This is a genomic window from Streptomyces sp. MBT53 (assembly GCF_016654115.1).
GTDB lineage: Bacteria > Actinomycetota > Actinomycetes > Streptomycetales > Streptomycetaceae > Streptomyces.
In genome coordinates, this window is the sequence record NZ_JAEQAZ010000038.1 from 1 (window position 1) to 55,432 (window position 55,432).

Here is a 55,432-nt window from a genome sequence, read left to right on the forward strand (position 1 = left end):
GGCTCGGGGTGATGGGCGAGGGCGGGCGCGGGGCGCCGTATGCGGCGGGGCTCGCGGGCGCCGAGGACGTGGTCGTGACGGTCACCCTGTCCAAGTCGCTGGGCAGCCAGGGCGGTGCCGTGCTCGGGCCGGCCCGGGTGATCGACCATCTGGTCAACGCGGCGCGGACCTTCATCTTCGACACGGGTCTTGCACCCGCGGCGGCGGGCGCGGCGCTGGCCGGTCTCACCCTGCTGCGGCGCGAGCCCGAGCGGGCGGCCCGGGCGCGCGCCGTGGCGAGTGAGCTGCACACACGGTTCACCGCCGCGGGTCTGGAAGCGGTACGTCCGGACGCCGCGGTGGTGTCGGTGCGGGCACCGTCCCCGGAGGCGGCCGTGCAATGGGCGGCCGACTGCCGTACGGCAGGGCTGGCCGTGGGCTGCTTCCGTCCTCCTTCCGTGCCCGACGGCATCTCACGGCTCAGGCTGACCGCCCGAGCGGACCTCTCCGGGGCCGAGATCGAACGCGCTGTACGTGTGATCGGCGAGACGCGACCATGAGTCGGCGTGACACGGTCGTGTGCCGCTGACGGGGGAACCGATCAGTGGAACGCGGTGAGGAAGCCCGTCCAGCTCTCGGGGGAGAAGAGCAGGGCGGGTCCTTGCGGTTCCTTCGAGTCGCGTACGGCGAGCAGCCCCGCGTGGGGGCCTGAGCGCGGACGGGCCGCCTCGACGCAGTTGTTCGCTCCCGTGCTGTAGCTGCTGCGCAGCCACCGCACTCCGGACAGATCGGTACTGGAAGGTACGTTCCGAGGCAGTGCAGACATGGTGCCTCCTTACGAGCCGTCACCTATCCCGGCGATGTAGTCCAACGAGTCCTCGGGTGAAAGGGCGTGGAACTGAAGGGTGTTGAAGGCCTCGCTGTAGGCCTCTAGGTCTTCTTTCCGTTCGAGGTAGAGGCTACTCGTCAAGTGGTCTAGAACAACCACGTCCAGATCAGAAGTGCTCGGAAAGGAGAAGATAACGAAAGGACCGGTGATGCCGATGTGTGCTCCTGCGGCGAACGGCAAGACCTGAAGCCGGACTTGGGGCAGATGCGCCGCCTCGACGAGCCGCTCCAGCTGCCGTGCCATCACACCCGGCCCGCCGACCTCCCGGCGTACCACCGCCTCGTCGAGGACCACGCTCAGTTCCAGCGGCGGATCCGCCCGCAGGATGTCCTGCCGGGCCAGCCGCACCTGCACCAGCGCGTCGAGCCGCTCCGGCCCGTCGTTGTCGAGGCCTCCCACGGCGGCCCGGGTCACCGCACGGGCGTACTCGGGTGTCTGCAGCAGCCCGGGGACCACCGAGGTCTCCAGGGTGCGGATCGTACTGGCCTGTGACTCGAGACTGATGAAGTCCCGGTAGGCGGGCGGCAGTACACCGCGATAGGCGTGCCACCAGTGGTGCCGGCCGCCCCCGTCGTCGGAGCCCGCCAACACGAGCAGCATGTCCCGGAGTTGAGCGTCGCCGACCTCGTAGGCGTCCAGGAGTAACCGGACGTCGGGCGGTTTCACGCCACTCGCGCCGGTCTCGATGCGGCTCACCTTCGACTGGTGCCAACCGACCAGCCGGGCCGCCTCACCGCTGGTGAGCCCCGCATCCGCACGCAACGCGCGGAGTTCCGCGCCCAGTTTCCGGCGGCGCACCGCGGGACCGTACTGCATGGGTTTCTCCTTACTCCTTCCGAGCCGCCCAAATAGAGTCTGGGTTCGCAGAGTTCACCGCTTTGAGCGACAGATATATGCATATCTTGGTGGATCGGCACCGTTGGCGACGCGGTAATGGCAGTCTGGCGAAGAAGCACCAGTCCGGGACCGTACTCGAACCATCCGCTCCGTGTCGGACACCGGTCCCGCGGGAAAGGGACGACCGCGCCATGGCAGACCATCTGGAAGCATCCGTCACTCTGCCGAGCGATCCCGCCTCGGTCTCCACCGCCCGCTCCTACGTGGTCGGGACCCTCGTGGAATGGGGACTGCCTGCGGACACGGAGGTCGCCGACACCATCCGCCTCATCGTCTCCGAACTCGCCACCAACGCCGTACAGCACACCTTCGGACAGTCACCCACCTTCACGGTGGACATCGAGCTGGAGCGTGACGAACAGCTGCGCATCGGAGTCACCGACAGCCATCCCCGCTTCCCGAAACGCCTGCCGGCCGCCGTCCAGCAGGACAACGGCCGGGGCATGGTCATCATCCGCTGGCTGACCGCGGAGTGCGGCGGCAAACTCAGGGTCCGGCCCACCCTGGAGGGCGGCAAGACGGTCTCCATCGAGGTGCCCTGGACGGTCCCGGCCCGCCCGGTGACCGCGGCGGGCCAACAGGAGCCGTAGAGCGGCGTGTTGAACGCCTCCGGAAACACCCGAGGGGTGGCGGTCCGTCAGGAGACCGCCACCCCTCGGGGTATTCAGCACGAGTCAGCTGACCCGGCCGTACCAGACGCTCTTGGTCCAGATCTTCTGCAACCGCACCACGTCCCCGGTCTTCGGGGCGTGCCAGATCTTTCCCCCGCCGGCGTAGATGCCGACGTGGTAGACGCTGGAGCCCGAGTGGAAGAAGACGAGGTCCCCGGCCTTGCGGCTGCCGGCCGAGATGTGGTGCGTCTTGTTGTACTGCTGGGCCGCCGTACGGGGCAGCTTCTTGCCTGCCTTCTTGTACGAGTACAACGTGAGCCCAGAGCAGTCGAAGCGGCCCGGTCCGGTGGCCCCGTACCTGTACGGGGCGCCCTTCTTGGACGCCGCGACCTGGAGTGCCTTCGTCGCGGGTGTCGCGGCAGCGGCGTCGGACGCGACGCCGGGGATCACGACGGAACCGCCTACGGCGGCGATGGCGAAGGCCGAAGCCGTACCGGCCCGGACCATCAGCGACGGGACACGATTGAGCGCAGTCATGCGCAACCCTTCGTCAGCCGCCTGTGAAGGATGACCTGTCGGATTCGGGCTGGCGAAGTTGCCCGGCCGCACACTCGCGGCTTCACCCCAAGGGCTGCTCGACCCGGTCATGGCGTGACCGTCCCGGCGACCCGTCGTGCTTGGGTCCTCCACTCCTGCCGATGCAATCCTGTCGACCTGTCATCCGGGTGGCGGCAGGACTCGGCGTCCGCCCGGATCGCCCCGCCGCTGCGGCGGGGTCTTGTCGTCAGACAGGGATCTTCACCTATGAATGTCCGAAAAGCCCAACGGAATCGGGGATTTGTGGGGTTACTCACCACTCACCCGTTCGGCTGAACGCGACGGTGTTCGACGGCGTGTCGAGGGCGCATGACCCCCGGACCAGCGCCGGAACACCTCACCCGCCCCTCGGGCTACGCGTGTTGCGCAACCCGGACGGCCGCATGGGCGGAGCGGCGACTACACCGATCGGGGGTACGTCGTTCGGCCCGTTTCGCCCCCGGCCGTCATGGCTCCGGGTCCGTCAACTGTCGGAGGGCGCGGGGATCGTGACGCGAGCCGTGCGGCGCTCCCCGTCCAGCACGCGCAGCGCCCGCGCGAGCGTGGGGGCGTGCAGCTCGGTCTCGCCCCGCTGGTGCATCAGCGCCAGCGCGTCCCTCAGCTCGGTGGCCTTGGCCACCAGTGCCTGGGCGGCCCGCAGTCCACGGTACGTGTCCCCGTGGTGCGCCGGGTTGATACGGCCCAGCAGGTCGGCCACATCCAGATAACGGTCGATCAACTCGCCCTCGGCACGCGTCAGTGCGGGCAGCGGTGGCAGCTCCGGCGGCAGCATCGTCGGCTCACTCCCCGCCGTACTCGGTGAGCGAGGTCTTGCGGGTCGACACGATCCGGTCCACCAGGCCGTATTCCAGGGCCTGTTGGGCGTCCATGATCCGGTCCCGCTCGATGTCCTGGCCCACCCGCTCCACCGTCCGGCCCGTGTGCAGGGCGAGCACGGCCTCCAGTCGGGACCGGGTACGCGCCAACTCCTCGGCCTGGATGGCGAGATCACTCGCCTGACCCTGGACCGGCTCGGGCAGCGAGGGCTGGCGGAGCACCACCCGCGCGCCCGGCAGCGCCGACCGCTTGCCCGGTGTGCCCGCCGCCAGCAGCACCGCCGCGCTGGTGCCGGCCTGGCCGAGGCAGATCGTCTCCACGTCGCACGTGACGTACCGCAGCGTGTCGTAGATCGCCGACATCGCGGTGAACGAGCCGCCGGGCGAGTTGATGTACAGCGAGATGTCCCGGTCCGGCGCCAGGTACTCCAGGTGCATGAACTGGGCCATCACATCGTTCGCCGAGATGTCGTCGATCGGCGTCCCGAGGAAGACGATCCGCTCCTCCAGCAGCTTCGAGTACGGATCGAGGGTCCGGTACCCGGAGCTGGTGCGCTCGGTGAATTCGGGCAGGACATGGCGGGCGAACGGTCGGGTCATGGGTGCCCCTCCTTCGGTATCTGTAAGAAATGTACAGGACGTACATGACGTTATGATGGGGGTATGGCCTACGAGATTCCGGTGACGCAAGCCAGGGCTGAGCTCGCCGACCTGATCAACCGGGTGGTGTACGGCGGCGAGCGCGTCGTCGTGACACGGCACGGCAAGCCCCTTGTCGCGCTGGTCTCCGCCGCCGACCTGGAGCGACTCGACGAACTCGACCGGCTGGACAAGCTCGACGCGAACGCCGACGAGCCGGTGATCAGCTCCGTCTCGCGCGTCCACGAGGTCGCGTCCGCTCCCCGCGAACACCATCGCTTCGGCATCGCGGCCGAGCACCGGGGCCCGAACCCCTCTTAGTCGCGCGGTCGAGGAGCGGCTCTACGGGCGTAGATGTGATTGTCCTGATCACAGCTCGGTTAACTTGCTTGAAACTCGGTCCAACTAGCCTGCCGATCCACGCCACCAGGGACTTTGACCGGGGGCTACGGCAGCCGGACCCCGCACGGTCCGGAGCGAGGACTGTGAGGTGGGAGCGTGCAACTGACCCCGCACGAGCAAGAGAGGCTGCTGATCCATGTGGCAGCCGACGTGGCCGAGAAGCGCCGGGCCCGTGGACTGAAGCTCAACCACCCCGAGACGGTCGCCCTCATCACGTCGCACATCCTCGAAGGCGCCCGTGACGGCCGTACCGTCGCCGAGCTGATGTCCTCCGGGCGCAAGCTGCTCACCAGGGACGACGTCATGGAGGGCATCCCCGAGATGATCCACGACGTACAGGTCGAGGCGACCTTCCCGGACGGCACCAAGCTCGTCACCGTCCACGACCCGATCGTGTAGGAGGCCTCGATGATTCCCGGCGAGATCCTGTTCGCGGACGACCCGATCGTCTACAACGCGGGCCGCGAGGTCACCACGATGACCGTCCTCAACGCCGCCGACCGACCCGTCCAGGTCGGCTCCCACTACCACTTCGCCGAGGCCAACCCCGGGCTCGCATTCGACCGCGCCGCCGCCCGCGGCAAGCGGCTCAACGTCGCCGCCGGTACGGCCGTGCGCTTCGAGCCCGGGATCCCCGTCGACGTCGAACTCGTCCCGCTCGCCGGCGCCCGTGTCGTGCCCGGACTGCGCGGGGAGACCGGAGGTGCCCTCGATGCCTGAGATCTCCCGCGCCGCGTACGCGGACCTGTTCGGACCGACCACCGGCGACCGCATCCGGCTCGCCGACACCGACCTCCTGATCGAGATCGAGGAGGACCGCAGCGGCGGTCCCGGACTCGCCGGTGACGAGGCCGTGTTCGGCGGCGGCAAGGTCATCCGCGAGTCGATGGGCCAGGCCCGCGCTACGCGCGCAGAAGGCACCCCCGACACCGTCATCACCGGTGCCGTCGTCATCGACCACTGGGGCATCGTCAAGGCCGACGTCGGCATCCGCGACGGCCGGATCACCGGCATCGGCAAGGCCGGCAACCCCGACACCATGGACGGCGTCCACCCCGACCTGGTGATCGGCCCCGAGACCGAGGTCATCGCCGGCAACGGCCGCATCCTCACGGCCGGTGCCGTCGACGCGCACGTCCACTTCATCTGCCCGCAGATCGCCGACGAGGCGCTCTCCGCCGGAGTCACCACGCTCGTGGGCGGCGGCACCGGTCCCGCCGAGGGCTCCAAGGCGACCACGGTCACCCCCGGCCCCTGGCATCTGGCCCGGATGATGGCCGCGATGGAGCAGTACCCGCTCAACATCGGCTTCCTCGGCAAGGGCAACACCGTCTCGCACGACGCGATGCTGTCCCAGATCAGGGGCGGCGCCCTTGGGCTGAAGCTGCACGAGGACTGGGGCTCGACCCCCGCCGTCATCGACGCCTCGCTCACCGTCGCCGACCGCACGGGCGTCCAAGTCGCCATCCACACCGACACGTTGAACGAGGCCGGGTTCGTCGGCGACACCCTCGCCGCGATCGCCGGACGCGGTATCCACGCCTACCACACCGAGGGTGCGGGCGGCGGGCACGCGCCGGACATCATGACCGTGGTCTCCGAGCCGCACGTGCTGCCCAGCTCCACCAACCCGACCCGGCCCTACACCGTCAACACCGCCGAGGAACACCTCGACATGCTGATGGTCTGCCACCACCTCAACCCGGCCGTCCCCGAGGACCTGGCCTTCGCCGAGTCCCGCATCCGCCCCTCGACCATCGGCGCGGAGGACATCCTCCACGACCTCGGCGCCATCTCGATCATCTCCTCCGACGCCCAGGCCATGGGGCGCGTGGGCGAGGTGATCCTGCGGACCTGGCAGACAGCCCATGTGATGAAGCGGCGACGGGGGGCGCTGCCGGGTGACGGGCGCGCGGACAACCATCGCGTACGGCGCTATGTCGCCAAGTACACGATCAACCCCGCCCTCGCGCAGGGCCTCGCCCGAGAGATCGGCTCCGTCGAGAGCGGCAAGCTCGCCGACCTCGTGCTGTGGGAACCGGCGTTCTTCGGCGTCAAGCCGCACCTCGTCATCAAGGGCGGCCAGATCGCCTACGCGCAGATGGGCGACGCGAACGCGTCCATCCCGACTCCGCAACCGATCCTGCCGCGGCCTATGTTCGGGGCGATCGGGCGGGCTCCCGCTTCCAACTCCTTCAATTTCGTCGCGCAGTTGGCGATCGAGGACGGGCTGCCCGAACGGCTCGACCTCGGCAAGAAGTTCGTCGCCATCGAGTCCACGCGTGGAGTGACCAAGGCGGACATGCGGGAGAACGACGCCCGGCCGCGCGTCCAGGTCGACCCCGACAGCTTCGCCGTGCACATCGACGGGGAGCTCGTCGAGGCGACTCCGGCCGCCGAACTGCCCATGGCTCAGCGGTACTTCCTCTTCTGATGAAGGGGTCGCGATGAGCAGGGGAGCGTTGTTGGTCCTCGCCGACGGGCGCTTTCCCGCCGGTGGGCACGCGCACTCCGGCGGGGCGGAAGCTGCCGTCAAGGCCGGGCGGGTCACCGGGGCGGCCAGTCTCGGTGACTTCTGCCGGGGGCGGTTGCACACGGCCGGGGTAGTGTCCGCATCGTTGGCGGCTGCGGCCGTACTCGGCGTCGATCCCGTGGAGTTGGACGCTGCGGCCGACGCGCGGACGCCCTCGCCCGCGTTGCGGACCGCTGCGCGGAAGCTCGGGCGGCAGTTGACGCGGGCCGCTCGCGCGACCTGGCCGTCCGCCGAACTCGACGCGCTGGCGCGGGAGTTCCCGAAGGGCGCGCATCAGCCCGTGGTGCTGGGGCTGGTCGCTCGGGCGGCCGGTCTGGGGGCGGAGGAAGCGGCGTACTGCGCGGCCTACGAGAGTGTGAGTGGGCCCGCGTCCGCGACGGTGCGGTTGCTGAGTCTCGATCCGTTCGACGCTACGGCGGTGCTGGCGCGGTTGGCGCCGGAGGTGGACCTTGTCGTCGATCGGGCGGTGGAGGCGGCCGGGCGTGTGGTGGATCACGGTGTCGGTGAACTGCCTTGTGCGTCTGCGCCGTTGCTGGAGATCGGGGCGGAGGCGCATGCGGCTTGGGCTGTTCGGTTGTTCGCGTCGTAGGGGGTTTCTCGCCCCCGCCGCCCCTACCCTCCCCCACTCTCGGCTTCGCTCGAGCGGGGGGACCCCCATCGTCCCTGGGGGCTGCGCCCCCAGACCCCCGCTTCGGCCTGGACGGCCTCGTCCTCAAACGCCGGACGGGCTGGATGGTGCCGGCCCGCGTCACAAGACCCCGTATAGCCCCGTAGAAACCCAGAAGGAGCCGCCCCATGCACCTCGACCACACCCACGACGGCCCCGCCGCCGTCAGCGCCGATGCTCACCGGCCCGACGGGAATCGGCGTGCCCTCCGTATCGGGCTCGGTGGGCCCGTCGGTTCCGGTAAGACCGCTACCGTTGCCGCGCTGTGCCGGGCCCTGCGGGACGAGTTGTCCCTCGCTGTCGTCACCAACGACATCTACACCCGTGAGGACGCCGAATTCCTGTTGCGGGAGGCCGTGTTGCCGCCCGAGCGGATCACCGCCGTGGAGACGGGGGCCTGTCCGCACACGGCGATCCGGGACGACATCTCCGCCAACCTCGAAGCGGTCGAGGATCTGGAGGACGAGGTGGGGCCGCTGGATCTGATCCTCGTCGAGTCCGGTGGGGACAATCTCACCGCGACCTTCTCCAAGGGGCTCGTCGACGCACAGATCTTTGTCATCGATGTCGCCGGTGGGGACGACATCCCGCGCAAGGGCGGGCCCGGGGTCACGACCGCCGATCTGCTCGTCGTCAACAAGACCGACCTCGCGCCGTACGTGGGGTCCGATCTCGGGCGGATGGCCGCCGATGCGAAGGCTCAGCGGGCCGAACTGCCCGTTGTCTTCCAGTCGTTGCGGACCGAGGCGGGGGTCGGGGATGTCGCCCGCTGGGTGCGGCAGCAGCTCGCCGCGTGGGCGGCGTGATCGCTACCGGCGTTCGGGCCACCGCGCGGATCGTGGCCCGGGACGACGGGCGCGGCGGCACCGCGCTGCCCGTGCTGGAGGGCGACGGGCCGCTCGCGCTGCGCCGGATCCGTGCCACCGGTTCCGAGGCTCGGGTCATGCTGGTCGGGGCGATGAGCGGGCCGTTGGGAGGGGATCACTTCGGCGTCGAGGCCGACGTGGAGAGCGGGGCGCGGTTGCGGGTCGGGTCGGCCGCCGCCACCATCGCGCTGCCGGGGCAGGCGAAGGGCGAGTCGCGGTACGACGTGCGGCTCGGGGTCGGCGAGGGCGGTGAACTGGAGTGGCTGCCCGAGCAGTTGATCTCCGTGTGCGGCAGTGATCTGCGGGTCACGACCCGTGTCGACCTTGCCGGCTCCGCGCGTCTCGTGCTGCGCGAGGAGCAGGTGCTCGGGCGGGCCGGTGAGGAGCCCGGACGGCTCACCAGCCGCCTCACGCTGCGGATCGGCGGACGGACCGTACTGGACCAGGAGTTGGCCTGCGGCCCCGGAGCGCCGGGCGGCTGGGACGGGCCCGCCGTGCTCGCGGGACATCGCGCGGTGGGTCAACTAGTCGTCGTACGGCCGGAGTTCACCCAGGAGCCGCCTGTGGCGCGGATGCTGGGGGAGTGTGCCGCGCTGGCGCCGTTGGCCGGGCCCGCCGTGCTGGTGACGGCTGTCGCGGCCGACGGGCTGAGGCTGCGGCGGGTGCTGGACGAGGCCTTGGTGTCGCTGGGATGAGTATCCGCTGAGCGGTACGTGGGTTTCCGCTTATCGGATTGGTAAAGAAGGTCAACAGACTCTGTCCTCAGACACCTCACAGCCGGGAGGATCCCCCGAGACCATTTCGCAACTATGTACGGGGAGGGGCCCACTTGAGGTTCATCAGACCGAGGAGCCGCGTCACGGCGTTCGGCTCGGCCGGGTTCGCCGCGGCGGCTCTGATAGCCGGCGCCGTGGCGGCGCCCACGGCCAACGCGCAGACCGACCAGGCGGCGGCCCACGGACAGGACAGTGCGGCGAAGGGTGCCGCGCTCACCGCCGCCCGCGCCGCGAAGGCCGGCATCGACTGGCAGGACTGCCCCACTGCCTGGGGCTTCGCGAAGCCGGTCCAGTGCGGCTGGGTCACCGTGCCGATCGACTACACCAAGCCCAACGGCAAGAAGATCAAGCTCGCCGTCGACCGTGCGGTCAGCACCGGCACCGCGGCGGAGCGCCAGGGCGCGCTCGTCTACAACCCCGGCGGTCCCGGCGCCTCCGGCATGCGCTTCCCCCTCCGGGTCACCACCAAGAACCCGCTGTGGGTCAACACGTCCAAGGCGTACGACTTCGTGGGCTTCGACCCGCGCGGTGTCGGCCACTCGGCGCCCATCTCCTGCATCGACCCGCAGGAGTTCGTGAAGGCGCCCAAGGCAGACCCGGTACCGGACTCCACGGCCGACAAGAACGCGCAGCGCAAGCTGGCCCGTGAGTACGCGGACGGCTGCGCCGAGCGCACCGGCCGCACCATGCTCGCGCAGATGACCACGCCGAACACCGCGCGCGACCTGGACGTCATCCGCGCCGCCCTCGGCGAGAAGAAGCTCAACTACCTGGGCGTCTCCTACGGCACCTACCTCGGCGCCGTCTACGGCACCCTGTTCCCGAGCCATGTCCGCCGGATGATCGTCGACAGTGTCGTCAACCCGGCGCGCGACAACATCTGGTACGAGGCCAACCTCGGCCAGGACGTCGCCTTCGAGGGCCGCTGGAAGGACTGGGAGGACTGGGTCGCGAAGAACGACGCGGCCTTCCACCTGGGGACCACGCGCGACGCCGTACAGGCCAAGTGGCTGCAGCTGCGTGCCACCGCGAAGAAGAGCCCGCTCGGCGGGGTCGTCGGTCCGGCCGAGCTGCTCGGCTTCTTCCAGGGCGCCCCGTACTACGACTCCTCGTGGGTGCCGGTCGCCACCGCGTTCAGCAAGTACGTCGCCGGTGACCCCCAGCCGCTGATCGACGCGGCCTCGCCCGACATGTCGGACACCGCGGGCAACATCAGCTCGGAGAACGGCAACGCCGTCTACACGGCCGTCGAGTGCACCGACGCCAAGTGGCCCACCAGCTGGGCGAAGTGGGACAAGGACAACACGGCGCTCAACAAGAAGTACCCGTTCCTGACCTGGGCCAACGCCTGGATGAACCTGCCGTGCGCCACCTGGCCCGTCAAGCAGCAGTCCCCGGTCGAGGTCAAGACCGGCAAGGGGCTGCCGACGGTGCTCATCGTGCAGTCGCAGCGTGACGCCGCGACGCCGTACGAGGGCGCCGTCGTACTGCACCAGCGCTTCAAGGGCTCCCGCCTGATCACCGAGAAGGACGCGGGCTCCCACGGTGTGACCGGTCTGGTCAACCCGTGCATCAACTCCCGTGTCGACACCTACCTGTTGACCGGGAAGGTGGACAAGTCCGACGTGACGTGCACCCCGCACGCGACGCCGGTGCCGTAGACATCACCCGCATGTGACGAGGGGCGGTCGGTTCGCAACCGGCCGCCCCTCGGCATGTCTTCCGTGTACGGAGTCTCAACTCAGCGGCAGGCGCGGGAACTTGCGTTCCTTCGCCGCGGTGGCCTCCGCGGCCTTGACGACGGCCGCGTACTGGTCGACGTACTCCTGCTCGGAGAGCATCAGGATCGCGTACATGATCTCGTCGGTGACGGCGCGCAGGATGGCCTTCTCGTTCTCCATGCCCTCGTAGCGGGAGAAGTCGAGGGGCTTGCCGAAGCGGATGGTCACCGGGTGGAGGTTCGGGATGACCTTGCCGGGCGGCTGGGCCTCGAAGGTGCCGATCATCGCGCAGGGGATGACGGGCACCCGGGCCTGCAGCGCCATGGACGCGACGCCGACCTTGCCCTTGTAGAGGCGGCCGTCGTGCGAGCGGGTGCCCTCCGGGTAGATGCCGAGCAGCTCGCCCTTGCCCAGGACGCCGAGGCCCTCGCGGATCGCGGCCTGGCCCGCCTCCTTGCCGGAGCGGTCGACCGGGATCTGGCCCGCGCTGCGGAAGAAGGTCGCCGTGAGGCGGCCCCTGATGCCGGGGCCGGTGAAGTACTCGGCCTTGGCGAGGAAGGTGATCCGGCGCTTGAGGACGGCGGGCATCAGGAAGTGGTCCGAGAACGAGAGATGGTTGCCGGCGACGATCGCCGGGCCCGATTCCGGTATGTGCTCTAGGCCCTCGATACGGGGCCGGAAGACGAGTCTGAGCAAGGGACCCAGAATGACGTATTTCAGGAGGTAGTAGAACAAAGGGGGTCGCTCCTCACTCCGGCGGGTCGGCTCGACCGATCTGTTCTCGCAGGTCACCCGGCATCTCGTGGCTGCCAGTGTAGAGGCAGCCGCCCTCGCGTGGAACCGGTCGCGATCAGCCCGCCGCCGACACGGCCGAGGGCGGCGAGAAGGATCTCCTCGCCGCCCTCGGGACGGAACAACTACCCCCGGTCCGCCGGGAGTTACACGGACGCGGTGCGCGCCCTGCGGCGGTACAGCGCGAACGCGGTGGTCGCACCCGCGGCGGTGACGAGCCCCGCGCCGATCGCGATCGCCGGCGTGTCGGACGCGGCCTGGCTGGCGGCGACGTTCTGCGCCTTCAGATCCTGGACGTACGCCGGGTACGGGGCCGTGGTGGCCGTCGACGAGGTCCGGGAGTAGTGCGGGATCCGCTTGACCGACTGCACCGAGCCGTTCGTGTTCAGCAGCACCTGCTTGTCGTTCGGGTGCTTGAAGTCGAACATGCCGCCCAGGGTGCCCGCCCGCTGGTCGAAGGACGCGTCACCGATCCGGCCGGTGTGCCAGTTGTCCTCGATGAACTGGGTGATCGACGCCTGCTCGGTCGGCGTGTGGTCGATCTTGTCGACCTTGCTGTACGGCGAGATGACCAGCAGCGGCTGCCGGGTGCCGGGGCCGCAGCGGTCCGCGTAGCCGCCCTTCGCCGCCGGACCGGACTGGCAGGCCGGGCTGTCGGTGGCCTTGCCGTTCGAACCGACCGTGGAGTCCTTGGAGCCGTTGAGCACCTTGGAGGTCACGTGGTCGTACCAGCCGTCGGAGTCGTCGTAGGCGATCACGACCGCCGTCGACTTCCACTCCGGCGACTTCTGGATCGCGTTGATCTCCTTGATCAGGAAGTTCTGCTCGTCGGCCGGGTCGGAGTAGCCGGCGTGGCCGTCCTGGTACTCGGCCGCCTTCAGGAAGCTCACCGCGGGAAGGTTGTTCGCCTTCAGCGCCGCGTCGAAGTCCGTCAGGTCGTAGTTGTGGTTCGCACGCCCGTTGTGGCCGATCTCGGCGACCGACTTCGGCGCCAGGTGGTGCGGGTTCGACGTCGACTTGTAGTACTCGAACGGCGAGTGGTGCGGGCTGTAGTCCTCGGAGGCCGCGCCGCCCACGTTGGTGTGCGTGGTGCCCCCGCACTTGGCGTAGTCACCGCTCTTGCCGTCCCACGCCGTGCTCGGCCGGAAGCCGCCCTGGAACCAACCCCAGGTCACACCCTTGTTGTTGAGCAGGTCACCGATGTTCTTGCCCTGCATCACCGCGAGCGCGCTGGTCGCCGTGTGGTCCTTGTCCGAGCAGTCGTCGAAGGCCGGGTCGGGGTCGTTGATGACCGTGCCGACACCCTTGGCGTTCGGGGAGACCACGGCGTACGAGTCCGGAGTCGTCGTCTGCTTCGGGTTCTCGGTGCCGGAGGCCGGGTCGACGGATATGACCCCGTGCGTCTGACCGGAGATCAGGTTCAGGGCGCCGGGCGTCGAGGGGCCGAAGTTAGAGCTGAAGGAGTGGTCGTTCAGCGCGAACTGCTGGGCGTAGTTCCACATGCCCGTGACGGTGTTGCCGTCGTAGTAGTCCATCACCAGACCGGGCTCACCGAACAGGCCGGTGCACTTGTTGACCTCGGTGTTCTCGACGTACTTGTCGGCCTTGCCGCCGTCGGCCGCGTACTGCTCGGGGCCGTAGGAGTGGTTCTGGTCGCAGGTCATCACCTGCGAACTGCTCAGCCGGGTGGGCGTGTAGAGGTTCGGGTTCTTCTTCAGCAGCCCGGCGTTGAGCAGGTTGTCGGCCTTCGGCGTGTGCGCCGCGGCCTTGAACTTCGTGCCGTCCGTGTTGGCGGCCTGCGGGTAGGTGGCGAAGTAGTGGTCGAACGAGATGTTCTCGTCGTAGAGCACCACCACATGCTTGATCGGGGTGGCCGTGCGGGTGCTGCCGGAGGGCTGGTGGCCGCCGGAGTTCGCCGCCGCGGGCACGATCCCGCCCGCCGTGGCCAGCGCCGCCGCGCCGAGCAGGGCGCCCACGCGGGTCAGGCCCCGCCGCGCGCCTGGAATACTTCCTGTGCCGATCATGCTGTCTCGCCTTCCGGGAGCACTGTTCTCGCTGCCACGCCACCCAAGGCCGTGACGCCTACGGCCGTAGCCTCGGCAATGGTGACGGCGGGGCGGGGGAGCGGCAATGACGCGAGAGCGAACGCCCGGTCAGGAAATTCTCATGGTCTGTTGGCCTGTTCTTGACCCTGCTCTCAGGCCAGCAGGCTGCGGCCCAGCCAGTCGGCGGTGTCACGGACCCCGGGCAGCGCGAAGAAGTAGCCACCGCCGTACGGCGAGACGTAGTCGACCAGCGGTTCACCGGCCAGCCGCTCCTGCACCTTCGCGAACTGCCGCGCCAGATCCTGCTGGTAGCAGCAGAACAGCAGTCCCATGTCGAGGTTGCCGTTGCTGTCCATGCCCCGGTCGTAGTTGTAGCCCCGGCGCAGGATGCGCTGGTCGGCGCTCTGCGTGGTGCGCGGATTGGCGAGCCGGATGTGGCTGTCGAGCGGGATCACATCGCCCTGCGGGTCCTGCGCGAAGTTCGGGGTGTCCTTCTCGTGCCGTCCGTCCAGCGGGGCGCCGGTGTCCCGGGCGCGGCCGAACATCCGCTCCTGCTCGGTGATGGAGACCCGGTCCCAGAACTCCACCAACATCCGTATCAGGCGCACGACTTGATAGCTGCCACCGGTCGTCCACGCCGGTTCGCCGCTGTCGGCCCCCACCCACACGAGGTCGTTCATCGCACGGGCGTCGGTCACCTCCGGGTTGGCGATGCCGTCCTTGAAACCGAGGTGGTTGCGCGGGGTGCCCGAGGGCCGCGGCGGGCTGATGAACCCGTCCGTCCGCCAGCGCACCTGCATGCCCCCACGCGTGTGCCGGGTGACATCGCGCAGGGCGTGCAGCACGGTGTCGGAGGTGTCGGCGCAGAACTGCACGCTCAGATCACCGTGACACCAGGCGGAGTCGAGGTCGTCGTCCGGGAAGGCGGGCATCGCGGTCAGCCGGCGCGGCACGCGCTGCGCCAGCCCGTAGCGGTCGTCGAAGAGCGAGGCGCCGACACCGACCGTGACACTCAGCCGGTCGGCCGGGAGGTCCGGGCCCAGGGTGCCGGAGTCGGCGGGCGGCGCGGTGATGCCCAGATCCTCCGGACTGCCGCCGGAGGTCAGGAAACGCGCCCGGTCGGTCAACGTCCGCAGCAGGTCGGTGAGTTCGGCCCGGTTCTCGGCGGTCGCGTCGAAGGAGACGAACGCCGTGGCGCGCTGCGCCGGGGTGATGATCCCGGCCTGGTGGAGCCCGTGGAAGGGCACGCGCGTACTGGTCTCCGGCGTCGCGGCCGAGGCCGTACCCCGGTCGGCGGCCACCAGACCCGCACCGGCCACGGCCGCCGCGCTCGCCAGGAACCCCCGGCGGCCCACCTCGTTCACGCGCTTCACGCGGTCCTCCGTACGTCCGTGAGGGCGGCCACGTCGGCCAGCCGCTCCACCAGCCCACCGAGGTCGGAGTCGACCTTCTCCCTTTGCGGACGGGTGAGTTGAGCCAACGGTGTCCACTTCCCGGAGTGGTCGAAGCCGTCCAGGGTGTGCTGGGCCCGGTCCATCCAGTCACCGAGTTCGGCGTAGCCCGTGTCCCGGGTCTTCAGCAGCGGGCCCAGATATCCGAGCAGCACCCGGGTGCCGTCGAGGTTGGCGCGGGCGGTGGCCAGGTTGGTGCCGCTGCCGTAGTCGGTGCGGCCGGTCAGCTCGAACTGCACCGTGTTCTCCAGGATTTCGTGCGCGCGCAGCCCGGTGTCGGCCGGATCCATCCGCTGGCTGGGCCAGTTGCTCTCCAACGCGTGGACGTCCTTGGCGAGTTGATCGGCCGGACCGCGCAACTCGCTCGCCGACTCCCCGTGCCACAGCCCGTACTCGACCCGGTGGAACCCGGTGAACCCGGCGTCACGCACCCCGCCGGAGAGCCCGGCCGTGGTGCCGTTGATCGCCCCGTCGGAGTCACCGAACGTGCCGTAGGCGGCGCCCATCCGCTCGTAGACGAGATGCGCGGGCAGCCATGCCTTGCGGGCCGCCTCGAGATCACCACGATCGACGGCGGTCTTCAACACGTCTGTCTTCCGGGCCAGTTCGACGGTCCGCGCCTGGATCCACTTCTGGTAGGCGAGCGTCGGCGGGATCAGCTCCTGCTGGGTGATCGGCACGGCGGCCGGTCCGCTCTTCACCTTCGAGCCGGTGATCCGCACGGTGGGCCCGGTCACGGCGTCGGCGTCGTCGGGCAGACACTTGAAGGCGTACGAACCGTTCCCCAGGGTCACGCCGAGCGGTCGTACCGTCCCCGGTGCCAGGCCCTCGACCTCGCCGTAGACCGCGCCGGTCGTCGGGTCGGTCAGATACACCTCGGCCGCCGTGCTCGACGTGTTGTGCAGCTCGAAGACCTGGTGTCCGGCCTGCGGGTGTGTCCAGCCGCTCCCGCAGCCGGAGGTCGCGACCTCGACGGTGGTGTGCGGCAGCCCGTCGGCGGCGGCAGCGGCCTGGCCGTCCGAGCCGGACCCCCGGGCGGCCAGCACACCGGCTGCCACGGCGACCAGGGCACCGGCCGCGAGGAGGGCGGTACGGCGACGGGTCGCAGGGCCCGACGAGGGCGCCGGTGGACCGGGCTCGGTCTCGGCTTCGGCGCCGCGCGCGGTTCCGGGCACGCCGGGCCTCCAGGGGGAGTCGTACGAAAGGTGGCGGTACCAGCGATCTTATGAGGGCGCCACGGCCCCCACCGCGCCCCTTGACCCTGTTCTGACCGGAGGGCGGGCGAGAATTCGCCCGGGGTTCACCCGGGGGTGGGGGAGCGCCACGGTCCGCCGTACGACCGCATACGGTGCGCTACGGCCGCCTCGCCCGGGCCGGGAACAACCCGGGCCCGTTCCGCGCTGCTCCTGGTACCTCGCCGGGTATGTCAGAGAAGGGTCGTGGACGAGATGATTCGGTCAGGGCAGGAGCCGCTCCCGCCGTCGGGTGAAGCGCCGTTGGTGACCACCTGCGGTCGGCAGGTCGCGGTGAAGCGGCTGCTGCTGGCGCTCCCGGAGCGGCCGATCAGCCGGGTCACTCTCGACGTGGGTCCGGTCGTGCGCGGCGAGCCGGGACTCTGGGCCTCGCTGACCGTGGCCGAGGCCCGTGACCTGGCCCGCCGTCTCCTGGCGCAGGCCGCCCTGGCGGACGCCGGTGCTTCGGCGGAGCGGTCTGCCGTGGACAACTAGCCGATTCGGCGCGGGAGTCGGGCGCGCCCATGCGATCCCGGCCGAGGCCCGTGACCTTGCCGGACGGTCGCTCGCGCGGACGATGGCTGCTGGCGCTGGGGTAGCAGGTGCGGACGTCGGCGATCGGGAAGCAGGAGCGGTGCCGGGTGCCTGCCACCCCGGCGCCGGCAGTCCGGTCCGACACCGCAACCCCCAGAGGCCCCCAGCGGTCGGGACCGGTGGTCGGACCGACTCCCCGCGCCGGTCCGACCACCCCTCACCTCACGCCCCTTGCGTCAGCACCCGCTCCAACGCGCCCACTGCGGACCGGAGTTCGTCCTCCGTGATGGTCAGCGGCGGGGCCAGCCGGATCGTGGAGCCGTGGGTGTCCTTGGCCAACACGCCCTCCCGCATGAGGCGTTCGCTGATCTCGCGGCCGGTGCCGATGGCCGGATCGACGTCGACGCCCGCCCAGAGGCCGCGGGAGCGGAAACCGACGACGCCCTTGCCGACCAGTTCGGTCAGACCGTCCCGCAGGACGAGGCCCAACTCGGCCGCCCTGCGCTGGAATTCACCGGTCTCCAGGAGTTCGACGACCGCCGTTCCGACCGCCGCGGCGAGCGGGTTCCCGCCGAAGGTCGAGCCGTGCTCGCCCGGGTGCAACACGCCGAGCACCTCGCGGCGCGCGACCACCGCCGACACCGGCACGATGCCGCCGCCCAGCGCCTTGCCGAGCAGCAGGATGTCCGGGACGACACCCTCGTGCTCGACGGCGAGGGTGCGGCCGGTGCGGCCGAGGCCCGACTGGATCTCGTCCGCGATGAACAAGCAGCCCTTGCGGGTGGTGAGTTCGCGGACCCCGGCCAGGTAGCCGGCGTCCGGAATGATGACTCCGGCCTCGCCCTGGATGGGCTCGATCAGCACCGCCGCCGTCGTCTCGTCGACCGCCGCCTCCAGCGCCGCGAGGTCGTTGTACGGCACGATCCGGAAGCCCGGCGTGAAGGGACCGAAGCCCGCCCGCGCCGTCTCGTCGGTGGAGAAGCTGACGATCGTCGTCGTACGGCCGTGGAAGTTCTCCGCCGCGACGACGATGGTGGCCCGGTCGGCGGGGACGCCCTTCACGTCGTAGGCCCATTTGCGGGCCACCTTGATGCCGCTCTCGACCGCCTCCGCGCCCGTGTTCATCGGGAGCACCATGTCGAGGCCGGTCAACTCCGCGAGCCTTTCGGCGAATTCGGCCAGCTTGTCGTTGTGGAAGGCGCGCGAGGTGAGGGTCAGCCGGTCGAGCTGGCGGTGGGCCGCCTCGATCAACGCGGGGTGGCGGTGGCCGAAGTTGAGGGCCGAGTAGCCCGCGAGCATGTCGAGGTAGCGGCGGCCCTCGACGTCCTCCACCCAGGTTCCCTCGGCGCGGGCGACGACCACGGGCAGGGGGTGGTAGTTGTGCGCGAGGACCGGCTCCTCGGCGCGGATGAGGTCGGCGGACGTCCGGGCACTGGCGGGTGCGGTCATGAGCGGATCTCCTGGGTGCAGCACTTGATGCCGCCGCCGGCCTTGTGGAACTCCGACAGGTCGACAGGGATGGGGACGTAGCCGTGTGCGGCGAGGCGCGAGGCCAGCGCCTCGGCCTGGGGCGCGATGAAGACGTGCAGGCCGTCCGAGACGGAGTTGAGGCCCCACGACATCGCGTCCTCGCGGGTCGCGAGCACCGCGTCCGGGAACAGCCGGGCGAGCACCTCGCGGCTGCCGGGGGAGAACGCCTCCGGGTAGTAGCAGATGTTGTCCTCGTCGAGGACGAACAGCGCCGTGTCGAGGTGGTAGAAGTACGGGTCCACCAGCGTCAGGCTGATCACCGGGACGCCGAAGAACTCCTGCACCTCGCGATGGGCCTCGCGGGTCGTACGGAACCCGGTGCCGGCCAGGACGTAACGGCCGGTCGGGATCAGATCGCCCTCGCCCTCGCTCACCGACTCGGGACGGTGGACGTCGTAGCCCGCCGCCTTGAACCACATGTCGTAGTGGTCGGACTCGGGACGCCGCTCGGGCGCGTGGAAGAGCGAGCCGAAGACGCGGCCCTCGACGACGACCGCCGAGTTCGCGGCGAAGACCATGTCGGGGAGGCCGGGCGCCGGGGGCACGGTCTCCACGCTGTGGCCGTGCTCGCGGTAGGTGTCGATCAGCGTCCGCCACTGCTCCTGGGCGAGATCGACGTCCACCTGGGTGTCGGGATGCATCCAGGGGTTGATCGCGTACTGCACGGCGAAGTGTCTGGGTTCGCAGACGAGAAAGCGCCGCCGGCGCCGCACACGGGTGTCGGGCACAGAGGGGTCCCTCCGCTTCCTGTGGTGTCGACTGGGGTTGACACCAAGGTAGGAAGAGACCAATACGCGCGACAAGCGATGAAGGCTGCGTGTCCGCGCAGGAATGCTGCGTCTTTGGCGGGGTCAGCGCAGGTCTGATGCGTCGCCCGGCGCGGGGTGGGTGGCACCCGCTTCCGGGCTTTCCGGGAGGAGGTGGGACAGCACCATCACGCTGATCGTCTTCCGGATGAACGGCTCCTGCCGGATCCGCTCCAGCACCTCCTCGAAATGATCCACATCGGTGGCCCGCACATGCAGCAGCGCGTCCGCGCCGCCGGTCACCGTCATCGCCGCGGTGATCTCAGGATGGTTGCGCACCACCTCCGCGAGCCGCCTGGGGGGCGCGGCGCCCTCGCAGTACACCTCCACGTACGCCTCCGTGCGCCAGCCCAGCGCCGACGGCTGCACGGTCGCCGTGAACCCGGTGATCACACCCGTCTCCCGCAGCCGGTCCACCCGCCGCTTCACCGCCGTCGCGGACAGCCCGATCGCCGCCCCGATCTCGGCGAAGCTGGTCCTGGCGTTCGCCATCAGCGCGTTGATGATCTTCCGGTCGAGCTCGTCGAACGGCGTGGTCCTGCTGTTCATGTCCGCACTGTATCCAGCGGGGACGTCCACGCCGGGCACATGTCCAGGCGTACGAATTCCTCCTACACTCCACGTTCATGCTGCGCGCCCTCGCCGTCGACGACGAACGCCCCTCGCTGGAGGAGTTGCTCTATCTGCTGAACGCCGATCCACGCATCGGCAGCGCGGAGGGCGCGGGCGACGCGACCGAGGCGCTGCGCCGCATCAACCGCGCCCTGGAGTCCGGCCCGGGCGGACCCGAGGCCATCGACGTCGTGTTCCTCGACATCCAGATGCCCGGCCTCGACGGGCTCGACCTGGCACGGCTGTTGACGGGATTCGCGCAGCCGCCGCTCGTCGTCTTCGTCACCGCGCACGAGGACTTCGCCGTACAGGCCTTCGATCTCAAGGCAGTTGACTACGTCCTCAAGCCCGTCCGCAAGGAACGGCTCGCGGAGGCCGTGCGCCGGGCGGCCGAACTCGGCGGCGCCGCACCGCGGATACCCGTGCACGAACCCGACCCCGACCACATCGCCGTCGAACTCGGCGGTGTCACCCGCTTCGTGGCCGTCGACGACATCACCCACGTGGAGGCACAAGGCGACTACGCCCGCCTCCACACCGACCGCGGCAGCCACCTCGTCCGCATACCCGTCTCCACCCTCGAAGACCGCTGGCGCTCGCGCGGCTTCGTCCGCATCCACCGCCGCCACCTCGTCGCCCTGCGCCACATCGGCGAACTCCGCCTGGACGCCGGGACGGTGAGCGTGCTGGTCGGCGGCGAGGAACTCCAGGTCAGCCGTCGCCACACCCGCGAACTGCGCGACCTGCTGATGCGGAGGTCCTGACGGTGCCTCAAGAACCCACCGAGCGAAGGGTCGTCGTCACCGGCCCGCCCCGCCGCACGCGCCGCGCCTCCGGCTACTCCCGCCCGCGCACCGAGATCGACGAACAGACCACCCTCGGCCACACCTACGTCCGCTCCCTCATGCGCACCCAACTACGCGCCGCCCTCACGGTGTTCGCGATCCTCGTCCTCCTGGTCGGCCCGCTGCCCCTGGTGTTCGCGGCCACCCCGGACTCCCGCCGCCTCGAATGGCTCGTCCTCGGCTTCTGCCTCTACGCCCCGCTCGTCCTGCTGGCCCTCTGGTACGTGCGCCGCGCCGAACGCAACGAGCGGGACTTCGTGCGCCTGGTAGAGGACCGCTGAGACGCGTGAACTCCAGTTACGCGGTACCGGCGGTCGCCCTCGTCGTCGTGGCGACCGTCCTCGTCGGCGCCTTCGGCCTGCGCATCTCCCGCACCACCTCCGACTTCTACGTCGCCTCCCGTACCGTCGGCCCCCGCCTCAACGCGGCCGCCATCAGCGGCGAATACCTCTCCGCCGCCTCCTTCCTGGGCATCGCGGGCCTGGTCCTCGTGCAGGGCCCCGACATGCTCTGGTACCCGGTCGGCTACACCGCCGGATACCTGGTCCTGCTGCTGTTCGTCGCCGCCCCGCTGCGCCGCTCCGGCGCCTACACCCTCCCCGACTTCGCCGAGGCCCGCCTCGCCTCCCATGCCGTACGACGCCTCGCGGGCGCCTTCGTCGTCGGAGTGGGGTGGCTGTACCTCCTGCCCCAACTCCAGGGCGCGGGGCTCACGTTGACCGTCCTCACGGGTGCCCCCGACTCGCTCGGCGGGCTGATCGTGGCCGTCGTCGTGGTCGCCACGGTCGCGGCCGGCGGCATGCGCAGCATCACCTTCGTGCAGGCCTTCCAGTACTGGCTGAAGCTCACCGCGCTGCTCGTCCCCGCCCTCTTCCTGGTCCTCGCCTGGCAGAGCGACGGAGCACCCCGGCACGCCTTCGAGGAACCGGCCACCTTCCGCGAACAGCGCGTCGTCCGCGTCGACGACACCCTCGACCTCAAACTCGACCACCCCCTCACAGTCACCGTGAACGGCACGGTCGACGGCCGGCGCCACCGTGCCGAGCGGCTCCGACTCCCCACCGGCACCCACCACATCGGAGCCGGCACCCGCCTCACCTTCGCCAAGGGCGCCACCGTCCCGGTCGCCGACCGCGGCACCAACGGCGGCATGTCGACCTCGCTCGCCGCGAGCCGCGAGGAGCGCCCGCTGTACGCCACGTACGGCCTCATCCTCGCCACCTTCCTCGGCACCATGGGCCTGCCGCACGTCGTCGTCCGCTTCTACACCAGCCCGCACGGCGTCGCCGCCCGCCGCACCACGGTCGCCGTCCTCGGCCTCATCGGCGCCTTCTACCTCCTGCCACCCGTCTACGGCGCCCTCGGCCGCATCTACACCCCCGAACTCACCATCACCGGCGACGCCGACGCGGCCGTACTCCTGCTGCCCGACCGCATGATCGGCGGCGTCGGCGGCGACCTGCTCGGCGCGCTGGTCGCGGGCGGCGCCTTCGCCGCGTTCCTGTCCACCGCGTCGGGACTCACCATGGCCGTCGCGGGAGTCCTCACCCAGGACGTCCTCCCGTCGCGCGGGGTACGGCACTTCAGGCTCGGCACGGTCCTCGCCATGGTCGTCCCGTTAGTGGCGAGCGTTCTGGTCGGCGGGCTGCCCGTCGCCGACGCGGTGGGCCTCGCGTTCGCCGTATCGGCCTCCTCCTTCTGCCCGTTGCTGGTCCTCGGCATCTGGTGGACCCGGCTCACCCCGCCCGGCGCGGCGGCCGGGATGCTGGTCGGCGGCGGCTCGGCGTTCGTCGCCGTGGCCGCGACCATGGCGGGCTTCCCCGGCACCGGCTCCCTGCACGCCCTGCTCGCGTGGCCCGCGCTCTGGTCCGTGCCGCTGGGCTTCCTCACGATGGTGCTGGTCTCCCTGGCCACCCCGGGCCGGGTGCCCACAGGCACGGCGGCGATCCTGGCGCGCTTCCATCTGCCGGAGGAACTGCGGGCGGAGGTGAAGGCGTGAACACCCTTCACAGGGACACTCTTTGTGGGGCTGCGGTGGGCGCATGAGCGGATTCCTGGCCGGCCTCTGCGTCGCCGTCCTCCCACTTCTGGCCGCCGGATTCTGGCTCGGGCGGCGCACCGCGCGACCCGAGAGCCTCGGCGGGCTCGGCACCCCCGTCGAGCACGCCACCTTCCAGACCCTGCACACCGCCTCCCTCGCCGCACCTCCGCTGCGCGCCGGGCTCACCGGGGAGACGGCACGCCGCTCGGCGCGCAGACTGCGCACGCTGCTCGGCACCGACGCGCTCTGTCTGACCGACCAGACGCAGGTCCTCGCCTGGGACGGCGTCGGCGACCATCACCGGGCCGAGATCATGGAGCGGCTGGCGGGCCCGCTGGAGACCGGCCGCGGTGAGGCGTTCCGGCTCAACTGCGATGCCCCCGACTGCCCGTTGCGCTGGGCGGTGGTCGCCCCGCTCACCGTCGACGACCGCGTCCACGGCGCGCTGGTCGCCTGCGCGCCCCGCGAGTCCGCCGTCCTCGTGCGGGCCGCCGGAGAGGTCGCCCGCTGGGTCTCCGTCCAACTGGAGTTGGCGGACCTGGACCAGTCCCGCACCCGGCTGATCGAGGCCGAGATCAAGGCACTTCGGGCCCAGATCTCCCCGCACTTCATCTTCAACTCGCTCGCGGTGATCGCCTCGTTCGTCCGCACCGACCCCGAGCGCGCCCGCGAACTGCTCCTCGAATTCGCCGACTTCACCCGCTACTCGTTCCGCAGGCACGGCGACTTCACCACCCTCGCGGACGAACTCCACGCCATCGACCACTACTTGGCGCTCGTCCGGGCACGCTTCGGCGAACGCCTCTCGGTCACGCTCCAGATCGCCCCCGAGGTGCTCCCGGTCGCGCTCCCGTTCCTGTGCCTGCAACCGCTCGTCGAGAACGCCGTGAAACACGGCCTGGAGGGCAAGGCCGACAAGAGCCGCATCAGCATCACCGCGCAGGACGCGGGCGCCGAGGCCCTCGTCGTCATCGAGGACGACGGCACCGGCATGGACCCCGACCTGCTCCGCCGCATCCTGGCGGGCGAGGTCAGCCCCTCGGGCGGCATCGGCCTGTCCAACGTCGACGACAGGCTCCGCCAGGTCTACGGCGACGACTACGGCCTCGTCATCGAGACCGCCGTAGGAGCGGGCATGAAGATCACCGCCCGGCTGCCGAAGTACCAGCCGGGCGTGCACTCGGCCAGTCGGCGGAGCACCGAATGACGCGCCTCAGGTGCTGCGCGTGGCCACCATCCCCAGAGTGATCAGCCCCAGCACGACCCAGCCGAACCACAGCCAGCCGTTGCTGCCGAGCGCCACCGTGTAGGCCGTCACCACCACCAGTCCGCCGACGGTGATCACCCCCATGGTCTTCGTGGAACCGGGCATCGCGACACCCTCCTCATGGTTCGTCCCCCTCCATGGTGCCCCCGTTCTGCTTCCGCACGGCGCACACGACGAAATGAGTGCCGGACTTCCACGGTCCCTCACTGGTCCAGGAGGCGGCCTCGTAGACCGACGGATCGAAGCCGTAGTCGGCCGGCGGCACGTCCCGCGCGCACGCCGCGTCCGATCGCGTACGGGCCTGGGCCAGCGTGACGTCCGCGCCCAACCGGGTGAACCCGACCACTTCCTGATCGTGCTTGCCGGCGCAGGAGACCAGGCTCGCCGCCCGGTTCGAGGGCACGTCCAGACAGTCCCGCTTCTGCATGGTCGACGTGTCCGCGAACGCCGAACCGAGCGCGCGGTGACTGCCGAGCGGCCCGTAGACCGGCCCGTGCGCACCCAGCACCAGACAGGCGGTCCGACGCCCGGCCGCCTGGAAACCCGCGTCGGTCGGTACGACGGCGTAGCCCCGCACGTCCGCGAGCTTCTCCCGCATCTCCTGCGTCCGCTGCGCGCACCGGTCGGCGCCGACCTTCCGCGCCTCGTCGGCGGACGCGGTGGACACGAACGCCATCACCTGCCCGTCCGGCACCGTGGTCCGGCAACCGGCGTCCACGGCGAGCCGCGGCGTCCCCTGGAAGAGGCGCCCGCCCTGCCAGTCCGCGGTGACACAGTCGCCGTCCTTGAGCGGCGCGGAGAGCCCGACGACGGTGCCGTACGGCGGACTCTTCTTGCCGGAACCCTTGGCGGGCGGCTGATGGGCCATCGCGTACCAGACACCGCCCAGGGCGAGCGCGAGCCCGAGCAGCCCCGCCAGGACGGACTGCAGCACCCGGGGGCGGGGCCGCCGACGCCGACCGACGGGGGAGTGCTGGGACGCCGGAACCCCGTATCCGTACGGCGGCGAGGCCTGCGTCGGCACCGGCACGGCCACGGGCGCGGGCAGGCCCTCCCAGGGCGACTGCGAACCCAGGTCCGTCTGCGTCCGGGCGTACGCCTCCGCCTCGGTCTGCGGCGTCACGATCCGTGAGAGCGCCACCTCCGCCTCCGCCGCCGGAATCCGCCGTAGCGGATCCTTCTCCAGCATCGCGTGGAGCACCGGTGCCAGGGCGCCCGCGCGGGCCGGTGGCAGCGGGTCCTCCATGACCACGGCGGTGACCTCCGCGAGCGGCGACTCGCGGGCGAAGGGGCCGTGGCCCTCGACGGCGTGGTACAGCGTGCAGCCCAGCGAGAACAGGTCGGCGGCGGCCGTCGGCGGCCCGCCCGTGGCCCGCTCCGGCGCCAGATAGCCCGCCGTGCCGACGAGCACGGACGTCAGCGTGTACCGCGTCTCCCCGGCGTCCGGCTGCACCGAGATGCCGTAGTCGGTGAGCAGGACCCGGGCGTACGGCGAACCGGTGCGGTCCGGCGCGAGCAGGATGTTCGCCGGTTTCACGTCCCGGTGCATCACGCCCCGTTCGTGCCCGGCGGTCAGCGCGTCGAGCACGGCGAGTCCGACGCGGGCGCACTCCGCGGGGGCGAGCGGACCCTGCCGGCCGACCAGGTCGCGCAGGTCGACGGCGTCGGCCACGTACTCCATGACGATCCACGGCAGTCCGTCGTGTTCCAGCACGTCGTGGACGGTCACCACATGGGGGTGGCCGCGCAGCCCCGCCGCGTGCCGGGCCTCGGCCCGGGCGCGCGCGACCCGGGCCTCCCGCTCGGCGTCGGCGAAGGCGGGGTTGCTGAACACGATCTCCTTGAGCGCGACTTCACAGGCCAGCCGCTGGTCATGTGCGAGCCACACATGTCCCATACCGCCACTGCCCAGCCGGTTCAGCAGCAGATAACGGCCGGCGATGACCCGGCCCACGCCCGATGTCGGCGATCCCTGTGGCATCCGGAGTCCCCCTCCCGGGTCCGCGTCATGTCTCGGTCGTGGTGGGGGTGCCGGTCACGGGGTCTCTGGTGACCGACGCGCTGGTGGTGACGGGCGCGCCACTGGTCACAGGGACGCTTGTCGCGGGCGCCGCGCTGGTGGTGACCGGTGCGCTCGTCACGGGCGAACTGCTCACCACCGAGGGCGGACCGGTCGTGGGAGTACTGCTCGGCGGCGAACTGCTCGGCGGCGGCTCGCTCTTGGGTGAGGACGGAGGCGGCGACGAGGGCGGTGAGGCGGGTGGCGAAGAGGTCGTGGGCGGTGGTGTCGGGGACGTGGAGGGCGGAGCCGTGGATGTCGGCGGACCCACCGTCGGTCCCGAAGTCGTCGGAGCCGGGGGAGTGGACGTCGCCCCGGTCGCTCCTCCGCTCGTGCCGCCGGACACGGTCAGAGTCACGTACTGCCCGAACCGCAGCTCGGTGCCCGCCGGCGGATCGGACGCGGTGACCCGCGCGTCGTCGGACGGCGCCGAGTTCCCCCCATATCCGACGGCCAGCCCGCTGCTCACCAGTTGCCGCCGTGCCTCCCCGAACGTCGACCCCATGAGGTTCGGCACGGCGTGCTGCCGCCGGGTGTCGAAGGTGGCGTCGCGCTTGCCCGTCGTCCCGACCGGACGCGTGATGCCGACATCGGGGTCGTCGACGTCCACGAGGGCGAGCCCTTCCATCTTCCGCGGCGCCGGACGCACGGCCACCACGGAGGACGGCTCATATCCGCTCCACTTCTTGTTGCCGTCCGCGAACTTGACGGAAATCCTCCCCGCGTCGCCCTTGAACGGGCGCAGCGGATTTCCGCACGAGCACTTCGCGGCCGGTTCCCCCTGCTCGTCGACGAGAATCGCGATTCCCGCCTGCAGAAGGGAGTTGTAGGGCGTGGCCTTTCCCTTTTTGTAGTCGTGGTTCTGTACGAGAGTGTCGTGACGCAGGAGTACGGGTGTGAGCCGGTCGAGATAGGCGGGGATCCCGTCCGTGGTGATCCCGAGCACGGACGACCACGCCACCGCCTTCTGGTGGTTCGCGGGATCGGTCAGGAACCTCTTGAGTTTCGCCACGTCACAGATGGTCGGCTGCCTGGTGCCCCCGTACAGGCCGGGTGTGTCGCCCTGCTGCAAGGTGCCCCGTACCGGCAGCGAGCGGACCTGGGCGTCGTGACCCAGCCCCTGTTTCTCGTCGAAGAAAGGCGCGAGCGACGGAACTCCGGCGGCGACCGCCTGCACGGCGAACAAATGTGCGCCCCCACTGCATCCACTCACTGCCAGGACACAGACGAGCAGCACGGCGATCCTGCGGATCACCGCAATTCCGGTCCTTTGCACAATCGCGCGAAATGTCATTACCGCTCCCCCCGGTCGCGGTTCCCCCATCGCGCTTTATGCTACTGAACGAAATTTCCGTTCAGTGAGCCGCGTGCGTTCAATTGCCTCGTGTGTTCAATGAGGCCAAATAGGCGTTGTACGCCTCGAGTTCCTTGTCGCCGTCCCGGTCGGCGGCCCGGTCCTGCCGCTTGGCCTGCCGCTGCTCCGAGCCGTACCACTGGAACAGCAGGGCGATCAGCACCAGCACGGAGGGGATCTCGCTGAACGCCCAGGCGATACCGCCGGCCGCGTTCTGGTCGGAGAGCGCGTCGATGCCGAGCGAGGCGGGCGGGTGCTTGAACGTCTCGACCATCGGCTCCGACGCCATCATCAGCGCGATGCCGAAGAACGCGTGGAACGGCATCCCGGCGAACAGCTCCAGCATCCGCATCAGATAGCCCGGCCGGCTCGGCCCCGGGTCCACACCCATGATCGGCCAGAAGAACACCACGCCCACGGCGAGGAAGTGCACCATCATCGCGATGTGCCCGGTCTTCGAGCCCATGAGGAAGTCGAAGATCGGCGTGAAGTACAGGGCGTACAGGCTCGCGATGAACAGCGGGATCGTGAACGCGGGATGCGTGATGATCTTCATGTACCGGCTGTGCAGGAACATCAACAGCAGCTCACGGGGCCCCTTACGGCCCCTGGCCGCCGGCGGCAGCGCCCGCAGCGCGAGCGTGACCGGGGCGCCGAGCAGCAGCAGGATCGGCGACAGCATGCTGATGATCATGTGCTGCACCATGTGCACGCTGAACATGACCATGCCGTAGTCGTTCAGCTTGGTGCACATCACGAGCCCGACGGTCAGCACACCGATGACGTACGAGATCGTCCGCCCCACGGGCCACGAGTCCCCGCGCCGCCGAAGCCGCACGACCCCCCACCCGTACAGTCCGAGCCCGAGCAGGCAGGCGGTGAGGAAGAACGGGTCGGCCGACCATTCGAGCCCGCGCCCCAACGTGAACGGCGGCAGATCCATGGTCATGCCGTGCCCGCCGTGATCCATCGGACGGCTCCTGATTCGTGGGGGTTGTGCAAGTCTGTCCGCACACAGACTAGAACTGCCCCCGGTCAGGATCATGACCGGGGGCAGTTTCGTTCAGGTACGAGCTACAGCACGCACTCAGCCTCTTCATACCGATCAGCAGGCACGGTCTTCAGAGTCTCCACCGCATCCGCCAACGGCACCATCAAGATGTCCGTCCCCTGAAGCGCGGTCATCTTCCCGAACTCCCCCCGGTGCGCGGCCTCCACCGCATGCCACCCGAACCGGGTCGCCAGCACCCGGTCGTACGCGGTAGGCGTACCACCGCGCTGCACATGCCCGAGGATCACCGGCCGCGCCTCCTTGCCGAGCCGTTCCTCCAGCTCGATGGAGAGCTGCCGTGCGATCCCCGCGAAGCGCTCATGGCCGTAGACGTCCTTCTTGCCCTCGTCGAAGTCCATCGAGCCCACGCGCGGCTTCGCGCCCTCCGCCGCTACCACGATCGCGAACCGCTTGCCCGCCTCGAAGCGTTCGCCGACGCGCGCGGCCAACTCCTCGATGTCGAAGGGGCGTTCAGGTACGACGATGGCGTGCGCGCCGGCCGCCATGCCGGAGTGCAGCGCGATCCAGCCGGTGTGCCGGCCCATGACCTCGACGACGAGGACCCGCTGGTGGGACTCGGCGGTGGTCTTGAGCCGGTCGAGCGCCTCGGTCGCGACACCGACGGCCGTGTCGAAGCCGAAGGTGACGTCCGTGACGGCGATGTCGTTGTCGATGGTCTTGGGGACGCCGACGATCGGGAGCCCGGCGTCGTACATCAGCTTGGCGGCCTTGAGGGTGCCCTCACCGCCTATCGGGATGATCGCGTCGAGGCCGAGTTCCTCGACATGGCCCCGGGCCCGCTCCACGCCGTCCCGCAGATGGGAGGGCTGGACCCGGGAGGAACCGAGGATGGTGCCGCCGCGGGCGAGGATGCCGCTCACCGCGTCGAGGTCGAGCTTGAGGTAGTCGCACTCCAGGAGGCCCTTCCAGCCGTCCCGGAAGCCGATGACCTCGTCGCCGTGGTCCACGACGGCGCGGTGCACGACGGACCGGATGACGGCGTTCAGGCCGGGGCAGTCGCCGCCGGACGTGAGCACACCAATGCGCATAGCCCGAAAGAACCTTCTCAACGTGGGCGGGACCGGACCACGTTGTCCGGCACGATCCCCGCCACCCTAACGGCAGGAGGGGGCGGGGTCGTAGCGTGCGTCCGCCTGCTGGACGACCCCGCTCACCTGCGCGGACGAGCCGTCAGACGGGCTGGTTGCCGACGTCCGAAGACCAGGTGTACGCGTCGCTTACGCGGGCTGCTGAGCTGCGGCGATGCGCTCGTTGCGGAGCGCCTCGTACCAGCGGTCGTCGATCGGCGGCAGCGCGTTCACGTCGAGGGCCAGTTTCAGCAGCAGGTCCGCGATCAGCGGGTTGCGGGCGAGAACCGGTCCGTGCATGTACGTGCCGAACACCGTGTCGTTGTACGCGCCCTCGGTGCCGTCGCCCGTGCCGTTGCCCTTGCCGAGCCGCACCTGCGCGAACGGGCGCGCGGAGGGGCCGAGATGGGTGACGCCCTGGTGGTTCTCGAAACCGGTCAGCGGGGGCAGGCCCAGGCGCGGGTCGATGTCGCCGAGGACGTCGCCGACGCAGCGCTCGCCCTCGCCGCGCACCGACACCACGTCGAGCAGGCCGAGGCCGGGCTCGCGCTGGCCGAGGTCGTTGATGAACTCGTGGCCGAGGATCTGGTAGCCGGCGCACACCGAGAAGACGATCGCGCCGTTGCCGATCGCCCGGTGCAGGCCGCCGTCCCGGCGCAGCCGCTCGGCCGCGAGCCGCTGCGGGCGGTCCTCGCCGCCACCGATCAGATAGATGTCGCCCGAGGTCGGGATCGGCTGGTCGCTGCGCACGTCCAGCCGGGCCACGTCGAGGCCGCGCTGCCGCGCCCGGCGTTCCACGACAAGGGCGTTGCCCTGGTCGCCGTAGGTGCTCAGCAGGTCGGGGTAGATCCACACCAGACGGAGCTGGTTGTCGCTCATGGTCATTCGTCCTCTGGGGGTTCTGGGTCTCAGTTGCCGACGCGGCGGCGCAGGTCCTGGAACGCGGTGTAGTTCGCGATGACCTCGATCCGGCCGGGCGGGGCCTGCTGCACGGCCTGGTCGAGGTTGTCGCAGACCTGGAAGTGCTGGTTGGCCACTTCCAGTCGGACCGCGAGGTCCAGCTTGCGGTCGCCCACGACGAAGATGGGGTGGCCGGTCAGTCGCGTGTAGTCGACGTCCCACAGCCACGAGGTGTCGGTGCCGTCGGCGCCGCGCGCGTTCACCGAGAGGATCACCGGGGTGGGCGGCGGATCGATCAGGCTGAACGTTTCGAGCCAGCCCGCCGGGTTCTTCGCCAGCAGCAGCCGCAGGTCGCGCTGCATGAACTGGACGACGTCGTAGCGTCCGGCGACGGCCTGCACCTTGTACATGCGCTCCAGGGCGACCTGCGGCGGCACCCCGAAGACGGCGGCGACGGCGGCGGAGGACGCGGCGTTGGCCTTGTTGGCGCGCCCCGGCAGCTGGAGGTGAATGGGCCAGGCGGACCCGTGCGGATCGAGCACATGGTCCCCGGAGAGCGACCAGCTCGGCGTCGGCCGCCGGAACCCGCACTCGCCGCAGAACCAGTCGTCACCGGGCCGCTGCATCACGCCACCGCAGGACGGGCAGGACCAGGCGTCGTCCTTCCACATCTGCCCGGCGGCGACCCAGATCACGTTGGGGGAGGAGGACGCGGCCCACACGACCAGCGGGTCGTCCGCGTTGGCGACGACGACGGCCTTCGAACCGGCAAGCCCCTCACGCCAGTTCTCCGCGAGCATGCGGGTCTCGGCCGCGCGGTCCAGCTGGTCGCGGGAGAGGTTGAGCAGCGCGATGCACTTGGGGTCGGTGTCCCGGGCGACGCCGGCGAGGTACTTCTCGTCGACCTCGATGACCCCGAACTTGGCGTCCGAGCCGCCGGCCAGCGCCGAGGTGATACCGGCGGGCATGTTGGCACCGAGCGCGTTGGACACGACGGGCCCGGCGGCCCCGAGTGCCTCGGCGATGAGCCGCGTGGTCGTGGTCTTGCCGTTGGTGGCCGAGACCAGGGTCACATCCAGACTCTGCGCGAGCCGGGCGAGGAGGTCGGGGTCGAGTTTGAGTGCCACTCGGCCGCCGATCACCGATCCGCTGCCCCGCCCCGCGGCACGCGATGCCGCCGCGACCGCCTTGCCCGCCGTCACGGCGAGCTTGGCCCGCGGCGTGAGCGGGTCCGAGTTGCCTGCCATCAGTTCTCGATCCTCCTTGCGTACGCGCCGCGCCTCTGCCTCCGGCAACGTGGTGTGGACCTCAGCCTATCGAGATCCTTATCGGTGCCCGAACAGCGGCACCACGAACGCCTCGCGGCGGGCGTGCGCCGTAGAGAACCGTACCCTTGCGCCCATGCGATACGGCTCCATCCCGGGCGCCCGCGGGCGAGTCCGTCCACTCACCCTGCTCGGCGACCCCCTCCTGCATGCCCCGTGCGAGGAGGTGACGAACTTCGGCCCCGAACTCGCCCGCCTCGTAGAGGACTTGTTCGCGACGATGTACGCGGCCCAGGGCGTGGGCCTCGCCGCGAACCAAGTCGGCGAATCCTTGCGGGTGTTCGTCTACGACTGCCCCGACGACGAGGAGACCCGCCACCTCGGTCATGTGGTGAACCCACGCCTGGTCGAGACGGACGGTGTGGTGATGCGGGGTCCGGAAGGGTGCCTGTCCCTGCCGGGCCTCGAGGCGGGAACGGAACGCTACGACCACGCGGTGGTCGAGGGCTTCACGGTGACCGGCGATCCGATCACCGTGCACGGGACGGGATTCTTCGCGAGGTGCTTGCAGCACGAGTGCGACCACGTGGAGGGGCGGGTGTACGCGGACCGCGTGACGGGCTGGCGCCACAGGCGCCTGATGCGACAAGCAGCCCGAGCCTCATGGTCCCGGCAGGGTGAGGTTCTTTAGGGGCGCGGGGCTGTGTCGATTTGCGGCTCCGCCGCGTGGGCGCGACCAGCCCCCACCGGCCCGCACTATGAACACGACCTCAGAACCCCGGCCCACCGACCTTGTCCCCGGCGGCAGCCAACCGCCCCCACAACAGATCAGCCAAACTCCGCACCAACTCAGCCCGAGAACAGGGCCGTTCCCCCAACCACCAGTCACCCGCCGCGTGCATCATCCCGACAATCCCATGCCCCCACACCCGGGCCAACTGCTGGCTGTTCGGCCCGAGATCCACCCGCTCCTCGATGACCTGAGCGAGTTCCTCCCCCATCCGCCGAAGCAGCGGAACGGAGTGATTCCCCGTGTCGAACCCGTGGTCCGCGGTCTGCCCGCCCTCGACGGGATGCATCAGGAACCGGTACACCTGAGGCAGCGCCTCGATCGCCGCGAGGTAGGTGTCGAGCGTGGCCTCGACCCGCTCCCGACGCTCGGCGGGAGCGTCCAGCGCGGCCCGCAGCGAGGACAGCAACGCGTCCGTGTGCCGCTTGGCGAGCGCCGCGTACAGTCCGCCCTTGTCACCGAAGTGCCGGTACAGGATCGGCTTGGTGATGCCGGCCTCGGCCGCGATCGCGTTCATCGAGGCCTGCGGGCCGTCACGCAGCACCACTCTGTCCGCGGCCTCCAACAGCTCGCGCCGTCGGCGGTCGGCGGACCGCTGTTGATCGGTCCGCTGTGTGGTGCTCATGGTCTCTCCCCGCCCGTGCTGAATCGGTAACGCCTGCGCAAACTAACACTCAACGTGCCACACACCTCGAACGGGCTGCCGAGAGGCCATTGGGAGTTGACTTTCCTACCCGTCGGTAACAGACTCTGTCGTTACCGCAAGTAACATGCTAGTGCGCTGCTGGAGGAGTCATGGCCGAGTTCACCATGGAACTCAACGACGAACAGAAGGAGGTGCGGGACTGGCTGCACGGCTTCGCCGCCGATGTCATCCGCCCCGCCGCCGCCGAATGGGACGAGCGTGAGGAGACTCCCTGGCCGGTCATCCAGGAGGCCGCGAAGGTCGGCATCTACTCCCTGGACTTCTACGCCCAGCAGTACTTCGACCCCACCGGCCTCGGCATCCCGATGGCCATGGAGGAACTGTTCTGGGGCGACGCGGGCATAGCCCTCTCCATAGTCGGCACCGGCCTGGCCGCCGTCGGCGTCCTCGCCAACGGCACCGAGGAGCAGATCGGCACCTGGATTCCCCAGATGTACGGCGACGCCAACGACGTGAAGGTCGCCGCCTTCTGCTCCTCCGAGCCCGACGCCGGTTCCGACGTGGCCTCCATGCGCACGCGTGCCGTGTACGACGAGGCCAAGGACGAGTGGGTCCTCAACGGCACCAAGACCTGGGCGACCAACGGCGGTATCGCCAACGTCCACGTCGTCGTCGCGGTCGTCGACTCGGACCTCGGCTCCAAGGGCCACGCCTCCTTCATCGTCCCGGCCGGCACGCCGGGCCTGTCCCAAGGGCAGAAGTTCAAGAAGCACGGCATCCGCGCCTCGCACACCGCCGAGGTCGTCCTGGAGAACGCGCGCGTCCCCGGCTCCTGCCTCCTCGGCGGCAAGGAGAAGCTGGACGAGCGCCTCGCCCGCGCCCGTGAGCGCGCGAAGGCCGGCGGCGGCGAGCGGGTGAAGAACGCGGCGATGGCGACGTTCGAGGCGAGCCGCCCCGCGGTGGGCGCCATGGCGGTCGGTACCGCGCGCGCCGCGTACGAGGTCGCCCTCGACTACGCGAAGACCCGCGAGCAGTTCGGCCGCCCGATCATCGACAACCAGGGCGTCGCCTTCCAGATCGCCGACATGCGTACGTCCATCGACGCGGCGCGGCTGCTGGTGTGGCGGGCGTCCTGGATGGCCGTCAACGGCAAGCAGTTCACGGCGGCCGAGGGCTCGATGTCGAAGCTGTTCGCCAGCGAGACGGCGAAGAAGGTGACCGCGCAGGCGATCCAGATCCTCGGTGGGAACGGCTACACGCGTGAGTATCCCGTCGAGCGGATGCACCGGGATGCGGCGATCTACACGATCTTCGAGGGTACGAGCGAGATCCAACGGCTCGTGATCGCGCGGACGTTGTCGGGGATGCCGATCCGCTGACGCGGGGTGACGCCCCGAGGCACGACCAGGCCGCTGTCGTAGTCGAGCACGACGGCCTGGATCCGGTGGCGGAGGCCGTACTTCCGGCGGTGCCTGAGGGCGGCGCGCAAGGACGGTGCCGTCGGCCGCCACCGTACGGATCGCGTACACCGATGAGTCGGCGGAACCGTCCTTGACGAGGAAATCGCCGGCTCCGGCACGCGGCGCGTCCACCACATCGGCGTCCAGGTCGTCAGGATGAGGATCCGCTGGACAACCCCGACCGCAAGAGCGCCCCGTGACCTCGACGCCGGGCAACGAGCACCGCCCAGGCTCACTCCCGGCGGCCTTCCCACTCGTCCTGGTCGCTCTCGCCCCCGGCGACTCACCGCGGCCTGCGTCATGGTGCCGGCTCGTTCCCGGCCCTCCCGATGCGCCTCCCTCGCACCTGTGCGCTGCCCACCCCCCTGCGCCAGGCGTGCGGGGGCATGGTCCGGCGGCACGCGGCGCGGGACAATTCAAGAGGCTTCGACACGGGGGGATGAGGCCGATGGCGAGCAGGGAACGCAGGGTTCGGGAACTGGGCGAGCGGGTCGACGCGTTCCGGAGGGACGGCGACATCGTTCACGTGCTTCCGCTCGTGGTCGCCATCGAGGCCATGGAGTTGTGGAACGACGTCGACCAGGACTCCGATCTGGAAGCGATGGAAGCCCTGGCGCAGTTCTTCTGGGCCCGCTACGAGGCGCAGCCCAAGAAACGCCGCATCGACGACCTCGGTAACGCGGCCGCCGCATATCTGCGCGTCCACCGGCTGGCTCCCGACAGGGTGCCCGAGCCGCTGAACCTGCTGTACAAGTACACGGACTCGGACACTGCGGCCCAGGCGCTGGCGCTGCCCCAGGATCCGCAGTGGCCGCCGCTCGTCGCGGCCCTGGGGGAATCGCCCGATCCGCGGGCCCGTGAGCTGGCCCTGGAGATCCTGCGCGAGGCCTCGATCTTCGACTGGGATCCCTACCAGCCCCTGTACCTGATGATGCTCAGCCAGATCGCGCGAGCCATGTCCCTGCGCATGGGTCCGGCAGGACCAGAAGCTCTGGATCCGGCACTCCTCGACGAGGCGGTGACCGCCGGCCGGGCCGCCGCCGCTCTGCAGGTCGAGAACACCTCGCTCGCCCGGTCGATCCGACTGGTGCTGGCGGACACGCTGCGGGCGCGGTTCCTGGCCATGGACGACCTCGACGCGCTCGCCGAGTCGGTCGAAGCCTACGGCTCGGTGCCCGACCTCGACGCGGACGCCTCCGCGGCGTCCGCGGACGCCACCTGCACCCTGGCCCTGCGGACGGGCGCGATCGACCAGCTGGAGCGGGGCATCGAACTGTGGCGTGCCTCGGTGGAGTTGACGCCGCCCGACAGCGCCTTCCACGGCCGACGGTTGTCGGGCCTGGCCGGTGCACTGCTGCGGCTCTTCGAGGCGACGGACCGCGCCGAGGTCCTCGACGAGATGGTTTCCCTGTCGCGCGGCGCTCTTCAGACCCTGCCCCTGTCCGACCCGTATCGCACGGGGGTGCTGCACAACCTCGGTTCCAACCTCGGCTCGGCGGGCGCGCGGTTGGGGGACGAGGAGCTGCTGGAGGAAGCGATAAGGACCCTGGAAGCGGCTCTGGCCGAGACACCGGACAACGATCCCGAGCGGGTCGCCACCCTGATGTCGCTCACCGGAGCTCTGGGCGCGCACGTGCGGACGTCGGACCATCCGGTGCTCGTCGCGCGGGCACGCGAGGTGGCGGAGGAGCTGCTCGCCAAGACACCTCCCGGCCACCCGCACCGTGCCCGGGCCGCCAACAACACGGCCAGTCTGCTGCGCGACCTGACTGGCTCCGGGACCGATCTGACTGCGTTGCGCAAGGCACGGATACTGCACCAGGAGAGCTTTGAGGGCGCTCGGCTGACCGCCACCGAGCTGGTGGAACGCAGGGTCAACGCGGCCGCGACCGCGGTCGACATCGCCATGGCCACCCGCGGCACGGACGATGCCGACATCGCCCGGGAGGCCCTCGCCGAGGTCGGCAGGCTGGAGACCGCCACCGTTGATATGCGGATGCAGTGCGCTCAGGCGCTCGCTCGGCTCGAAGCCGCGATGGGTCGGCCCGCCGAGGCGCTCCGGGCCTTCGAGGAGGCGGCCGAGCTGCTCCCGTATCTCATCCCCTTTCGGCTGGGCCGGAACCTGAGGGCGCGGCAGTTGCGCCGAGTGTGGAATTTCGCCGCCGATGCCGCCGCCACCGCGGTGTCGGCGGGCCGTCCGGAACGCGCCGTGGAGCTCGTGGAGCTGGCCCGCGGTGTCCTGCTCGGCGAGGAGATGAGCGCACGCGGTGACCTGGCCCGGCTCAGGGAGCGTGACGCGGACCTGGCCCATCGTTTCGAGGCGTTGCGTATCGCGCTGGACGCGAGTGACGCGCCGGGCGAACGGCTCCGGCAGGAGGCGTTCACCGACCCCTGGCAGCAGGTGCACGAGGAGGTGCGCCGGAACTCCCGCCACCACCTGGAACTGACCCAGAACATGGAGACGCTGCTCGATGACATTCGCGGCCTGCCCGGCCTGGGGGACTTCATGCTGCCGCCCCCGCTGGACCGGCTGAGCGCGCAGGCCGCCGAAGGACCCGTCGTCATCGTCTACGCGGGCAGGGAACGCGGTGACGCCCTCATCCTGACCGGCTCCGACGACCGTCCCGTCGAGGTGGTTCCGCTGCCGGGACTGTCCTTCGGGATCGTCATGGAGTGGATGGGGCGCCTCGACGAGGAGGAGACCCTCGGTGAGCTGTGGGACGTGATCGCGTCGCGGGTACTCGCGGCGCTCGGCCCGCAGGACCGGATCTGGTGGAGCCCGGTGGGCGCGCTGACGTATCTTCCGCTGCACGCGGCGGGCAGGGGAGCGGACTCCGTCCTGGACCGGGTGGTCTCCTCCTACACACCGACCGTACGGGCGCTGGGCTACGCCCGGGAGAACCGGGGCACGGAGGGAGCGGGCGGCACCCTGCTGGTCGGTATGCCGGACACCCCGGAGGCAGAGCAACTGGCATGGGTAGAGCAGGAGTTGGGGCACATCGAGCGACTCGTGCCGGACGCACGGGTGCTGACCGGGCCGGAGGCGACCCGCGACGCCGTGCTCAGCGCTCTGCCGGGCTGCGCGGTGGCCCACTTCGCCTGTCACGGGTACGCCGACGCCCAGGCTCCCGCGCGCAGCCGTCTGCTGTTGCACGACCACCTGACCGCGCCGCTGCTGGTGGGCGACATCGGCCGACTCCGTCTGACGGGCGCACGGCTCGCGGTGCTCTCCGCGTGCTCCACCCACCGCACCGGCCCGATCCAGGTGGACGAGGCGGTGAGCATCGCGGCAGCCTGTCAGATCGCCGGTTTCCAACAGGTCATCGGCACCCTCTGGGAAGCGGGCGACGCGATCGCCGCCCGGTTCGTGCGGGCGGTGTACGAGGAGCTCACCGACGGTGGCACCGAGCCCCTGCGCACCGAGCGGGCCGCGTACGCGGTCCACCACGCCGTACTCCATCTGCGCGAGCGGTACCAGGGACTGGGCTCCCCTCGCGACTGGGCGCAGTTCATCCATGTCGGTGTCTGACGGGGGGCCATCGTGCACGAGGACGCACTGAGACTGCTGCGCATCGCGCTGGGCCGGCGGTTGACCGACCAGGGGTGGCGGAAGGTGGACCGCGCGGTCCGGATGATGGCCCGGTCGGCGGAGCTGGAGCCGGGGCTGGCGCTCCTGGAACTCGCGCAGCGAAAGCGCGTCGTGACCCGGATATCCGAGCAGCCGGTCGATCCCGTGGACCCGACGACCCCGGTCCCCGAGGCCGTACGGGAGCGGATCAACGAGCTCATCCACCGCCTCGACGCCGGGGTCGAACCGGATGCGGAACCACCCGATGGGCAGGTCTGACATGCTCCGCCCCGGACTGGTCGTGCATGTGTACGTCGCTGGCACCGGACCTCGGGCGAACGAGCACGGGCACCGCCTGGACGAGCTCTGGCACCGCCTCGGAACCGAGCTGGACGCGCCGGCCCGCGGCGTCGGTCGGATCGAGGTCCGCACCGCCCCCGGAGACCCGCTGCGTCAGGCCGTCCTGCGCACCGAGCACGACATCCAGTGCCTGAGCATCGCGCTGACCGGCGGCACCTGGCAGGAACTCGACGCCCTCTGGAACCGCTGGGCCGAGGACGTACGGGAGTGGGCGCTCGGCGTGTGCCGGCTCTTCGTCGCCCATACGGAAGGCAGCCCCGGCCCGGACCTGACACCCGAGGTCCTGAGCACCCTGCCAGGACCGCACACCTACGGACGTCCGACCGCTGTCGGCGACTTCGCCCTCTGGGAGGTGGATGTCGACCGGGACGACCGAGCCCTGCGCACCTTCGCGCTCCTCGCCCCGCTCGCCGCCGAGAGCCGGCTCGACGCCTGGGTGTGGAGCGCGGGCGACGACCGGATGACCCCCTTCGCCAGATATCTCATGCATGCGGCGAAGGTGCGCTACGAACTTCGGGTGTACGCGGACGGAGCCGCCTTCCGGCGGGCCAGACAGGGGGTGGACGACCAGGCCGACGTCATGCTGCGCATGCTCGACTCCGAGGAACTGCCCTCCTTTCGGGTCGAGTTGGCAGAACGGCAGGCGGCGACGGCAGGGCTGATCCGGACCATGACCCGACTGCGCGAGATGCGGCGGACGGTGGAGATCGCCCGCCACAACATGCGTGACGAGCAACTACCGGACGACATCGCCCTCACCGAGTGGTTCATGCTCCGGCTCGATGACGATGTCGCCTATGCCGAGGCGACCCGTGAACGCGCGCGGGAGATCGGCGCGATCGCCGACCTCGTCATCGGGGAACGGCTCCGGCGCAGGGCCGAACGCCGGGAGCAGCGTTGGGAGCGCCTCGCGGTGCTGGAGGCCGCGGTGCTCGGCACGCTGCTGATGGTGTTGACCGCCATGCAAGCCCTCGACTACCACCTGCCGGTGCCGGACCGCGCCAAGCCGTACGTCGTGCTCGGCCTGGGGGTGACGGCGTTCGCGTTGACCGCCGTCGGCTATCTGCGCTGGCGCAGAGCACGGTGACGCCACGCAGAGGCGGGCAGTTCCTCCGAAATCAGCGGTGTTTGAGCGGCGTCAACTGCTCGATGTCATACCGCGCCCGCAGCTCCTCGATAGCCGCATGATCCGGCGGCCCCCCACCCCCGAGGATCTCCAACAGCTCCTCGAAATACCGCTCATGATCCGGCGGCGGAGACGCCTGGAAGAACATCTTCGCGGGCGTCTCCGTCGGGTTCGCGAACGCGTGCGGACAACCGGGCGGTACGACGATCACCGTGCCCGGTGTCGCCCGTACCACCCGGGTGCCCGAACTGGACTCCCAGCGCTGCCAGTTGTCCGGCGTGCGGATCCGCGGCTCGAAGGCGAGCACGTCCAGCTCGCCCTCGAGGACGTAGAACAACTCCTCGCTGCGCGTGTGCACATGGGCCCCGACGTCGAACCCCGGCGGTACGACCACCTCGAAGGTGGACGCCGTCCGCGAGTGCGAGCCGGTCACCTTGAACGTCACGTGCTGCGCGGGTGTCTGTACGATCCGGCCGTGCCCCGGCGGCACGAGCAGCCCCTCCGTCGCCGTCATCGGCACCTCACCACGTCACGGGCAGTGCCTCGGGACCACGAATCAACGCGCCCTTCTTGAACGGCACTTGATCGGCCGGTACCGCGAGCCGCAGCCCCGGCAACCGGTCGAGCAGCGCGTCCACCAGCAGCTCGGACTCCATCCGCGCCAGCATGTTGCCGGGACAGAAGTGCGGGCCGAAGCCGAAGGAGACGTGCGGGTTCGGGCTGCGCGAGAAGTCGATCTTCTCGGGGTCGGGGAAGACGTCCGGGTCGCGGTTGGCGGCCAGGTACGACACGTACACCGGGTCGCCCGCCCGCATCCGTACCCCGCGGATCTCCACGTCCTCCATGGTGATCCGGGACAGCCCGACCGCGTTGCGGTGCGGGATGTACCGCAGCAGCTCGTCGATGGCCTGGGGCCTCGACTCGGGCTCGGCGCGCAGCCGTTCGACGAGATCGGGGCGGGTCAGCAGCAGGTAGAACATCTGCCCGCTGTTGTTGGTGACCGCCTCGCCGCCGATCTGCAGCAGCACCGCGAGCCCGACCGCCTCCTCCAGGGTCATCTCCTCCCGGCCCACGGCGGCGCCGAGCAGCGAGGCGACGTCCTCGCCGTCGCTGCCCTCCCGCAGCCCGATGAGATCGCCGAAGTAGGCGCCCATCTCCTGCTTGGCCTGCTCGCTGACCTCGGCGCCGTGCGAGGAGGACAGGATGAGCTGGGTCCAGGTGTGCATGCCGTGCCGGTCGGCGGCCGGCACACCCATCAGCTCGCAGATCACCGCGATCGGGAACGGACTCAGCACGGTCTCGGTGAGATCGGCCGGCGGTCCGTCCTGGAGCAGTTCGTCGACCAACTCGTCGAGCAGCAGCCGGGATTGCTCCCGCACCCGCTCCACCCCGCGCGCCGTGAACGCCGGCGCGACCGAGCGCCGTAGCCGCGTGTGGTCCGGCGGGTCGAGGAAGCCGACCGCGCCACGGGCCGGGATGAAGTGCGGGGCGAGCCGGGTCACCGGCTGGTCCATCACCGCCTCGCGGCTGAACCGGGGATCGTTGGTGACCATCCGCACGTCGTCGTGCCGGGTGACCAGCCACGCCCAGCCCTCACCGTTGGGCAGCTTGATCCGGTTGACCGGACCCTCCCGCATCAACTTGGTGAGGACCGGGTCGAAGTCCACCCCGGTCAGGTCCAGGGCCGGCCAGGGCCTGACCGGGGGCAGGGTCTCGGTGATCGTCTCTTCAGTCATGCCGAACTCAAGCCGTCTCTCGGTCGTCGCGGTGCCAGCGGCCCAGGGCCATCTCGGCGGTGATACCGGGTCCGAACCCGGCGAGCAGTCCACGCGCCCGGTGCTCGGCGCCGCCCTCGTCGAAGAGCCGGCGCAGCGCGTCCAGCACGACGGCGCTGGCGATGTTGCCGTACTCGGTGAGGGTGGCCCGGCTGAACCGGAACGCGTGCGGGTCGACCTGCAGGAACTTGCTCAGGTCGTCGAGTATTCGGGGCCCGCCCGCGTGGACTATGTAGAAGTCCAGGTCGGCCGCGTCCCAGCCGTGCAGTCCCGCGAGGTCCTGGAGCGCCGGTGCGAGGGGCTCCATGGTGGCCGGCACCCGCTTGTCCAGCAGGAAGTGGAACCCGGTGGCCCGTACGTCGTACATGATCCACTCTTCGGTCTTGGGGATCAGGTACGACCCGTTGCGCTCCAGCTGGATGCCCGTGCCGCCCCGCCCGCGCACCACGGCCGCGGCGATGCCGTCGCCGAAGAGCCCGTTGGAGAGCAGCGAGCCGATGCCGAGGTCGGTCGGCTGGTAGCACAGCGAGCAGAACTCGCAGGCCACGATGAGCGCGTTGGCGTCCGGGTACGCCGTGCAGAAGTCGTGCGCCCGGTTGATCGCCGCACCGCCGGCCGCGCAGCCGAGCTGGGCGATCGGGATCTGGCGGGTGGTGGACTCGAAGGCCATCTCGTTGATCAGCCAGGCCGTGAGGGAGGGCATCATGAAGCCCGTGCACGAGACGTAGATGATCACGTCGATGTCGGTGGTGAGCAGCTCCGCCTCGTCGAGCGCGCGCTGTACGACCGACGGGACACGGGCCTTCGCCTCGGCCGTGTAGATCCTGTTGCGGTCCTCGAACCCGGGGTGCTTGAGGGTCTCCTCGATGGGCTGCACGATGTGCCGGGTGCGCACACCGGTGTTCTCGATCAGCCGGAGGGCCAGCGGCAGGTTGGGGTGGTCCGCGTGACGGGAGCGCGCCAGCTCCAGCGTCTCCTCCATCGTGATCACGTGCTCCGGAACCGACACCGAGGGTTTGCACAAAGTCGCCATGAACCGTCCCTGCTTTCGCCTTCCGGAAGGCCTTCGCCCGCCGGTCAGAAGGTGGTTCACCTCAGAGGGTGGTGCACCCACGATCACCCTTGAGGGCGACGATCTCTCGGTGGACTACTCCAATTCAGGGACCCTGTGTAAAGGTCGGATCAGTATCCGGACCCCGCCCGAAGAAGGACGAGATGACGACTAACCCTCTGGTAGCCCGGATCGAGACCGGCGCGGCCCCCATCGAAACCCTCGCAACTCTTGCCCTGGAACAACACCGCGTGATCCCGGCCGACCGCCGCGCCTTCCTGCATCTGGCGCAACGCGAAACGGCCACTCCTGAGGCAGCCGACTTCTTCGCGTTCCTGGCGGAGGGCGAGGCGATGGCGGGGGAGCGGCTCATCGCCTTCGCGGAGGCGTGCGGGGTGGACGAGGCACGGTTGCGTACGTACGAGCCGCTGGCGGGCTGCCAGGCCTATCCGGCCTACGTCGCGTGGTTGGCCCTGAACGCCGATCCGACGGACGTGGTGGCGGCCCTGACATCCAACTTCGCGGAATGGGGCGGCTATTGCGCGACGATCGCGGGTGCGCTGCGCGAGCACTACGCCTTCACGGAGGAGGCGTGCGGCTTTTTTGATTTCTTCGCGGAACCGGCACCTGAACTGGAACTCAGGGCGACGGCGGCGATCCGGGCGGACAAGGTGAATGAGAGTTCGGTGACGACGTACAGCACCATGCTCAAGGCTTACGAGGCGAGCTTCTGGAACACCCTGGGCGCAACCCCCTAGGGGCGCGGGGCTGTGTCAATTTGCGGCTCCGCCGCGTGGGCGCGACAAGCCACGACGCACCCGCACTCAGCGAACTACGACGACCCCCCACTGCTGTGCGCAATACAAGCCACGTCAATCCGATCAGCGAGCTTCGCCAACTCGATCGTCAACGCAGCCACCGTGTCCTCATCAAGCCCGTCTTCCCCGGCCTCGACAAGGTGCAGCCACCGCCCACCCACGGTACGGAGAAGCTTGCTGACATCCGCCGCAGCCACCTGCAAGGTCCCGCGGTCGTCGACGATCAGAGGCAGAGTCACTTCGCGGTTCACACAGGGGATCGTAGCCGCGGAACGCTCACGCTCCGTGCCATACCGTGGTGATGTTGCAGAACTCCCGGATTCCGTGCCCCGACAACTCCCGCCCGTACCCGGACCGCTTCACCCCGCCGAACGGGAACGCCGGATGGGACGCGGTCATCCCGTTGAAGAACACCCCGCCGGCCTCCAGATCCCGTACGAACCGGTCGACCTCGCCCTCGTCCCGCGTCCACACGTTGGAACTCAGCCCGAACGGGGTGTCGTTGGCGACGAGGACGGCCTCGTCCAGGTCGGCCACCCGGTACAGCGTGGCGACGGGCCCGAACGTCTCCTCGCGGTGGATGCGCATCTTGCGGGTGATGCCGCCGAGGACGGTCGGCGGGTAGAACCAGCCCGGCCCGTCGGGCCGTTCCCCGCCGCACAGCACGGTCGCCCCGCTCCGCACGGCGTCGTCGACGAGCTCTTCCAGGTCGTTCCGCCCCTGTTCGCTCGCGAGCGGTCCGACCTCGGTCTCCTCCGCCAGTGGATCACCGACAGTGAGCGCCTTCATGCCGGCCACGAACCGTTCGGCGAACGCGTCGAAGACGTCCGTGTGCACGATGAACCGCTTGGCGGCGATGCACGACTGCCCGTTGTTCTGCACCCGCGCGGTCACCGCGATCTTCGCGGCCCGGTCGATGTCGGCGGACGACATGACGACGTACGGATCGCTGCCGCCCAGCTCCAGCACCGTCTTCTTGACCATGTCCCCGGCGACGGACGCGACGGCCCGCCCGGCGGGTTCGCTGCCGGTGAGGGTGGCCGCCCTGACCCGCTCGTCGCGCAGGATCTCCGCGACCGCGCCGGAGCCGATCAGGAGGGTCTGGAAGGCGCCCTCGGGGAAGCCCGCGCGGTGGAACAGGTCCTCCAGGTAGAGCGCGGTCTGCGGGACGTTCGAGGCGTGCTTGAGCAGGCCGACGTTGCCCGCCATCAGCGCGGGCGCGGCGAAGCGGATCACCTGCCACAGCGGGAAGTTCCACGGCATCACCGCGAGCACCGGGCCGAGCGGCCGGTAGCGGACCAGGGCCCGGGAGGCACCGGAGTCCTTCACGTCGGAGGCGGCGGGCTCCTCGTCGGCGAGCAACTCCTGTGCGTGGTCGGCGTACCAGCGCATCGACCTCGCGCACTTGGCGGCCTCCGCGCGGGCCTGCTTGACCGGCTTGCCCATCTCGGTGGTCATGATGCGGCCGATGTCCCGCTGGTCCTCGTCGAGCAGGTCGGCGGCCCGGTGCATCAGCCGGGCCCGCTCGGCGAAGGCGGACGTCCGGTAGGTGCGGAACGTGGCCTCCGCGAGCCGGAGTCGGCGCTCGATCTCCTCGTCACCCATGGCCTCGTACGTCTTGAGCGTCTCTCCGTTGGCCGGGTTGACCGTCGCGATGGGCATGGCTGACCTCCTGGAGCGGGCTGTGCTTCGACCTTCCCGCGTGGCGGGGACGGCCGCAACGCGTACGGGGTTGCTCAGTCCGAGTGCTCGGCCAGCCGGTCGAGAAACGTGGCCTGCGCCTGGACGACGACGGCCCGAGCCCGTTCGAGATTCATCCACTCGACCCGGTCCAGCTCGGGGAACTCCTGGACCTGCCCGGACTTCGGCGGCCACTCCATCCGAAAGGTGCCGGGCACCATGGCCGCCGGGTCGAGGTCGGCCTCGATCGCCCACGCGGTGACGACCTTCCCGTTGGTCTGCCGCACCTCGCCCAGCTCGATCGCCTCACCCTCGGGCGGCGCGAGCCCCAACTCCTCCTCGAACTCGCGCCGGGCCGCGTCCCAAGCGGTCTCGTCGGGCTCGTACTCACCCTTGGGCACACTCCACGCCCCCGCGTCCCGACGCGCGAAGAACGGCCCACCCATATGCCCGAGCAACACCTCCAGACCGCGATCGGTGTGCCGGAACAACAGCAACCCGGCACTCCGCTTCCCCGTCCCACTCACGGCTTCACCTCCGGATGCGCGGCCAGCAACGTCTCCACCGTGTCAGCCTCCTCCGGCCGCTTGTCCTCCCGATAGCGCACGACCCGCGCGAACCGGAGCGTGACACCGGCCGGGTACCGCGTGGACTTCTGCAGTCCGTCGTACGCGATCTCCACGACGAGTTCGGGCCGTACGGTCACCACGTGGCCCTCGCTCTCCACGGCCAGCTCCTGGAGGCGCTCGGTCTGCCAGGTCAGCACGGCGTCGGTCATGCCCTTGAAGGTCTTGCCGAGCATCGCGAACGAGCCGTCGGGGTTGCGCGCGCCGAGGTGGAGGTTGGAGAGCTTGCCGGTGCGGCGGCCGTGGCCCCACTCGGCGGCCAGCACGACCAGGTCGAGGGTGTGGACGGGCTTCACCTTCAGCCAGGAGGCGCCCCGGCGGCCCGCGCTGTAGGGGGCGTCGAGGCCCTTGACGACGACTCCCTCGTGGCCGCGCTCCAGAGTCTCGGCGAGGAAGGCCTCGGCGGCGGGGACGTCCTCGGGGCCGGAGACGAGCGTGCGGCGGACCCGCATCGGTTCCGGCACCAACTGGGCCAGTTCCGCGTGCCGTTCGGCGAAGGGCAGGTCCAGCAGGTCGCGGCCGTCGACGGACAGCGCGTCGAAGAACACGGGGGAGACGGGGACGGTCTCGGCGGCCGTGGCCACGTCCACCCGGGAGCCGACCCGGCCCGCCGTCTCCTGGAAGGAACGGGGCCTCCCGTCCTCGTCGAAGGAGATCACCTCGCCGTCCAGGATGAACCGCTCGCCTCTCAACTCCAGGGCCGCGGCGGTGAGTTCGGGGAGGCGGTCGGTGATGTCGTCGAGGGTGCGGGTGTAGAGCCGTACGACCTGGCCGTCGCGGTGGACCTGGACGCGGATGCCGTCGAGCTTCTCCTCGACCGCGCACGCGCCCAGTTTCTCGACAGCCTCCACGACCGAGGAGGCGGTGTGCGCGAGCATCGGTAGGACCGGGCGGCCCACGGTCAGCCGGAAGCGGTCGAGTGAAGCCGCGCCCTCGGCGAGCAGGGCCTCGGCCACCGTCTGGAGCGAACCGGCCAGCATCACCGCCCGCCGTACGTCCGTGGCGGGGGTGCCGGTCGCCTCCGCCAGGCCCTCCACGGCGACCGCGTCCAGCGCGCCCTGCCGGACCTCGCCCGTGATCAGACCGAACAGGAAGCGCTGCTCGTCGGCGGTGGCCGCGCCCATCAACTCCCCCACCAGGCGCGCCCGTTCGGCCTGCGAGCCCGTGCCCGACACCTTGCCGAGCGCGGAAAGGCGGGCGTCCACCTCGCGCACGGTCAGGGTGGGTTCGGCGGCCGGTGCGACCGGCCGGCTCAGCGCCTTCCAGCCGATGCCGAGCCGGCCCTGTGGCAGGCGGCCCGCCAGATACGGGATGACGATCGGCACGTCGTCGGCCTCCGCGTCCCGGAAGAGCTCCGCGAGCAGAGCGATCTTCCGGGACCGCGCCGAGGTGGCGGCGACCTCCTGGGACACATGCGCGAGCCGGGTCAGCAGCATGCAGCCATCGTGCAACGGAGGCGGGCGGTCTACACCCGGACGACTAAACCCGGATGTCGGCGTCGAGGTCGGTCATGAGTAGCTCCCCGTTGATCGTCGCGCCCGCGCGGTACCCGGCGGAGGCCGCGTTCACGACCTGCTCGCCGAAGCCCATCGCGTTGCCGACCGCCCACACCCCGGGCACGGTCGTCCGGCCCGTCGGGTCGACCACCGGGTACGCGCCGAACGGGGTCTCCTGCAGTTCGGCGCCCAGCTTCTCCAGGAGGCCGGTCTGCGGGATCGCGCGGGGTGCGACGAACACGGCCTCGCGGGGGTGCGTGGTGCCGTCCTTGAGGCGGAGGCCGGTGAGCCGGTCGTCCTCGACGGTCACTTCCGCGACCTCGCCGGGAACCACGGCGACCCCGGCGGCGGCCAGCCTGCGCAGGTCGTCGTCCGTCAGCTCGGACTCGGCGACCGTGTGCAGGAACAGGGTCACGTCCTTGGACCACTGCGAGACCATCAGCGCCTGGTGCACGCTCATCGGTGTCGTCGCGAGCACGCCGAAGGCCTGGTCGCGGACCTCCCAGCCATGGCAGTACGGGCAGTGGATCACGTCACGGCCGAAACGCTCGGCGACTCCGGGGACGGCCGGCAGCTCGTCCTTGAGACCGGTCGCGATCACGAGCCGCCGTGCGTGGACGGTCTCCCCGCCGGCCAGCGTGACCGCGAAGCCACTGGTGACGTCCACCACCCGGTCCCGGACCAGTTCGACGCCGTAGCGCGCGATCTCCTCACGGCCCAGGGCCAGGAACTCGGCGGGGGACATGCCGTCCCGGGTCAGATAGCCCTGCATGTGCGCGGCGGGCGCGTTGCGCGGCTCGCCCGCGTCGACGACGAGCGTGCGGCGCCTGGACCGGCCCAGGACCAGCGCGGCGGACAGACCGGCCGTGCCGCCGCCGACGACGACCACTTCGTAGGGCCCGGTGTGTGTCTCGGTCATGGTGACCACCTCCACCCCCGAAGGTCGCGCCATCGCTGCCGTATTGACAAACATGTTTGCCGAAACTGCAATATCGGTCATGAGCGACGACACGGACGAGGTTCTGGCGGAGGTCGGCCCGCGGCTGCGGCGGATCCGGAAGGAGCGGGGCGCGACCCTCGCCGGCCTCTCGGAGACGACCGGGATCTCGGTGAGCACGCTGTCCCGGCTGGAGTCCGGGCTGCGCAAGCCCAGCCTGGAACTGCTGCTGCCGATCGCACGGGCCCACCAGGTGCCGTTGGACGAACTGGTGGGGACACCGCCGGTGAGCGATCCCCGGGTGCGATCCGAGCCGATCCAGCGGCACGGTCGCACCTACTGGCCGCTCACCCGTCAGCCGGGCGGGCTCCAGGCCTTCAAGGTGCTGGTGCCGCAGCGCCAGGAGGAACCCGATCTGCGGACCCACGAGGGCTACGAGTGGCTGTACGTCATGTCCGGACGACTGCGGCTCGTACTCGCTGAGCACGATGTCGTACTGGCGACGGGGGAGGCCGTCGAGTTCGACACGCGGGTGCCGCACTGGTTCGGGTCGACGGGGGAGGGGCCCGCGGAGTTCCTGAGCCTGTTCGGGCCGCAGGGGGAGCGGATGCATGTGCGGGCGAAGCCGCGAAGGGCGTGAGGCGTCGCTACGGTTCGTGACACACGCGACTGTTCCCTGATCGGCAAGCGACCGCTTAGTATGCGATCGAGCCCGGTAAGACAGAGCAGTCCGTGGAGGCCCCGCATGCAGGCATGGCAAGTGCACCAGAACGGCGAGCCGAGTGAGGCGATGCGCCTGGAGGAGGTGCAGCAGCCGACACCCGCTGCGGGCCAGGTCCTGCTCAAGGTACGCGCCGCGAACATCAACTTCCCGGACGTGCTGATGTGCCGGGGCCACTACCAGGTCAGGCCCCCACTCCCGTTCACCCCCGGCGTGGAGATCTGCGGCGAGACCGAGGACGGCCGCCGCGTGATCGCCAACCCCGCGCTGCCGTACGGCGGTTTCGCCGAGTACGCCGTCGCGGACGCCGCCGGACTGCTGCCCGCGCCCGAGTCGCTGGACGACGCGGAGACCGCCGCGCTCCACATCGGTTACCAGACGGGCTGGTTCGGCCTCCATCGGCGCGCCCACCTGGAGGCCGGCGAGACCCTGCTCGTGCACGCCGCCGCGGGCGGGGTCGGCAGCGCCGCCGTACAGCTCGGCAAGGCGGCCGGAGCCACCGTCATCGGTGTCGTCGGCGGTGCCGACAAGGCCGCCGTGGCACGGGAGTTGGGCTGCGACGTCGTGATCGACCGGCGTACCGAGGACGTCGTCGCGGCCGTCAAGGAGGCCACCGGCGGGCGCGGTGCCGACGTGATCTACGACCCGGTCGGCGGCGATGCCTACACGCAGTCCACGAAGGTCGTCGCCTTCGAGGGCCGGATCGTGGTCGTGGGCTTCGCGAGCGGCACCATCCCGAGCCCGTCGCTCAACCACGCCCTGGTGAAGAACTACTCGATCCTGGGCCTGCATTGGGGCCTGTACGCCACCAAGAACCCGAAGCTGATCCTCCACTGCCACGAGCAGCTCACCGACCTGGCCGCCCGGGGTGTCATCAAGCCCCTGGTGAGCGAGCGCGTACAGCTGAGCGGCGCCGCGGCCGCCGTGCAGCGGGTCGCCGACGGTGTCACGACCGGCCGGGTCACCATCCTGCCGTCGTTGGAGAACGGAGCCGCCGCATGACCATCGACGCAACCGAACTCAGGCGTCGTACGGCCGAGTTGCTGGCCGCGCACCCACCCCTGGAGACCGACCGACTCGACTTCCTGAAGGCGCGCTTCGACGCCGGACTCGCCTGGATCCACTACCCCGAGGGCCTCGGCGGCCTCGGCGCCCCGCGCGCTCTCCAGGCCGTCGTGGACGCCGAGTTGGCGGCCGCGGGCGCCCCCGACAACGACCCGCGCCGGATCGGCATCGGCCTCGGCATGGCCGCCCCGACGATCCTCAAGTACGGCACGGAGGAACAGAAGCAGCGGTTCCTACGGCCCCTTTGGGTCGGCGAGGAGGTCTGGTGCCAGCTGTTCAGCGAGCCCGGCGCCGGGTCCGACCTGGCCGCGCTCGGCACCCGGGCCGTGCGTGAGGATGGGGGTCCCTCCCGCTCGAGCGAAGCCGAGAGTGGGGGAGGCTGGATCGTCAACGGGCAGAAGGTGTGGACGTCCAGCGCCCACCTCGCCCGCTGGGCCATCCTCATCGCGCGCACCGACCCGGACGTGCCCAAGCACGCGGGCGTCACCTACTTCGTCTGCGACATGACCGACCCCGGCGTCGACGTCCGGCCGCTGCGCCAGATCACCGGCGAGGCGGAGTTCAACGAGGTCTTCCTCACCGACGTCCGCATCCCCGACGCCCACCGCCTCGGCGAGGTCGGCGACGGCTGGCGGGTCGCGCAGACCACCCTGATGAACGAGCGCGTCTCCATCGGCGGCATGCGCATCCCGCGCGAGGGCGGCATGATCGGCCCGATCAGCCAAACCTGGCGCGAGCGCCCCGAGTTGCGCACCCACGACCTCCACCAGCGCCTCCTCAAGCTCTGGGTGGAGGCCGAGGTCGCCCGGCTCTCCGGCGAGCGGCTGCGCCAGCAGCTCGTCGCGGGCCAGCCCGGCCACGAGGGCTCCGGCATGAAGCTCTCCTTCGCCCGCCTCAACCAGGAGATCAGCGGCCTGGAGGTCGAACTCCGGGGCGAGGAAGGCCTGTTGTACGACGACTGGACCATGCGCCGCCCGGAACTCGTGGACTTCACCGGCCGCGACGCCGGCTACCGCTACCTCCGCTCCAAGGGCAACAGCATCGAGGGCGGGACCAGCGAGGTCCTGCTGAACATCGTCGCCGAACGCGTCCTGGGCCTCCCGGCCGAGCCGCGCACCGACAAGGACGTCGCCTGGAAGGACCTGGCCCGATGACCGACCTGCTCTACTCGGAGGAGGAAGAGGCGCTCCGCGCCGTCGTCCGGGACCTGCTCACCGACCACTGCGACGCGGCGGGCGTCATCGCCCGCACCGAGTCGGACGCCCCGCACGACCTGTCCCTGTGGAAGTCCCTCGCCGAGGGCATCGGCCTCGCCGGTCTCCTGGTGCCCGAGGCACAGGGCGGCCAGGGCGCCACCCACCGCGAAGTCGCCGTCGTACTGGAGGAGTTGGGCCGCGCGGTCGCCCCCGTCCCCTACCTCACGAGCGCGGTCGTCGCCACCGAGGCACTCCTTGAGTGCGGGGCCGACGACCTCCTCGCCGAGCTGGCGTCCGGGCGCAGGATCGGTGTCCTCGCCATCTCCCTGAGCGTCGCTCCGGGCGCCGCCCACAAGACCGTACGGCTCGAAAACGGCACCCTGCACGGCGAGTTGACCGGGATCGCGGACGCGGGCGCCGCCGATGTGCTGCTGGTGCCGGGCGAGGACGGCGGGCTGTACGCCGTCGAGGCGGGCGCCGTGACCGTCGTACCGCAGGTGTCCCTGGACCTGACCCGGCCGTTGGCGCGTGTGGTGTTCGACGGGACCGCGGGGCGCCGGATCGGCGACGCGGGTCCTGCCGTACGGCGGGCGCTGCGGGCCGGCGCCGGGCTGCTCGCGTCCGAGCAACTGGGCCTTGCCGACTGGACGTTGACGGAGACGGTCCGCTATCTGAAGGAGCGCAAGCAGTTCAACCGGCCGGTCGGCGGGTTCCAGGCGCTCAAGCACCGGCTCGCGCAGCTGTGGCTTGAGGTCGTCAGCCTGCGGGCCGCCGCGCGGAACGCGGCCGACGCCCTCACGACCGGCGAGGACGTCGACGTGGCGGTCGCCGTCGCGCAGGCCTACGCGGCGTCCGTCGCCGTCCACGCGGCCGAGGAGGCCGTCCAGTTGCACGGCGGCATCGGCATGACGTGGGAGCACCCCGCCCACCTCTACCTGAAGCGGGCCAAGGCCGACTCGATCGCCTACGGCACGGCGGGCGCCCATCGCGAGGCGCTGGCGGAACTGGTCGATCTGCGCGCCCCCTGACCGCCGTTCGACCATCCGGTGAAGCCCGTCCCACCTGGGGCGGGCTTTTCCGTGCGCCCCCGCCGAAGGAGTGAACAAGCAAGGACGGTCCGGCCAACTCCTGGCATGTACAGGTTCATTGGGGGCCGTGCAGCCCCATACTCCCTGTGGTTCGAACCCGCCCCACAGGGAGGAACACCATGGCCCTCATCACCCGTCGCAGAGCCCTCACCGCGTTCGGCGCCACCCTCGCGGTCGTGCTCGCCCCGCCCGCCGGCAGCGCGTTCGCCGCCGATCAAGGGCACCGCCGGCGCCCGTTGTGGCGCGCCCACGCCCACAACGACTACGAGCACCCCCGGCCCCTCTTCGACGCCCTCGACCACCGTTTCGGCAGTGTCGAGGCCGACATCTTCCTCGTCGGCGACCAACTCCTCATCGGACACGACGCGTCCGAACTCGACCCGAGCCGCACCCTCGAATCCCTCTACCTGGACCCGCTCTCCGCCCTCGTGAAGGCCAACCACGGCTCCGTGTACCGGGGTTGGCACAAGCCGCTCCAGCTCCTGATCGACATCAAGACCGAGGGCTCCTCGACGTACCTCGAGCTCGACCGTCATCTCCTGCGCTACAAGCACCTGTTCACCACCTACGCCCACGGACGCGTCCACCAGGGCGCGGTCACCAACGTCATCTCCGGCGACCGCGCGGCCCGTATCCCGATGGAGGCGCAGACCGTGCGCCGCGCCTTCTACGACGGTCGGCTCACCGACCTCGGCACCTCGGCGCCCGCCTCCTTCATCTCGCTCATCAGCGACAACTGGCAGAACAACTTCACCTGGCTCGGCGACGGCGTCTTCCCCGACGCCGAGCGGCAGAAGCTGCGCGACATCGTGCGGCAGGCGCACGCGGCCGGGCAGACCGTGCGGTTCTGGAACACCCCGGACCTGGCGGGCCCCGCCCGCGAAGCACTGTGGGAGGAACTGTTCGCCGCCGGGGTGGACTTCCTCAACACCGACGACCTCGCCGGCCTGGAAGCCTTCCTGGACGCCCACCGCACGACGTGACACCACGTGTGGTGACACCCCATGTGGTGACACCACACGTTCGGGGGACACGTCGGTAGCCCGGATGAACCCTCCGCTACGCCACACTTGCGGCCGAACGCCGCGAACCAGACATGACGGCGTGGCGGAGGAGGGTGACGATGGCGATTTCCATCTCTGTGGTGCTGCTGCTCCTGATCCTTGCGGTGATCTTCATGCGCAGCGGCGGGCTGAAGCTCTCCCACGCGCTGGTCTGCGCACTGCTCGGGTTCTTCATGGCCAGTACCAGCATGGCGCCCACGATCCACAGTGGCCTCACGGCCACCGCGGATCTGGTGAGCGGACTGCATCCATGAGGTCAGCAGGTCATCCATGAGGGCAGCGGTTCGTCCATGAGGTCAGTGGGTTGAGAAGATCCCGACGCCGTTCGGTACGGGCCGCTCGGCGCCGCCGCTGGGGTGGTTCCGTACCGTGACGGCGCTCGCGCCGGGTGCGCGGGCGACCAGGGTCGTCGAGCCGCCGCCGTCCAGACTGAAGGCGTCGACCGAGCCCAACTTCTTCATCTCGGCGGCGACTTCGGCGATCGTCAGACCGCTGCGGTACGCGACGGCGCCGTCCGTGGCGAACAGCAGCAGGCGGTGGCCGTTCTGCGCGATGCCCACGGCGGTGCGTACGGCCGAGGTCGTGTTGTCGAGACCGGACAGGGGCTGCCTGCCCCGCAGCACCGGGTAGCCGCCCAGGGCGAAGCGGTACGGAACCCCGGACCTCGACGCCACCAGCCGGTGCAGCACCTGCACCCGCTCGCCGACGGACAGCTTCCGCAGCTGCCGCGCGCCCGCCTCACGGCCGACGAGGACGGTGGTGCCCGCGGCGATCGCACCGCTGCCGGGAGTGTTGGAGACCGACACGACCCGCGCGTGCCGAACGGCGACTTCATATGTGTCCGTGCTGCACGCGGCGGCCCGGTTCGTGTCCGTGCCACATGTGGCACGCACCCGGGAGACGCTGCCCCACTGTGTGGTGAACGCACCGATGGAGTTCACCGGCAGCGCGTACTGATTGAACCCGCCGAGCGCCATCCGGCCCTCCGGGGTACCGACCGTCCCCTTCAGGGTGAGGCTGTCCAGCCTGGCCACGCGGTCGATGCCCACGCCGAGCACGTTCCGCGTGTTCGTGCCGGGCGGCAGGGCAGGACCGAAACGCTGGCCGTCCGGCACCGCCCCCTTGAGCGCGACACCGCTCGCGATCGCCGGTCCGTCGGTGGAACCCGTGGCCGCGACGCCCGGATGCTGGGTCTCGGTGATGTTGAAGAAGTCACCGTTGACGCCCGCGACGGCGCCCGCCGAGTCGGCCAGCTCGGAGACGGGCTTCCTGGCCGCCACCGCGCCCGGGTACAGCAGGTTGACCCGCACATGGGTGTTGCGCAGGTCCACCACGACCACATGGGCGTGGGTCACGCCCCTGGCCGCCGTGATGTCGAACTGCCGGTAGGTGACACCCGGCGCGAGCCGAGTGGTGCCCGGCACGGCGCCGGCCGGTGCCGCCCCCACCAGGGCCGCACCGGCCAGCGCACCGAATGCCGTGAGAAACGCGAGTGCCGACTTGCCCGTTCTTAAACGTTCGGCTCTGGAACGTGCTGCTCTGGAACGCTCTTGACGGTGCGTCACAGTGCCCCCTGATGTCTCGTCAACTCTCCCAGGACTCAGGGGAAGTGCAGCAGAAGTCGGTGACCGGTGGGGCTCCTAGGCGCCGACTACACGGGAACGGGTGAGAAAACGCACCCCCTCGGGTGCTTCCAGCGAG

General features: G+C 70.3%; 57 protein-coding genes and 1 riboswitch (1 of these 58 cut by a window edge). Of the genes, 27 read left to right on the plus strand and 30 right to left on the minus strand.

Translation table 11 applies throughout. From position 1 onward, the window contains the following. On the plus strand, positions 1-539 hold a 539-nt coding region (locus JHN45_RS16305), incomplete at its 5' end, for an aminotransferase class I/II-fold pyridoxal phosphate-dependent enzyme (RefSeq protein WP_201049509.1). A 41-nt stretch (positions 540-580) separates the two neighbouring features. Here the strand turns inward: JHN45_RS16305 and JHN45_RS16310 are convergent. Beyond that, complete coding sequence (locus JHN45_RS16310; RefSeq protein ID WP_200716613.1) at positions 581-805, minus strand: DUF397 domain-containing protein; 225 nt, start codon at positions 803-805, stop codon at positions 581-583. Between the two features lie 9 nt (positions 806-814). Then, positions 815-1,684, minus strand: coding sequence for a helix-turn-helix transcriptional regulator (locus JHN45_RS16315; protein WP_200716612.1), 870 nt, complete (start codon positions 1,682-1,684; stop codon positions 815-817). A gap of 212 nt (positions 1,685-1,896) precedes the next feature. Here JHN45_RS16315 and JHN45_RS16320 point away from each other — a divergent pair, with 212 nt between their 5' ends. Next, positions 1,897-2,355 carry an ATP-binding protein gene (locus JHN45_RS16320; protein WP_019070948.1) on the plus strand — a complete coding sequence of 153 codons (459 nt, stop codon included), beginning with the start codon at positions 1,897-1,899 and terminating at the stop codon, positions 2,353-2,355. Between the two features lie 84 nt (positions 2,356-2,439). On the opposite strand, the gene JHN45_RS16325 is transcribed toward JHN45_RS16320, so the two are convergent. The 3 genes from JHN45_RS16325 to JHN45_RS16335 all read right to left on the minus strand — a co-directional run bounded on the left by JHN45_RS16325 (position 2,440) and on the right by JHN45_RS16335 (position 4,388). Continuing rightward, on the minus strand, positions 2,440-2,913 hold the full coding sequence (locus JHN45_RS16325) for a C40 family peptidase (RefSeq protein WP_200716611.1): 474 nt from the start codon (positions 2,911-2,913) through the stop codon (positions 2,440-2,442). Between the two features lie 3 nt (positions 2,914-2,916). Next, positions 2,917-3,098, minus strand: a riboswitch (cyclic di-AMP (ydaO/yuaA leader). Between the two features lie 338 nt (positions 3,099-3,436). Further along, complete coding sequence (locus JHN45_RS16330) at positions 3,437-3,745, minus strand: hypothetical protein (protein WP_200716610.1); 309 nt, start codon at positions 3,743-3,745, stop codon at positions 3,437-3,439. A 7-nt stretch (positions 3,746-3,752) separates the two neighbouring features. After that, positions 3,753-4,388, minus strand: coding sequence for an ATP-dependent Clp protease proteolytic subunit (locus JHN45_RS16335; RefSeq protein WP_200716609.1), 636 nt, complete (start codon positions 4,386-4,388; stop codon positions 3,753-3,755). 63 nt (positions 4,389-4,451) lie between these two features. On the opposite strand from JHN45_RS16335, the gene JHN45_RS16340 reads away from it, so the two are divergent. The 8 genes from JHN45_RS16340 (at position 4,452) to JHN45_RS16375 (ending at position 11,332) form a co-directional block, all read left to right on the plus strand. Further along, the gene (locus JHN45_RS16340) at positions 4,452-4,748 is read left to right on the plus strand and encodes a type II toxin-antitoxin system Phd/YefM family antitoxin (RefSeq protein WP_200716608.1); all 297 of its coding nucleotides are present in this window, start codon (positions 4,452-4,454) and stop codon (positions 4,746-4,748) included. A gap of 177 nt (positions 4,749-4,925) precedes the next feature. Continuing rightward, positions 4,926-5,228 carry an urease subunit gamma gene (locus tag JHN45_RS16345; protein ID WP_201049510.1) on the plus strand — a complete coding sequence of 101 codons (303 nt, stop codon included), beginning with the start codon at positions 4,926-4,928 and terminating at the stop codon, positions 5,226-5,228. A 9-nt stretch (positions 5,229-5,237) separates the two neighbouring features. Then, positions 5,238-5,549, plus strand: a complete 312-nt coding sequence (locus JHN45_RS16350; RefSeq protein ID WP_200716606.1) for an urease subunit beta — start codon at positions 5,238-5,240, stop codon at positions 5,547-5,549. Further along, entirely contained in the window at positions 5,542-7,263 is a 1,722-nt protein-coding gene (locus JHN45_RS16355; RefSeq protein ID WP_200716605.1) for an urease subunit alpha, read from the plus strand. Before JHN45_RS16350 ends, JHN45_RS16355 begins: the two co-directional genes overlap by 8 nt. Before the next feature lie 13 nt (positions 7,264-7,276). Further along, positions 7,277-7,951, plus strand: a complete 675-nt coding sequence (locus tag JHN45_RS16360; protein ID WP_201049511.1) for an urease accessory protein UreF — start codon at positions 7,277-7,279, stop codon at positions 7,949-7,951. Between the two features lie 206 nt (positions 7,952-8,157). After that, on the plus strand, positions 8,158-8,835 hold the full coding sequence (gene ureG / locus JHN45_RS16365) for an urease accessory protein UreG (RefSeq protein ID WP_200713083.1): 678 nt from the start codon (positions 8,158-8,160) through the stop codon (positions 8,833-8,835). Beyond that, positions 8,832-9,590 carry an urease accessory protein UreD gene (locus JHN45_RS16370; RefSeq protein WP_201049512.1) on the plus strand — a complete coding sequence of 253 codons (759 nt, stop codon included), beginning with the start codon at positions 8,832-8,834 and terminating at the stop codon, positions 9,588-9,590. Before ureG ends, JHN45_RS16370 begins: the two co-directional genes overlap by 4 nt. A 134-nt stretch (positions 9,591-9,724) precedes the next feature. Further along, complete coding sequence (locus tag JHN45_RS16375) at positions 9,725-11,332, plus strand: alpha/beta hydrolase (RefSeq protein WP_201049513.1); 1,608 nt, start codon at positions 9,725-9,727, stop codon at positions 11,330-11,332. Positions 11,333-11,407: 75 nt separating this feature from the next. Here the strand turns inward: JHN45_RS16375 and JHN45_RS16380 are convergent, their stop codons facing one another. The 4 genes from JHN45_RS16380 to JHN45_RS16395 form a co-directional block, all read right to left on the minus strand. Then, positions 11,408-12,127 carry a 1-acyl-sn-glycerol-3-phosphate acyltransferase gene (locus JHN45_RS16380; RefSeq protein WP_201049514.1) on the minus strand — a complete coding sequence of 240 codons (720 nt, stop codon included), beginning with the start codon at positions 12,125-12,127 and terminating at the stop codon, positions 11,408-11,410. Positions 12,128-12,330: 203 nt separating this feature from the next. Then, positions 12,331-14,208 (minus strand): phospholipase C, encoded by a 1,878-nt coding sequence (locus tag JHN45_RS16385; RefSeq protein ID WP_201049515.1) that lies wholly within the window; start codon positions 14,206-14,208, stop codon positions 12,331-12,333. Between the two features lie 173 nt (positions 14,209-14,381). After that, positions 14,382-15,602: an iron uptake transporter deferrochelatase/peroxidase subunit gene (gene efeB, locus JHN45_RS16390; protein WP_201049516.1), complete on the minus strand. Its 1,221-nt coding sequence runs from the start codon at positions 15,600-15,602 to the stop codon at positions 14,382-14,384. After that, a complete protein-coding gene (locus JHN45_RS16395; protein WP_201049517.1) occupies positions 15,599-16,855 on the minus strand; it encodes an EfeM/EfeO family lipoprotein in 1,257 nt (418 codons plus the stop codon). The genes efeB and JHN45_RS16395 overlap by 4 nt, the downstream gene beginning before the upstream one ends. A gap of 273 nt (positions 16,856-17,128) precedes the next feature. Here JHN45_RS16395 and JHN45_RS16400 point away from each other — a divergent pair, with 273 nt between their 5' ends. Beyond that, entirely contained in the window at positions 17,129-17,407 is a 279-nt protein-coding gene (locus JHN45_RS16400) for a hypothetical protein (protein ID WP_234468658.1), read from the plus strand. A 261-nt stretch (positions 17,408-17,668) separates the two neighbouring features. On the opposite strand, the gene rocD is transcribed toward JHN45_RS16400, so the two are convergent. From rocD to JHN45_RS16415, 3 genes are all read right to left on the minus strand, one after another. Continuing rightward, a complete protein-coding gene (gene rocD / locus JHN45_RS16405; protein ID WP_201049518.1) occupies positions 17,669-18,895 on the minus strand; it encodes an ornithine--oxo-acid transaminase in 1,227 nt (408 codons plus the stop codon). Beyond that, a complete protein-coding gene (gene ddaH, locus JHN45_RS16410) occupies positions 18,892-19,704 on the minus strand; it encodes a dimethylargininase (RefSeq protein ID WP_201049519.1) in 813 nt (270 codons plus the stop codon). Before ddaH ends, rocD begins: the two co-directional genes overlap by 4 nt. A 123-nt stretch (positions 19,705-19,827) precedes the next feature. Further along, positions 19,828-20,331: an Lrp/AsnC family transcriptional regulator gene (locus tag JHN45_RS16415; protein ID WP_200713092.1), complete on the minus strand. Its 504-nt coding sequence runs from the start codon at positions 20,329-20,331 to the stop codon at positions 19,828-19,830. Between the two features lie 77 nt (positions 20,332-20,408). Between JHN45_RS16415 and JHN45_RS16420 the strand changes: the two genes are divergently transcribed. The 4 genes from JHN45_RS16420 to JHN45_RS16435 are packed head-to-tail and all read left to right on the plus strand — an operon-like array spanning position 20,409 to position 24,487. Beyond that, positions 20,409-21,158, plus strand: coding sequence for a LytTR family DNA-binding domain-containing protein (locus tag JHN45_RS16420; RefSeq protein WP_019070929.1), 750 nt, complete (start codon positions 20,409-20,411; stop codon positions 21,156-21,158). Between the two features lie 2 nt (positions 21,159-21,160). Continuing rightward, positions 21,161-21,520 carry a hypothetical protein gene (locus JHN45_RS16425; protein ID WP_200713093.1) on the plus strand — a complete coding sequence of 120 codons (360 nt, stop codon included), beginning with the start codon at positions 21,161-21,163 and terminating at the stop codon, positions 21,518-21,520. Positions 21,521-21,525: 5 nt separating this feature from the next. Next, entirely contained in the window at positions 21,526-23,238 is a 1,713-nt protein-coding gene (locus tag JHN45_RS16430) for a cation acetate symporter (RefSeq protein ID WP_200713094.1), read from the plus strand. A 43-nt stretch (positions 23,239-23,281) separates the two neighbouring features. Next, positions 23,282-24,487 carry a sensor histidine kinase gene (locus tag JHN45_RS16435; protein WP_201049520.1) on the plus strand — a complete coding sequence of 402 codons (1,206 nt, stop codon included), beginning with the start codon at positions 23,282-23,284 and terminating at the stop codon, positions 24,485-24,487. 6 nt (positions 24,488-24,493) lie between these two features. Here JHN45_RS16435 and JHN45_RS16440 read toward each other — a convergent pair whose 3' ends face one another. The 7 genes from JHN45_RS16440 to JHN45_RS16470 form a co-directional block, all read right to left on the minus strand. Beyond that, positions 24,494-24,652: a hypothetical protein gene (locus JHN45_RS16440; RefSeq protein ID WP_019070924.1), complete on the minus strand. Its 159-nt coding sequence runs from the start codon at positions 24,650-24,652 to the stop codon at positions 24,494-24,496. 13 nt (positions 24,653-24,665) lie between these two features. After that, positions 24,666-26,528: a serine/threonine-protein kinase gene (locus JHN45_RS16445; RefSeq protein WP_201049521.1), complete on the minus strand. Its 1,863-nt coding sequence runs from the start codon at positions 26,526-26,528 to the stop codon at positions 24,666-24,668. Between the two features lie 25 nt (positions 26,529-26,553). After that, positions 26,554-27,861: a PASTA domain-containing protein gene (locus JHN45_RS16450; protein WP_201049522.1), complete on the minus strand. Its 1,308-nt coding sequence runs from the start codon at positions 27,859-27,861 to the stop codon at positions 26,554-26,556. A gap of 118 nt (positions 27,862-27,979) precedes the next feature. Next, the gene (locus JHN45_RS16455; RefSeq protein ID WP_200713098.1) at positions 27,980-28,930 is read right to left on the minus strand and encodes a cytochrome c oxidase assembly protein; all 951 of its coding nucleotides are present in this window, start codon (positions 28,928-28,930) and stop codon (positions 27,980-27,982) included. A gap of 104 nt (positions 28,931-29,034) precedes the next feature. Continuing rightward, positions 29,035-30,060: a 6-phosphofructokinase gene (locus tag JHN45_RS16460; protein ID WP_201049523.1), complete on the minus strand. Its 1,026-nt coding sequence runs from the start codon at positions 30,058-30,060 to the stop codon at positions 29,035-29,037. Positions 30,061-30,249: 189 nt separating this feature from the next. Then, on the minus strand, positions 30,250-30,978 hold the full coding sequence (locus JHN45_RS16465; protein ID WP_019070919.1) for a type 1 glutamine amidotransferase: 729 nt from the start codon (positions 30,976-30,978) through the stop codon (positions 30,250-30,252). 29 nt (positions 30,979-31,007) lie between these two features. After that, a complete protein-coding gene (locus JHN45_RS16470; protein WP_200713100.1) occupies positions 31,008-32,246 on the minus strand; it encodes a MurT ligase domain-containing protein in 1,239 nt (412 codons plus the stop codon). Positions 32,247-32,400: 154 nt separating this feature from the next. On the opposite strand from JHN45_RS16470, the gene def reads away from it, so the two are divergent. Then, positions 32,401-32,955 carry a peptide deformylase gene (def, locus tag JHN45_RS16475; protein ID WP_201049524.1) on the plus strand — a complete coding sequence of 185 codons (555 nt, stop codon included), beginning with the start codon at positions 32,401-32,403 and terminating at the stop codon, positions 32,953-32,955. 79 nt (positions 32,956-33,034) lie between these two features. Here the strand turns inward: def and JHN45_RS16480 are convergent, their stop codons facing one another. Continuing rightward, the gene (locus tag JHN45_RS16480) at positions 33,035-33,679 is read right to left on the minus strand and encodes a TetR family transcriptional regulator (protein ID WP_200714059.1); all 645 of its coding nucleotides are present in this window, start codon (positions 33,677-33,679) and stop codon (positions 33,035-33,037) included. A 170-nt stretch (positions 33,680-33,849) separates the two neighbouring features. Here JHN45_RS16480 and JHN45_RS16485 point away from each other — a divergent pair, with 170 nt between their 5' ends. The 4 genes from JHN45_RS16485 (at position 33,850) to JHN45_RS16500 (ending at position 40,175) form a co-directional block, all read left to right on the plus strand. Further along, positions 33,850-35,079, plus strand: a complete 1,230-nt coding sequence (locus JHN45_RS16485) for an acyl-CoA dehydrogenase family protein (protein ID WP_200714060.1) — start codon at positions 33,850-33,852, stop codon at positions 35,077-35,079. Positions 35,080-35,608: 529 nt separating this feature from the next. After that, on the plus strand, positions 35,609-38,689 hold the full coding sequence (locus JHN45_RS16490) for a CHAT domain-containing protein (RefSeq protein ID WP_201049525.1): 3,081 nt from the start codon (positions 35,609-35,611) through the stop codon (positions 38,687-38,689). Between the two features lie 12 nt (positions 38,690-38,701). Then, a complete protein-coding gene (locus JHN45_RS16495) occupies positions 38,702-39,007 on the plus strand; it encodes a CATRA system-associated protein (protein WP_201049526.1) in 306 nt (101 codons plus the stop codon). After that, the gene (locus tag JHN45_RS16500) at positions 38,994-40,175 is read left to right on the plus strand and encodes a CATRA conflict system CASPASE/TPR repeat-associated protein (protein WP_201049527.1); all 1,182 of its coding nucleotides are present in this window, start codon (positions 38,994-38,996) and stop codon (positions 40,173-40,175) included. The genes JHN45_RS16495 and JHN45_RS16500 overlap by 14 nt, the downstream gene beginning before the upstream one ends. A gap of 31 nt (positions 40,176-40,206) precedes the next feature. Here the strand turns inward: JHN45_RS16500 and JHN45_RS16505 are convergent, their stop codons facing one another. Genes JHN45_RS16505 through JHN45_RS16515 form a run of 3 tightly spaced genes read right to left on the minus strand, consistent with a single transcriptional unit; the run spans position 40,207 to position 43,022 of the window. Then, on the minus strand, positions 40,207-40,728 hold the full coding sequence (locus JHN45_RS16505) for a cupin domain-containing protein (RefSeq protein WP_019070914.1): 522 nt from the start codon (positions 40,726-40,728) through the stop codon (positions 40,207-40,209). Positions 40,729-40,735: 7 nt separating this feature from the next. After that, positions 40,736-41,950: a cytochrome P450 gene (locus JHN45_RS16510; RefSeq protein WP_200714064.1), complete on the minus strand. Its 1,215-nt coding sequence runs from the start codon at positions 41,948-41,950 to the stop codon at positions 40,736-40,738. A gap of 7 nt (positions 41,951-41,957) precedes the next feature. Continuing rightward, on the minus strand, positions 41,958-43,022 hold the full coding sequence (locus JHN45_RS16515; RefSeq protein ID WP_200714065.1) for a type III polyketide synthase: 1,065 nt from the start codon (positions 43,020-43,022) through the stop codon (positions 41,958-41,960). A 182-nt stretch (positions 43,023-43,204) separates the two neighbouring features. Between JHN45_RS16515 and JHN45_RS16520 the strand changes: the two genes are divergently transcribed. Further along, entirely contained in the window at positions 43,205-43,798 is a 594-nt protein-coding gene (locus tag JHN45_RS16520) for a transcriptional regulator (protein ID WP_201049528.1), read from the plus strand. Positions 43,799-43,872: 74 nt separating this feature from the next. Here JHN45_RS16520 and JHN45_RS16525 read toward each other — a convergent pair whose 3' ends face one another. From JHN45_RS16525 to JHN45_RS16545, 5 genes are all read right to left on the minus strand, one after another. Further along, positions 43,873-44,109: a DUF6213 family protein gene (locus tag JHN45_RS16525; protein ID WP_043668562.1), complete on the minus strand. Its 237-nt coding sequence runs from the start codon at positions 44,107-44,109 to the stop codon at positions 43,873-43,875. 25 nt (positions 44,110-44,134) lie between these two features. After that, on the minus strand, positions 44,135-45,520 hold the full coding sequence (locus JHN45_RS16530) for an NADP-dependent succinic semialdehyde dehydrogenase (RefSeq protein WP_201049529.1): 1,386 nt from the start codon (positions 45,518-45,520) through the stop codon (positions 44,135-44,137). Positions 45,521-45,594: 74 nt separating this feature from the next. Next, positions 45,595-46,065, minus strand: coding sequence for an NUDIX domain-containing protein (locus JHN45_RS16535; RefSeq protein WP_200714068.1), 471 nt, complete (start codon positions 46,063-46,065; stop codon positions 45,595-45,597). Then, positions 46,062-47,600, minus strand: a complete 1,539-nt coding sequence (locus JHN45_RS16540; RefSeq protein ID WP_201049530.1) for an ATP-dependent DNA ligase — start codon at positions 47,598-47,600, stop codon at positions 46,062-46,064. The genes JHN45_RS16535 and JHN45_RS16540 overlap by 4 nt, the downstream gene beginning before the upstream one ends. Positions 47,601-47,643: 43 nt before the next feature. Continuing rightward, complete coding sequence (locus JHN45_RS16545; RefSeq protein WP_201049531.1) at positions 47,644-48,579, minus strand: NAD(P)/FAD-dependent oxidoreductase; 936 nt, start codon at positions 48,577-48,579, stop codon at positions 47,644-47,646. 79 nt (positions 48,580-48,658) lie between these two features. On the opposite strand from JHN45_RS16545, the gene JHN45_RS16550 reads away from it, so the two are divergent. The 6 genes from JHN45_RS16550 to JHN45_RS16575 all read left to right on the plus strand — a co-directional run bounded on the left by JHN45_RS16550 (position 48,659) and on the right by JHN45_RS16575 (position 53,985). After that, positions 48,659-49,237 carry a helix-turn-helix domain-containing protein gene (locus tag JHN45_RS16550; RefSeq protein ID WP_200714071.1) on the plus strand — a complete coding sequence of 193 codons (579 nt, stop codon included), beginning with the start codon at positions 48,659-48,661 and terminating at the stop codon, positions 49,235-49,237. Positions 49,238-49,342: 105 nt separating this feature from the next. Beyond that, a complete protein-coding gene (locus JHN45_RS16555) occupies positions 49,343-50,320 on the plus strand; it encodes an NADPH:quinone oxidoreductase family protein (RefSeq protein WP_201049532.1) in 978 nt (325 codons plus the stop codon). Further along, positions 50,317-51,537 carry an acyl-CoA dehydrogenase family protein gene (locus tag JHN45_RS16560; protein ID WP_201049533.1) on the plus strand — a complete coding sequence of 407 codons (1,221 nt, stop codon included), beginning with the start codon at positions 50,317-50,319 and terminating at the stop codon, positions 51,535-51,537. Before JHN45_RS16555 ends, JHN45_RS16560 begins: the two co-directional genes overlap by 4 nt. Next, on the plus strand, positions 51,534-52,607 hold the full coding sequence (locus JHN45_RS16565) for an acyl-CoA dehydrogenase family protein (protein ID WP_201049534.1): 1,074 nt from the start codon (positions 51,534-51,536) through the stop codon (positions 52,605-52,607). The genes JHN45_RS16560 and JHN45_RS16565 overlap by 4 nt, the downstream gene beginning before the upstream one ends. Before the next feature lie 179 nt (positions 52,608-52,786). Continuing rightward, positions 52,787-53,650 carry a phosphatidylinositol-specific phospholipase C/glycerophosphodiester phosphodiesterase family protein gene (locus JHN45_RS16570; protein WP_201049535.1) on the plus strand — a complete coding sequence of 288 codons (864 nt, stop codon included), beginning with the start codon at positions 52,787-52,789 and terminating at the stop codon, positions 53,648-53,650. 140 nt (positions 53,651-53,790) lie between these two features. Continuing rightward, on the plus strand, positions 53,791-53,985 hold the full coding sequence (locus JHN45_RS16575; protein ID WP_026150825.1) for a hypothetical protein: 195 nt from the start codon (positions 53,791-53,793) through the stop codon (positions 53,983-53,985). Positions 53,986-54,027: 42 nt separating this feature from the next. Here the strand turns inward: JHN45_RS16575 and JHN45_RS16580 are convergent, their stop codons facing one another. Next, the gene (locus JHN45_RS16580; protein ID WP_200714076.1) at positions 54,028-55,179 is read right to left on the minus strand and encodes a phosphodiester glycosidase family protein; all 1,152 of its coding nucleotides are present in this window, start codon (positions 55,177-55,179) and stop codon (positions 54,028-54,030) included. Between the two features lie 192 nt (positions 55,180-55,371). Beyond that, positions 55,372-55,432 carry the final stretch of a DUF779 domain-containing protein gene (locus JHN45_RS16585; RefSeq protein ID WP_019070898.1) on the minus strand. The gene runs 299 nt beyond the window's last position, so the window shows 61 of its 360 coding nt (coding positions 300-360); the start codon falls outside the window, past its right edge — the gene reads right to left on this strand; it ends in the stop codon at positions 55,372-55,374.

Coding starts and splice junctions, on each gene's coding strand:
- JHN45_RS16310 (WP_200716613.1), bottom strand. CDS start 805: ATGTCTGCACTGCCTCGGAACGTACCTTCCAGTACCGATCTGTCCGGA.
- JHN45_RS16315 (WP_200716612.1), bottom strand. CDS start 1,684: ATGCAGTACGGTCCCGCGGTGCGCCGCCGGAAACTGGGCGCGGAACTC.
- JHN45_RS16320 (WP_019070948.1), top strand. CDS start 1,897: ATGGCAGACCATCTGGAAGCATCCGTCACTCTGCCGAGCGATCCCGCC.
- JHN45_RS16325 (WP_200716611.1), bottom strand. CDS start 2,913: ATGACTGCGCTCAATCGTGTCCCGTCGCTGATGGTCCGGGCCGGTACG.
- JHN45_RS16330 (WP_200716610.1), bottom strand. CDS start 3,745: ATGCTGCCGCCGGAGCTGCCACCGCTGCCCGCACTGACGCGTGCCGAG.
- JHN45_RS16335 (WP_200716609.1), bottom strand. CDS start 4,388: ATGACCCGACCGTTCGCCCGCCATGTCCTGCCCGAATTCACCGAGCGC.
- JHN45_RS16340 (WP_200716608.1), top strand. CDS start 4,452: ATGGCCTACGAGATTCCGGTGACGCAAGCCAGGGCTGAGCTCGCCGAC.
- JHN45_RS16350 (WP_200716606.1), top strand. CDS start 5,238: ATGATTCCCGGCGAGATCCTGTTCGCGGACGACCCGATCGTCTACAAC.
- JHN45_RS16355 (WP_200716605.1), top strand. CDS start 5,542: ATGCCTGAGATCTCCCGCGCCGCGTACGCGGACCTGTTCGGACCGACC.
- JHN45_RS16360 (WP_201049511.1), top strand. CDS start 7,277: ATGAGCAGGGGAGCGTTGTTGGTCCTCGCCGACGGGCGCTTTCCCGCC.
- ureG (WP_200713083.1), top strand. CDS start 8,158: ATGCACCTCGACCACACCCACGACGGCCCCGCCGCCGTCAGCGCCGAT.
- JHN45_RS16385 (WP_201049515.1), bottom strand. CDS start 14,208: ATGATCGGCACAGGAAGTATTCCAGGCGCGCGGCGGGGCCTGACCCGC.
- JHN45_RS16400 (WP_234468658.1), top strand. CDS start 17,129: ATGATTCGGTCAGGGCAGGAGCCGCTCCCGCCGTCGGGTGAAGCGCCG.
- rocD (WP_201049518.1), bottom strand. CDS start 18,895: ATGACCGCACCCGCCAGTGCCCGGACGTCCGCCGACCTCATCCGCGCC.
- JHN45_RS16415 (WP_200713092.1), bottom strand. CDS start 20,331: ATGAACAGCAGGACCACGCCGTTCGACGAGCTCGACCGGAAGATCATC.
- JHN45_RS16420 (WP_019070929.1), top strand. CDS start 20,409: ATGCTGCGCGCCCTCGCCGTCGACGACGAACGCCCCTCGCTGGAGGAG.
- JHN45_RS16435 (WP_201049520.1), top strand. CDS start 23,282: ATGAGCGGATTCCTGGCCGGCCTCTGCGTCGCCGTCCTCCCACTTCTG.
- JHN45_RS16440 (WP_019070924.1), bottom strand. CDS start 24,652: ATGCCCGGTTCCACGAAGACCATGGGGGTGATCACCGTCGGCGGACTG.
- JHN45_RS16445 (WP_201049521.1), bottom strand. CDS start 26,528: ATGCCACAGGGATCGCCGACATCGGGCGTGGGCCGGGTCATCGCCGGC.
- JHN45_RS16455 (WP_200713098.1), bottom strand. CDS start 28,930: ATGGATCACGGCGGGCACGGCATGACCATGGATCTGCCGCCGTTCACG.
- JHN45_RS16460 (WP_201049523.1), bottom strand. CDS start 30,060: ATGCGCATTGGTGTGCTCACGTCCGGCGGCGACTGCCCCGGCCTGAAC.
- JHN45_RS16465 (WP_019070919.1), bottom strand. CDS start 30,978: ATGAGCGACAACCAGCTCCGTCTGGTGTGGATCTACCCCGACCTGCTG.
- JHN45_RS16470 (WP_200713100.1), bottom strand. CDS start 32,246: ATGGCAGGCAACTCGGACCCGCTCACGCCGCGGGCCAAGCTCGCCGTG.
- def (WP_201049524.1), top strand. CDS start 32,401: ATGCGATACGGCTCCATCCCGGGCGCCCGCGGGCGAGTCCGTCCACTC.
- JHN45_RS16480 (WP_200714059.1), bottom strand. CDS start 33,679: ATGAGCACCACACAGCGGACCGATCAACAGCGGTCCGCCGACCGCCGA.
- JHN45_RS16485 (WP_200714060.1), top strand. CDS start 33,850: ATGGCCGAGTTCACCATGGAACTCAACGACGAACAGAAGGAGGTGCGG.
- JHN45_RS16490 (WP_201049525.1), top strand. CDS start 35,609: ATGGCGAGCAGGGAACGCAGGGTTCGGGAACTGGGCGAGCGGGTCGAC.
- JHN45_RS16500 (WP_201049527.1), top strand. CDS start 38,994: ATGGGCAGGTCTGACATGCTCCGCCCCGGACTGGTCGTGCATGTGTAC.
- JHN45_RS16505 (WP_019070914.1), bottom strand. CDS start 40,728: ATGACGGCGACGGAGGGGCTGCTCGTGCCGCCGGGGCACGGCCGGATC.
- JHN45_RS16510 (WP_200714064.1), bottom strand. CDS start 41,950: ATGACTGAAGAGACGATCACCGAGACCCTGCCCCCGGTCAGGCCCTGG.
- JHN45_RS16515 (WP_200714065.1), bottom strand. CDS start 43,022: ATGGCGACTTTGTGCAAACCCTCGGTGTCGGTTCCGGAGCACGTGATC.
- JHN45_RS16520 (WP_201049528.1), top strand. CDS start 43,205: ATGACGACTAACCCTCTGGTAGCCCGGATCGAGACCGGCGCGGCCCCC.
- JHN45_RS16530 (WP_201049529.1), bottom strand. CDS start 45,520: ATGCCCATCGCGACGGTCAACCCGGCCAACGGAGAGACGCTCAAGACG.
- JHN45_RS16540 (WP_201049530.1), bottom strand. CDS start 47,600: ATGCTGCTGACCCGGCTCGCGCATGTGTCCCAGGAGGTCGCCGCCACC.
- JHN45_RS16545 (WP_201049531.1), bottom strand. CDS start 48,579: ATGACCGAGACACACACCGGGCCCTACGAAGTGGTCGTCGTCGGCGGC.
- JHN45_RS16550 (WP_200714071.1), top strand. CDS start 48,659: ATGAGCGACGACACGGACGAGGTTCTGGCGGAGGTCGGCCCGCGGCTG.
- JHN45_RS16555 (WP_201049532.1), top strand. CDS start 49,343: ATGCAGGCATGGCAAGTGCACCAGAACGGCGAGCCGAGTGAGGCGATG.
- JHN45_RS16560 (WP_201049533.1), top strand. CDS start 50,317: ATGACCATCGACGCAACCGAACTCAGGCGTCGTACGGCCGAGTTGCTG.
- JHN45_RS16565 (WP_201049534.1), top strand. CDS start 51,534: ATGACCGACCTGCTCTACTCGGAGGAGGAAGAGGCGCTCCGCGCCGTC.
- JHN45_RS16570 (WP_201049535.1), top strand. CDS start 52,787: ATGGCCCTCATCACCCGTCGCAGAGCCCTCACCGCGTTCGGCGCCACC.
- JHN45_RS16575 (WP_026150825.1), top strand. CDS start 53,791: ATGGCGATTTCCATCTCTGTGGTGCTGCTGCTCCTGATCCTTGCGGTG.